Source organism: Gordonia heveisoli, assembly GCF_030315745.1.
In the GTDB taxonomy this organism is placed as follows: Bacteria; Actinomycetota; Actinomycetes; order Mycobacteriales; family Mycobacteriaceae; genus Gordonia.
The window spans coordinates 1-57,671 of sequence record NZ_JASXSH010000019.1; the positions used below are offsets into that span (position 1 = coordinate 1).

Annotated in this window: 51 protein-coding genes (1 of these 51 running past the window's edge); 33 read left to right on the plus strand and 18 right to left on the minus strand. The window is 66.7% G+C overall.

From position 1 onward, the window contains the following. Positions 1-101 precede the first annotated feature (101 nt). Positions 102-443, plus strand: a complete 342-nt coding sequence (arsC, locus tag QSJ18_RS15705) for an arsenate reductase (glutaredoxin) (protein ID WP_286327510.1) — start codon at positions 102-104, stop codon at positions 441-443. 12 nt (positions 444-455) lie between these two features. Here arsC and QSJ18_RS15710 read toward each other — a convergent pair whose 3' ends face one another. Beyond that, positions 456-896 carry a limonene-1,2-epoxide hydrolase family protein gene (locus QSJ18_RS15710; protein ID WP_286327511.1) on the minus strand — a complete coding sequence of 147 codons (441 nt, stop codon included), beginning with the start codon at positions 894-896 and terminating at the stop codon, positions 456-458. Positions 897-1,140: 244 nt separating this feature from the next. Between QSJ18_RS15710 and QSJ18_RS15715 the strand changes: the two genes are divergently transcribed. The 3 genes from QSJ18_RS15715 to QSJ18_RS15725 all read left to right on the plus strand — a co-directional run bounded on the left by QSJ18_RS15715 (position 1,141) and on the right by QSJ18_RS15725 (position 3,572). After that, on the plus strand, positions 1,141-1,767 hold the full coding sequence (locus tag QSJ18_RS15715; protein ID WP_286327512.1) for a 50S ribosomal protein L25/general stress protein Ctc: 627 nt from the start codon (positions 1,141-1,143) through the stop codon (positions 1,765-1,767). Between the two features lie 34 nt (positions 1,768-1,801). Then, positions 1,802-2,368: an aminoacyl-tRNA hydrolase gene (gene pth, locus QSJ18_RS15720; protein ID WP_286327513.1), complete on the plus strand. Its 567-nt coding sequence runs from the start codon at positions 1,802-1,804 to the stop codon at positions 2,366-2,368. A gap of 133 nt (positions 2,369-2,501) precedes the next feature. Continuing rightward, complete coding sequence (locus tag QSJ18_RS15725; RefSeq protein WP_286327514.1) at positions 2,502-3,572, plus strand: beta-ketoacyl-ACP synthase 3; 1,071 nt, start codon at positions 2,502-2,504, stop codon at positions 3,570-3,572. A gap of 144 nt (positions 3,573-3,716) precedes the next feature. Here the strand turns inward: QSJ18_RS15725 and QSJ18_RS15730 are convergent, their stop codons facing one another. The 3 genes from QSJ18_RS15730 to QSJ18_RS15740 form a co-directional block, all read right to left on the minus strand. Further along, the gene (locus QSJ18_RS15730) at positions 3,717-4,538 is read right to left on the minus strand and encodes an ABC transporter permease (protein WP_286327515.1); all 822 of its coding nucleotides are present in this window, start codon (positions 4,536-4,538) and stop codon (positions 3,717-3,719) included. Further along, positions 4,535-5,539: an ATP-binding cassette domain-containing protein gene (locus tag QSJ18_RS15735; RefSeq protein ID WP_286327516.1), complete on the minus strand. Its 1,005-nt coding sequence runs from the start codon at positions 5,537-5,539 to the stop codon at positions 4,535-4,537. The genes QSJ18_RS15730 and QSJ18_RS15735 overlap by 4 nt, the downstream gene beginning before the upstream one ends. A 155-nt stretch (positions 5,540-5,694) precedes the next feature. Next, positions 5,695-6,411, minus strand: coding sequence for a DUF805 domain-containing protein (locus QSJ18_RS15740; protein ID WP_286327517.1), 717 nt, complete (start codon positions 6,409-6,411; stop codon positions 5,695-5,697). Positions 6,412-6,600: 189 nt separating this feature from the next. Here QSJ18_RS15740 and QSJ18_RS15745 point away from each other — a divergent pair, with 189 nt between their 5' ends. The 3 genes from QSJ18_RS15745 to QSJ18_RS15755 all read left to right on the plus strand — a co-directional run bounded on the left by QSJ18_RS15745 (position 6,601) and on the right by QSJ18_RS15755 (position 10,150). After that, the gene (locus QSJ18_RS15745) at positions 6,601-7,620 is read left to right on the plus strand and encodes a beta-ketoacyl-ACP synthase III (RefSeq protein ID WP_286327518.1); all 1,020 of its coding nucleotides are present in this window, start codon (positions 6,601-6,603) and stop codon (positions 7,618-7,620) included. A gap of 78 nt (positions 7,621-7,698) precedes the next feature. Continuing rightward, positions 7,699-9,321 carry a peptide chain release factor 3 gene (locus tag QSJ18_RS15750; RefSeq protein WP_286327519.1) on the plus strand — a complete coding sequence of 541 codons (1,623 nt, stop codon included), beginning with the start codon at positions 7,699-7,701 and terminating at the stop codon, positions 9,319-9,321. Positions 9,322-9,328: 7 nt separating this feature from the next. After that, positions 9,329-10,150 (plus strand): hypothetical protein, encoded by an 822-nt coding sequence (locus QSJ18_RS15755; protein ID WP_286327520.1) that lies wholly within the window; start codon positions 9,329-9,331, stop codon positions 10,148-10,150. A 26-nt stretch (positions 10,151-10,176) separates the two neighbouring features. Here the strand turns inward: QSJ18_RS15755 and QSJ18_RS15760 are convergent, their stop codons facing one another. After that, entirely contained in the window at positions 10,177-11,178 is a 1,002-nt protein-coding gene (locus QSJ18_RS15760; RefSeq protein WP_286327521.1) for an enoyl-CoA hydratase/isomerase family protein, read from the minus strand. A gap of 219 nt (positions 11,179-11,397) precedes the next feature. Between QSJ18_RS15760 and QSJ18_RS15765 the strand changes: the two genes are divergently transcribed. After that, positions 11,398-13,041: an ABC-F family ATP-binding cassette domain-containing protein gene (locus QSJ18_RS15765; protein WP_286327522.1), complete on the plus strand. Its 1,644-nt coding sequence runs from the start codon at positions 11,398-11,400 to the stop codon at positions 13,039-13,041. A 9-nt stretch (positions 13,042-13,050) separates the two neighbouring features. Here QSJ18_RS15765 and QSJ18_RS15770 read toward each other — a convergent pair whose 3' ends face one another. Beyond that, the gene (locus tag QSJ18_RS15770) at positions 13,051-14,274 is read right to left on the minus strand and encodes an acetyl-CoA C-acetyltransferase (RefSeq protein WP_286327524.1); all 1,224 of its coding nucleotides are present in this window, start codon (positions 14,272-14,274) and stop codon (positions 13,051-13,053) included. Positions 14,275-14,422: 148 nt separating this feature from the next. Here QSJ18_RS15770 and QSJ18_RS15775 point away from each other — a divergent pair, with 148 nt between their 5' ends. The 3 genes from QSJ18_RS15775 (at position 14,423) to QSJ18_RS15785 (ending at position 18,490) form a co-directional block, all read left to right on the plus strand. Next, positions 14,423-15,619, plus strand: a complete 1,197-nt coding sequence (locus tag QSJ18_RS15775; protein ID WP_286327525.1) for an acyl-CoA dehydrogenase family protein — start codon at positions 14,423-14,425, stop codon at positions 15,617-15,619. Between the two features lie 163 nt (positions 15,620-15,782). After that, positions 15,783-16,640: an SGNH/GDSL hydrolase family protein gene (locus QSJ18_RS15780; protein ID WP_286327596.1), complete on the plus strand. Its 858-nt coding sequence runs from the start codon at positions 15,783-15,785 to the stop codon at positions 16,638-16,640. A gap of 44 nt (positions 16,641-16,684) precedes the next feature. Further along, a complete protein-coding gene (locus QSJ18_RS15785) occupies positions 16,685-18,490 on the plus strand; it encodes an ABC-F family ATP-binding cassette domain-containing protein (RefSeq protein ID WP_286327527.1) in 1,806 nt (601 codons plus the stop codon). A 7-nt stretch (positions 18,491-18,497) separates the two neighbouring features. Here the strand turns inward: QSJ18_RS15785 and QSJ18_RS15790 are convergent, their stop codons facing one another. From QSJ18_RS15790 to QSJ18_RS15815, 6 genes are all read right to left on the minus strand, one after another. Beyond that, positions 18,498-19,610 (minus strand): alpha/beta fold hydrolase, encoded by a 1,113-nt coding sequence (locus QSJ18_RS15790; protein WP_286327597.1) that lies wholly within the window; start codon positions 19,608-19,610, stop codon positions 18,498-18,500. A 211-nt stretch (positions 19,611-19,821) separates the two neighbouring features. Then, positions 19,822-20,772, minus strand: coding sequence for a 4-(cytidine 5'-diphospho)-2-C-methyl-D-erythritol kinase (locus QSJ18_RS15795; protein WP_286327528.1), 951 nt, complete (start codon positions 20,770-20,772; stop codon positions 19,822-19,824). 72 nt (positions 20,773-20,844) lie between these two features. Further along, a complete protein-coding gene (rsmA, locus tag QSJ18_RS15800) occupies positions 20,845-21,777 on the minus strand; it encodes a 16S rRNA (adenine(1518)-N(6)/adenine(1519)-N(6))-dimethyltransferase RsmA (RefSeq protein ID WP_286327529.1) in 933 nt (310 codons plus the stop codon). Continuing rightward, positions 21,741-22,859, minus strand: a complete 1,119-nt coding sequence (locus tag QSJ18_RS15805) for a resuscitation-promoting factor (protein WP_286327599.1) — start codon at positions 22,857-22,859, stop codon at positions 21,741-21,743. Before QSJ18_RS15805 ends, rsmA begins: the two co-directional genes overlap by 37 nt. Positions 22,860-23,046: 187 nt before the next feature. Then, positions 23,047-23,949 carry a TatD family hydrolase gene (locus tag QSJ18_RS15810; protein WP_286327530.1) on the minus strand — a complete coding sequence of 301 codons (903 nt, stop codon included), beginning with the start codon at positions 23,947-23,949 and terminating at the stop codon, positions 23,047-23,049. 36 nt (positions 23,950-23,985) lie between these two features. Beyond that, a complete protein-coding gene (locus tag QSJ18_RS15815; RefSeq protein ID WP_286327531.1) occupies positions 23,986-24,825 on the minus strand; it encodes a PhzF family phenazine biosynthesis protein in 840 nt (279 codons plus the stop codon). 194 nt (positions 24,826-25,019) lie between these two features. On the opposite strand from QSJ18_RS15815, the gene QSJ18_RS15820 reads away from it, so the two are divergent. The 14 genes from QSJ18_RS15820 to QSJ18_RS15885 all read left to right on the plus strand — a co-directional run bounded on the left by QSJ18_RS15820 (position 25,020) and on the right by QSJ18_RS15885 (position 40,323). After that, entirely contained in the window at positions 25,020-25,829 is an 810-nt protein-coding gene (locus QSJ18_RS15820; protein ID WP_286327532.1) for an MlaE family ABC transporter permease, read from the plus strand. Beyond that, complete coding sequence (locus tag QSJ18_RS15825; protein ID WP_286327533.1) at positions 25,829-26,692, plus strand: MlaE family ABC transporter permease; 864 nt, start codon at positions 25,829-25,831, stop codon at positions 26,690-26,692. Before QSJ18_RS15820 ends, QSJ18_RS15825 begins: the two co-directional genes overlap by 1 nt. 2 nt (positions 26,693-26,694) lie before the next feature. Beyond that, positions 26,695-28,050, plus strand: a complete 1,356-nt coding sequence (locus QSJ18_RS15830) for an MCE family protein (RefSeq protein ID WP_286327534.1) — start codon at positions 26,695-26,697, stop codon at positions 28,048-28,050. Continuing rightward, positions 28,047-29,066 carry an MlaD family protein gene (locus QSJ18_RS15835; RefSeq protein ID WP_286327535.1) on the plus strand — a complete coding sequence of 340 codons (1,020 nt, stop codon included), beginning with the start codon at positions 28,047-28,049 and terminating at the stop codon, positions 29,064-29,066. Before QSJ18_RS15830 ends, QSJ18_RS15835 begins: the two co-directional genes overlap by 4 nt. A gap of 63 nt (positions 29,067-29,129) precedes the next feature. Next, positions 29,130-30,173 carry an MlaD family protein gene (locus QSJ18_RS15840; protein ID WP_286327537.1) on the plus strand — a complete coding sequence of 348 codons (1,044 nt, stop codon included), beginning with the start codon at positions 29,130-29,132 and terminating at the stop codon, positions 30,171-30,173. Further along, a complete protein-coding gene (locus QSJ18_RS15845) occupies positions 30,173-31,360 on the plus strand; it encodes an MCE family protein (protein ID WP_286327539.1) in 1,188 nt (395 codons plus the stop codon). Before QSJ18_RS15840 ends, QSJ18_RS15845 begins: the two co-directional genes overlap by 1 nt. Continuing rightward, the gene (locus QSJ18_RS15850) at positions 31,360-32,490 is read left to right on the plus strand and encodes an MCE family protein (protein ID WP_286327540.1); all 1,131 of its coding nucleotides are present in this window, start codon (positions 31,360-31,362) and stop codon (positions 32,488-32,490) included. Before QSJ18_RS15845 ends, QSJ18_RS15850 begins: the two co-directional genes overlap by 1 nt. Then, on the plus strand, positions 32,487-33,761 hold the full coding sequence (locus QSJ18_RS15855; protein WP_286327541.1) for an MlaD family protein: 1,275 nt from the start codon (positions 32,487-32,489) through the stop codon (positions 33,759-33,761). The genes QSJ18_RS15850 and QSJ18_RS15855 overlap by 4 nt, the downstream gene beginning before the upstream one ends. Then, positions 33,751-34,539 carry a hypothetical protein gene (locus QSJ18_RS15860; RefSeq protein ID WP_286327543.1) on the plus strand — a complete coding sequence of 263 codons (789 nt, stop codon included), beginning with the start codon at positions 33,751-33,753 and terminating at the stop codon, positions 34,537-34,539. Before QSJ18_RS15855 ends, QSJ18_RS15860 begins: the two co-directional genes overlap by 11 nt. Positions 34,540-34,603: 64 nt before the next feature. After that, on the plus strand, positions 34,604-35,518 hold the full coding sequence (locus QSJ18_RS15865; RefSeq protein WP_286327544.1) for an oxygenase MpaB family protein: 915 nt from the start codon (positions 34,604-34,606) through the stop codon (positions 35,516-35,518). 1 nt (position 35,519) lies between these two features. Further along, a complete protein-coding gene (locus tag QSJ18_RS15870) occupies positions 35,520-36,458 on the plus strand; it encodes an oxygenase MpaB family protein (RefSeq protein ID WP_286327545.1) in 939 nt (312 codons plus the stop codon). Further along, complete coding sequence (locus QSJ18_RS15875) at positions 36,455-37,156, plus strand: GntR family transcriptional regulator (RefSeq protein WP_286327546.1); 702 nt, start codon at positions 36,455-36,457, stop codon at positions 37,154-37,156. The genes QSJ18_RS15870 and QSJ18_RS15875 overlap by 4 nt, the downstream gene beginning before the upstream one ends. Positions 37,157-37,231: 75 nt before the next feature. Next, positions 37,232-37,954: an HAD family hydrolase gene (locus QSJ18_RS15880; protein ID WP_286327547.1), complete on the plus strand. Its 723-nt coding sequence runs from the start codon at positions 37,232-37,234 to the stop codon at positions 37,952-37,954. After that, on the plus strand, positions 37,951-40,323 hold the full coding sequence (locus QSJ18_RS15885) for a glycoside hydrolase family 65 protein (RefSeq protein WP_286327548.1): 2,373 nt from the start codon (positions 37,951-37,953) through the stop codon (positions 40,321-40,323). Before QSJ18_RS15880 ends, QSJ18_RS15885 begins: the two co-directional genes overlap by 4 nt. Positions 40,324-40,356: 33 nt before the next feature. On the opposite strand, the gene QSJ18_RS15890 is transcribed toward QSJ18_RS15885, so the two are convergent. Continuing rightward, positions 40,357-42,459, minus strand: coding sequence for a protein kinase domain-containing protein (locus QSJ18_RS15890; protein ID WP_286327549.1), 2,103 nt, complete (start codon positions 42,457-42,459; stop codon positions 40,357-40,359). Between the two features lie 277 nt (positions 42,460-42,736). Between QSJ18_RS15890 and QSJ18_RS15895 the strand changes: the two genes are divergently transcribed. Next, positions 42,737-44,008 carry an HNH endonuclease gene (locus tag QSJ18_RS15895; RefSeq protein WP_286327551.1) on the plus strand — a complete coding sequence of 424 codons (1,272 nt, stop codon included), beginning with the start codon at positions 42,737-42,739 and terminating at the stop codon, positions 44,006-44,008. Positions 44,009-44,138: 130 nt separating this feature from the next. Here the strand turns inward: QSJ18_RS15895 and QSJ18_RS15900 are convergent, their stop codons facing one another. Then, complete coding sequence (locus QSJ18_RS15900; RefSeq protein ID WP_286327553.1) at positions 44,139-45,149, minus strand: CE1 family esterase; 1,011 nt, start codon at positions 45,147-45,149, stop codon at positions 44,139-44,141. 50 nt (positions 45,150-45,199) lie between these two features. Between QSJ18_RS15900 and QSJ18_RS15905 the strand changes: the two genes are divergently transcribed. From QSJ18_RS15905 to QSJ18_RS15925, 5 genes are all read left to right on the plus strand, one after another. Continuing rightward, positions 45,200-45,865: a TetR/AcrR family transcriptional regulator gene (locus QSJ18_RS15905; protein WP_286327554.1), complete on the plus strand. Its 666-nt coding sequence runs from the start codon at positions 45,200-45,202 to the stop codon at positions 45,863-45,865. 69 nt (positions 45,866-45,934) lie between these two features. Further along, a complete protein-coding gene (locus tag QSJ18_RS15910) occupies positions 45,935-46,591 on the plus strand; it encodes a HEAT repeat domain-containing protein (protein ID WP_286327555.1) in 657 nt (218 codons plus the stop codon). Further along, positions 46,585-47,625, plus strand: coding sequence for a MerR family transcriptional regulator (locus QSJ18_RS15915; RefSeq protein WP_286327556.1), 1,041 nt, complete (start codon positions 46,585-46,587; stop codon positions 47,623-47,625). Before QSJ18_RS15910 ends, QSJ18_RS15915 begins: the two co-directional genes overlap by 7 nt. Positions 47,626-47,638: 13 nt before the next feature. Then, on the plus strand, positions 47,639-49,213 hold the full coding sequence (gene metG, locus QSJ18_RS15920; RefSeq protein ID WP_286327557.1) for a methionine--tRNA ligase: 1,575 nt from the start codon (positions 47,639-47,641) through the stop codon (positions 49,211-49,213). A gap of 18 nt (positions 49,214-49,231) precedes the next feature. Then, positions 49,232-50,398, plus strand: a complete 1,167-nt coding sequence (locus tag QSJ18_RS15925) for an aminodeoxychorismate synthase component I (protein ID WP_286327600.1) — start codon at positions 49,232-49,234, stop codon at positions 50,396-50,398. A gap of 11 nt (positions 50,399-50,409) precedes the next feature. On the opposite strand, the gene QSJ18_RS15930 is transcribed toward QSJ18_RS15925, so the two are convergent. Further along, positions 50,410-51,507, minus strand: coding sequence for a glycosyltransferase (locus tag QSJ18_RS15930; protein WP_286327558.1), 1,098 nt, complete (start codon positions 51,505-51,507; stop codon positions 50,410-50,412). Positions 51,508-51,997: 490 nt separating this feature from the next. On the opposite strand from QSJ18_RS15930, the gene QSJ18_RS15935 reads away from it, so the two are divergent. After that, positions 51,998-53,284, plus strand: coding sequence for a sigma-54-dependent transcriptional regulator family protein (locus QSJ18_RS15935; protein ID WP_286327559.1), 1,287 nt, complete (start codon positions 51,998-52,000; stop codon positions 53,282-53,284). Here the strand turns inward: QSJ18_RS15935 and rsmI are convergent. Continuing rightward, positions 53,214-54,083: a 16S rRNA (cytidine(1402)-2'-O)-methyltransferase gene (gene rsmI, locus QSJ18_RS15940; protein ID WP_286327560.1), complete on the minus strand. Its 870-nt coding sequence runs from the start codon at positions 54,081-54,083 to the stop codon at positions 53,214-53,216. The genes QSJ18_RS15935 and rsmI overlap by 71 nt on opposite strands. 44 nt (positions 54,084-54,127) lie before the next feature. Between rsmI and QSJ18_RS15945 the strand changes: the two genes are divergently transcribed. Beyond that, a complete protein-coding gene (locus tag QSJ18_RS15945; RefSeq protein WP_286327601.1) occupies positions 54,128-55,726 on the plus strand; it encodes a dolichyl-phosphate-mannose--protein mannosyltransferase in 1,599 nt (532 codons plus the stop codon). A gap of 1 nt (position 55,727) precedes the next feature. Here the strand turns inward: QSJ18_RS15945 and QSJ18_RS15950 are convergent, their stop codons facing one another. Continuing rightward, positions 55,728-57,332 carry a BCCT family transporter gene (locus tag QSJ18_RS15950; protein ID WP_353507218.1) on the minus strand — a complete coding sequence of 535 codons (1,605 nt, stop codon included), beginning with the start codon at positions 57,330-57,332 and terminating at the stop codon, positions 55,728-55,730. 80 nt (positions 57,333-57,412) lie between these two features. Next, positions 57,413-57,671, minus strand: partial view of a GntR family transcriptional regulator gene (locus QSJ18_RS15955; RefSeq protein ID WP_286327562.1) — the 3' portion only. Its footprint extends 110 nt past the window's final position; the window shows 259 of its 369 coding nt (coding positions 111-369); the start codon falls outside the window, past its right edge; its stop codon occupies positions 57,413-57,415.

Here is a 57,671-nt window from a genome sequence, read left to right on the forward strand (position 1 = left end):
CCCCCCCCCCCCCCCCCCCGGGGGGCCCCCCCCCCCCGGGGGGGGCCCCCCCCCCTTCGAGGTCGTGGAAGCAGCGCCGGACATCCAGCTAGGGTGAATCCGTGGACGCGACGATCTATCACAACCCGAAATGCTCGACCTCCCGCAAGGCGCTGGACAAGCTGCGCGACGCCGGTATTGACCCGACAGTCGTGAAGTATGTCAACGAGGGCTGGACGCGTGAGCAGTTGCAGACCCTGTTCGACGAGGCCGGACTGACCCCGAAGCAGGCCGCCCGCAAGCGTGAGGCCCTCTACAAGGAACTCGGCCTCGACGACGCCGACGACGACGCGGTACTCGACGCCATGGTCGAACATCCCATCCTCGTCGAACGCCCCTTCGTCGTCACCGGCAAGGGCACCCGGCTGGCCCGTCCACTCGAGAGCCTCGACGAGATCCTCTGAGGTACCCGACGTTCAGGCGGCGACCCGCGCGGGCAGTGGGCGGGCGACGCCTGGGATGATCGCCCCGACCAGCCCCCGAACCAGCGCCTTGGTCATGTCGAAGTAGTCGAAATAGTCCCGCCACACGGTGATTCGACCTTCGGCGACCTCGAACCGCCCGCACACCCAGAACTGCAGGTGCACGCGACCGAAGCGCAATTCGTCGATCCGTTCGGTCAGCACCACCGGTCCCTCCGCCGCCACGTTGACCATCCGGTAGTTGAACCCGACCCAGCTCGTGGTCTCCAGACCGCCGAAAATCTTGGCCACCTTCCGCTTTCCGCGGACGGTCGGCAACGAGACATTGGTGTAGACGATGTCGTCGTCGATGTACTCCAGTGCGGCAGACGCGTCACCACGCGCGAACGCGGTCAGCATGCTTTCGGTGATCTCGGTCGGTGTCGTAGACGTCATGGCACCACTATGCCCGCCGCGCCACCCGCACCGATAGCCCCGCACATCGGCGGATATGACATCGCGGCAGGTCATCGGCTACCCTGACAGGCGTTGTCTCGGCGAGGGTGACCATGTCACCGTGATCGGCGCGACCATCGCAGTTCTCCTCGCGGGTGTGTGCCCCCCGCCCGGCGGATGTGGGTTGGCTCGCTCCTCGCGGCCGAGGTACCACCGCCGAGAAATCGAGAACGAGGAGATCACCATGGCTACCCAGACCACCACGCTGGCCGTCACCACCCGCACCGAGAAGGGCAAGGGTGCCGCTCGTCGCGCCCGCCGCGAGGGCAAGGTGCCCGCCGTGCTCTACGGCCACGGCACCGACCCGCAGCACCTGCACCTCCCGGCCCGTGAGTTCGCCACCATCCTGCGTGGCAACGGCACCAACGCCGTCATCGAACTCGACATCGAGGGCACCAGCCAGCTCGCGCTGACCAAGCAGGTCGACGTCCACCCGATCCGCAACTACATCGAGCACGTCGATCTGCTCGTCATCAAGCGCGGCGAGAAGGTCACCGTCGAGGTCACCGTCGTCATCGAGGGTGACGCCGCTTCCGGCACCCTGGTCGTCCAGGACGCCAACACCATCGAGATCGAGGCCGACGCGCTGTCGATCCCGGAGCAGATCGTGGTCAGCGTCGAGGGCGTCGCCGCAGGCACCCTGATCCACGGCTCCGACCTGGATCTGCCCGAGGGCGTCGCACTGACCTCCGACCCGGAGACCCTGGTCGTCGCCGTCAACGAGGCACCGTCGGCCGCCGATCTCGCCTCCGAGGACGAGGCCGAGGGTGAGGCTGCCGCCGAAGAGGCTCCCGCCGCCGACGCCGAGTGACCTTCGGTCCCGACCGACCAGGACATCTGGATCTGTGAAACTGATTGTCGGGCTTGGTAATCCCGGGCCCAAATACGAGAAGACGAGGCATAACATCGGCGCCATGGTCGCCGATGGCCTCGTCTCCTCGGCCGGCGAGCGATGGAAGGTACACAAGCGTTCAGGCGCCGAAGTCGCCTCGATCACGCTCGCCGGCCAATCGGTGCTCGTGGCCAAGCCACGCACCTACATGAACGAGTCGGGCCGTCAGATCGGTCCGCTGGCGGCGTTCTATTCGGTGTCCGCCGCCGATCTCATCGTCTGCCATGACGAACTCGACATCGATTTCGGTGCCGTGCGACTCAAACGCGGCGGCGGTGAAGGCGGCCACAACGGTCTGCGCTCGATCAGTCAGGCCATCGGCACGCGCGATTACCTGCGCGTCCGCCTGGGCATCGGCCGTCCACCCGGGCGTCAGGACCCCGCCGATTTCGTCCTCAAGCCATTCCCCACTGCCGCTCGCACCGAGGTCGACCTGCTGATCGGCAACGGCGCCGATGCCGTCGAGTTGCTGGTGGCGCGCTCTCTCGAGGACGCCCAGAACGCGGTGCACGCCTGGTGACCTTGTCGCCAGTGCGTCTGAATCTGTCCCGCCGAGGCGATCCGACCACGACTGCGGTGCGCCCTCACATGACCACGCGGCGCCAACCGGTAAGGTCACGCTAAGTACGTCGGACTCTCGGGAGGGAACTGCAATGGTGCAGATCGCGGTCAACACCGGTAGGCAGAATGTGTCGATGCTGGGTATCGGCGCGTGCCGACCCCAACGGCTGGTCAGCAACGACGAGGTCTGCCAGACCCTCGACTCCACCGACGAGTGGATCTTCGAACGCAGCGGTATCCGCAACCGCCGCTGGATCAGCGGCGACGAGACGGCCCGCTCGCTGGCCGCGACCGCTGCCGAACGAGCCATCGCCAATTCCGGTGTCGACAAGGAGCGGATCGGCGCATTGGTCCTCGCCACCAACAGTTGGAAGACCAAGATTCCGCACGGCGGGCCGATCATCGCCAGCGACATCGGGCTCAACGGGATCCCCGCCTACGACGTCGCCGCCGGCTGCGGCGGCTTCGGATACGCCCTCGGCATCGCCGCCGACACCATCCGCGCGGGATCGGCCGACTACGTTCTGGTCGTCGGGGTGGAGACGATGTCGGTCGTGATGGAACCCACCGACCGCAACACGGCATTCATCTTCGGCGACGGCGCCGGTGCGGTGGTCGTCGGGCCGAGCGAGGAGAACGGCATCTCCCCCACCGTGTGGGGCAGTGACGGTGAGAACGCCGAGGCCATCGGGCAGAACCTCGACATCCCGGCATATATGGATCGGGCGCAGGACTACCAGCACAAGGACCCCGACACCGATCCCGTCGGACGGATGGTGGTCACCATGCAGGGTCCGCGCGTATTCCGGTGGGCGGCCATCACGCTGCCGAAGGCGCTGTCGAATGTGCTGACCAACTCCGGGGTGGATGTGGCCGACATCGAGGTGTTCATCCCACACCAGGCCAACGCCCGCATCAACGAACTGATGAAGTCCAATCTCGGTCTGGCCGACGACATCCCGATGGCCAACGACATCGAGAACACCGGCAACACCTCGGCCGCGTCGATCCCGCTGGCGATGGAGGAGATGCTGGCCACCGGGAAAGCCAAGGGCGGCCAGACCGCGCTGCTGCTCGGGTTCGGCGCCGGACTCAGCTACGCCGGTGCCGTCGTCACCCTGCCGCCAGCACCTGTGGTGACCAGCTTCGACGACCTGGGCTGACCGTCACCCTGCCGCCAGCACCTTCGGTGACCAGCTTCGACGACCTGGGCTGACCCGTCACCCTGCCCCCAGCGCCTGTGGTGACCAGCTTCGACGACCTGGGCTGACCCCGGCTCGCCGAACGAGCCGGGGCCACGATTATCGTCAGGCGTTCTCTTTACGGAACACCGATGTGCCCCACCAGGTTCCGAGTGCCGCCAGCACGGCCGCCGACAACAGACCCCAGGCGACCTGTGCGGTCGCGATGTCGCCGTTGAAGGTCGCACGGACGGCGTCGACGATCCAGCGGAACGGGATGAAATCGCTCAGGTTCTGCAGCCACTCCGGCCCCAGCGTCATCGGGAGCAGGATCCCCGACAGCAGCAGGATCGGCATCATCACCATGTTGATCAGCGGCGCCATGACGTCCTCGCTCTTGGTGGTCAGGGCCACCGCATTCGACGCCGCGGCGCACGCACCGCCGATGAGTAGCGTGATGACGATGCCCGCGATCACCCCGATGATCGACCCGCGCATACCCATCAGATAACCGAGTCCGACCAGGATCAGCGCCTGCACCAGCAGTTGCAGCAGGTCGCGCATGAGTCGTCCGACCAGCAGCGCGGTCCGGCTGGCCGGGGTGACCCGCTCGGCTTCGATGACGCCTTCGCGCCACTCCCCGATCAGGCTGAACCCGGCGAACATCGCCCCGAAGATGCCCAACTGCACCAGTAGACCCGGCACGAGGAAGGTGTAGGCGTTGTCGGGGGCGCCGGGGAACTGGCTGACCAGCGGTTCCAGGAGTGGACCGAACAGCACCAGATACAGCACCGGCTGCATGATGCCGATGAGCACCCATGCCGGGTTGCGCAGATTCATCCGGATCTGGCGCCGGAAAACGATGAAACTCTCACGGAAGAAGTTGCCCGCGGGGACCGTCGCCCCGTGGGTGGCCGACCGCGGCGCGGTGTTGGTTCGGGTGCTCATCGCTGGCCTCCCACTTCGGTCGTCTCCTGGTCGGTGGTCTCGGTTTCGGCGTCGCGCAGTGAACGGCCGGTCAGGGTTAGGAACACATCGTCGAGCGTCGGCCGGATCACCTCGATGGAATCGAGCGCGACCTCGGCGGCGTCGAGTTCGCGGAGCAGTCCCGGCAGCTCACGTCCGGCGCGCGGTACCCGCCCGCGGACATGCCGTCCGTCGACGTCGATCTCGGTGCCGATCGCCGACAATTTGTCGGCGCACACGGGTACCAGCGCCGACTCGGCGACCTCCAGCGAGACCAGGTCGCCCGATACCTGGGCCTTGAGGTTGTCTGGGGTGTCGGCGGCGACGATCCGCCCGTTGTCGATGATGACGATCCGATCCGACAGTTCGTCGGCCTCGTCGAGATAGTGCGTGGTGAGAAAGACGGTGGCGCCACGTTCGGTCCGCAGTCGGCGGATGTGCTCCCACAGGTTGGCGCGCGCCTGCGGGTCGAGTCCGGTTGTCGGCTCGTCGAGGAACACCAGTGTCGGTTCGTGTACCAGCCCCATCACGATGTCGAGTCGGCGTTTCTGTCCGCCGGACATGTTCTTCGGCATCCGCTGCCACAGCCCGTCCAGTTGGAGCTGACCGAAGAGATCCTGGCCGCGGCGGGTGGCCTCCGCCCGCGAGAGACCGTAGAGCATGCCGTGGTCGACGACCTCGTCACCGGCCTGCGCCTGGCTGAAGGTGCCGCCGGCCTGCGACACATAACCGATGCTGCGGCGCACCATGACCGAATCCTTGACGACGTCGTACCCGTTGACCGTCGCGGTACCCGCGGTCGGTCGAAGCAGTGTCGTCAGCATGCGCAAGGTGGTCGTCTTCCCCGCCCCGTTGGGCCCGAGGAAGCCGACCACTTCGCCTTCGGCGACGTCGAGGTCGACGCCGTCGACCGCGGTCACCTGTTTCTTCTGTTTCCCCCGGCCGGTCTCGAAGGTCTGGACCAGCCCGCGTGCGTGAATCATGTTCATCCCCTTGCCCGTGGTGTCGTCGGCGCTGTCAGACAGTCTGACTCGCGACACCGACAGGATTCATCGCATTGCGGACGGCCAGTGTCCGCAAACGCCAGTGACACCCACGGTTCGTGGTCCGACACCGCGTCTACCGCGGTGTCAGACCACTAAATCCGGTCGTCGTACTGCACGCCGGCCGGGTCCGAGGGCAGCAACCCGATCACGATCGAGGTGAGACCACCGACAAACGGGATGAAAATGCAGAGCAGCCACGCGCCGCTCTGGTTCGCATCGTGCAATCGGCGGACGGCTACCGAGATCGACGGCAGGATCGTCGCCAGCGCGAACACCAGGAGCAGGATGCCCAAGAATCCGGCCAGCGCGGCAACACCGCCGGCCCCGGTGGACTCACCGACCAGCGCCAGGACGATCAGCACGATGGTGATCACCGTCGATGCGAGCAGCATCATCAGCACCGGCCACCAGTACTCACTCTGCGACGCACGGCCGGAGAAGTTCACGTAGTTCTTGAAATATCGGGCGACCCCTTGACCGAAGGTCGCGCCGTAGAGCGGAAGCCGCAGGTCATTCGGGTCGGTGGTCCCCTCCGGCCGGCCGTACGGCGCTTGCCCATAGTAGGGCTGCCCGTACTGGGGCTGGCCGTATTGGGGCTGACCGTACTGGGGCTGACCGTACTGGGGCTGACCGTACTGGGGCTGGGAGCCGGGAACCGGCCCCCATTCCTGACCGTGTTGCGGCTGGCCATAGGACTGCTGACCGTACTGCGTCTGTTCGTAGGGTTGCCGCGGATCCGACGACCAGCCCGCCTGCTCGCCGTGGGGGTTGTTGGGGTCCTGCCAGGTCATCGCGGTGCCTCTACTCATGGGGAAAATTCGGTCTGCGCCCGACCGGGCATGGCCACCTCGGGTCAGCGACAACGATAGTGGCAGGCAGCCCCCGTGGACAGCTTCAGCGCGGACGGGTCATTCGAGCGGATCTGCCGCCCACTACTTCCGAGTAGGCACGCCGGTGAGTACGGTTTATGGCGGGTCACATATCGGAGAGGGATTGACATGGCTGTACTCGCGGAGACAACCGGCATCAACAACATCGGCATGCTGGGCATCGGCGCATACCGACCCGAACGCGTCGTGACCAACGACGAGATCTGCGAGCACATCGACTCCTCCGACGAGTGGATCTACACCCGCACCGGCATCAAGACCCGCCGTTTCGCGCGGCGCGACGAGTCCGTCATGGAGATGTCGGTCAACGCCGGCCGCAAGGCGATCGCCAATGCACTGCTGTCCGGCAGCGACATCGACGCCGTGATCGTGGCCACCAACACCCACCTGCTGCTCACCCCGGCCGCCGCGGTCAAGGTGGCCACCGAACTCGGCGCCAACGGCGTCCCCGCCTTCGACGTCACCGTCGGCTGCGCCGGATTCGGTTACGCGATGGCCCTGGCGTCGGACATGATCCGCGGCGGGAGCGCCACCCACGTACTCGTCATCGGCGCCGAACAGCTGTCGGTGACCATGGATATGACCGACCGCGGCAACTGCTTCATCTTCGGTGACGGAGCGGGCGCGGTGGTCGTCGGACCGACCAAGGAGCAGGAGCTCGGCCCGGTGGTCTGGGGTTCGGACGGCTCCCAGTTCAACGCGATCCGCCAGGACATCGACTGGATCACCTTCCTCGATGGCGACGATCACGTGAACCGCCCCTACCTGCGGATGGAGGGCACCAGCGTGTTCCGCTGGGCCGCCTTCGAAATGGGTAAGGCCGCCCAGCGCGCGCTCGACGCCGCCAAGATCAGCGCCCAGGACCTCGATGTCTTCGTGCCGCACCAGGCCAACTCGCGCATCAACGAGCTGCTGGCCCGCAGCCTCAAGCTCAAAGAGGGCACGGTCGTGGCCAACGACATCGAGACCACCGGCAACACGTCGGCCGCGTCGATCCCGCTGGCGATGGAGGATCTGCTCTCCACCGGCAAGGTGAAGCCCGGCGACACCGCACTGCTGCTCGGTTACGGTGCCGGCCTCAGCTACGCCGCCCAGGTCGTCAAGCTGCCGCCGGTCCCCTTCGAGTGAGGCCCACCGCCCGCACATGGTGAGCGGGAGTCCGACGACAGTTTGGGACCCCACCACCTCGACCGATAGCCTCTATGGGTGAGTTCTGATGTCGCCAGTGAGGTAAAGCGCCGCCGGACGTTCGCGATCATCTCCCATCCCGACGCCGGTAAGTCGACGATGACCGAGGCGCTCGCGCTGCATGCCCGCATGATCAGTGAGGCCGGAGCCATCCACGGCAAGGCCGGTCGCCGTTCGACCGTCTCCGACTGGATGGAGATGGAGAAGGCCCGCGGCATCTCGGTGAGTTCGACCGCGCTGCAGTTCAACTATGCGGCGTCGGATTCCCCCACCGGCACGGCCGACGACCCCGATCACCCACACGTGATCAACCTCGTCGACACCCCCGGCCACGCCGACTTCTCCGAGGACACCTACCGCGTGCTGACCGCGGTCGACGCCGCGGTGATGCTGATCGACGCCGCCAAGGGTCTGGAACCGCAGACCCTCAAGCTGTTCCAGGTCTGCCGCCATCGCGGCATCCCGGTCATCACCGTCATCAACAAGTGGGACCGCCCCGGCCAGACACCGCTGGAACTCATCGACGAGATCACCGAGCGGATCGGGCTGACCCCCACCCCGCTGTTCGTACCGGTCGGCATCGCAGGCGATTTTCGTGGGCTGCTCGACCGTCGCACCGGCGAGTATGTGCGGTTCACCCGCACCGCGGGCGGCGCCAAGATCGCTCCCGAGGAGATGATGGACGCCGACGCCGCACTCGACCGCGAGGGCGACGCCTGGACGACGGCACTCGAGGAGAGCGAACTGCTCTCGGAGATGGGCCAGGACCACGATCAGGAGATGTTCCTCGCCGGACAGACCTCCCCGATGATCTTCTCCTCGGCGATGCTCAACTTCGGTGTGCGGCAGCTACTGGAGACTCTGGTGGAGCTGGCGCCGGCGCCCGAGGGTCGCGAGGACATCGCCGACCACCTGCGTGCGGTCACCGACCCGTTCTCGGCGGTCGTGTTCAAGGTGCAGGCCGGCATGGATGCCAGCCATCGGGATCGGCTGGCATATATGCGCATCGTGTCCGGCCAGTTCGAACGCGGCATGGTCGTCACGCACGCCCAGACCGGAAAACCCTTCGCCACCAAGTACGCCCAGGCGGTCTTCGGCCGGGATCGTTCGACGGTCGACCTCGCCTTCCCCGGTGACGTCGTCGGCTTGGTCAACGCGACCGCACTGGCCCCTGGCGACACCCTGTTCGACGGCCCGAAGGTACAGTTCCCGCCGATCCCTTCCTTTGCGCCCGAACATTTCTCGTCACTGCGGGCCACTACTGCCGACAAATACAAGCAGTTCCGCAAGGCGATGGATCAGCTCGACAGCGAGGGCGTGGTGCAGGTGCTGCGCAACGACACCCGCGGCGACGCCTCGCCGGTACTGGCCGCCGTCGGTCCGATGCAGTTCGAGGTGGTGACCGCCCGGATGAAATCGGAGTTCAACGTGGACACCATTATCGATCCGCTCGGCTACACCCTGGCCCGGCGCACCGACGAAGCGAGCGCTCCCGAACTCGATCGACAGCGTGGCGTCGAGGTGTTCACCCGCACCGACGGCGCCATCCTGGCCCTGTTCAGCGACAAATGGCGCCTGCAGTACATCGAGAAGGAACACCCCGACCTCACTCTCGAACCGCTCGTCGCGACCGCGGACTGAGTCGCTGATGAGGACCGTGTTCCTTCGGGCACCGGCGATGCCCGCCCTGCTGTGCGCACTTGTCGTCGCGGGGTGTGGCACCGCCGCCACCTCGGATCGGTCGCCGTCCACCTCGGTGACGGCGAGTCCGACTGCGGCCTCCCCGATCACGGCGGCCGGATGTGTACAGACACCGCCGAGCGGACCCGTCGACCGGATGGGCCACGACCTGGCGTTCACCACTGGATTCATTCGGATTGCGGTCTCACCGTCGGCACCCCAACCGGCCCTGGTACCCCCACCGGCCCCGGTACCCGCCCCGGCCCCGGAACCCTCGCCGGCGCCGGTACCCTCGGCAGCCGAGCCGACGCGCTGTTACGACTTCACCCGTTGGGGGCCGCCGAATCCGGCGGTACCACCGGATTCGCTGCTGTTCGTCTTCAAGGGTCCGGGAGTCGACGGGGCGCAGCTGGAATTTCTGGTCGGCGAACTCACCGGCGGTGCGCTACCACCGATCGGCCGCCCACGACCCCGGGTCGGTCCGCTGACCGCACCCATCAACGCACAGGTGGGCATCTCGGTGGCGGGCACCTACCATCATTCGACCGCATGCCGACTGACGCTGACCGCGATGTCGGCCGAACGCGCCGCGGGCCATTTCATCTGCGACGCCGCCGTCGAGTCTGACGCCAACCCGCTTGGGCCACAAGACGATACGCCCTACGACGCCGACGACGAATCCGCCACCCCGACCCCGGCCGTCCCGGCGCCACCGGGTGCGCCGACACCAGCACCGGAGGCGCAGGCTCCGACCGTCACCCTGAGCGGCTGGTTCGATCTGGAAGCCTGAGTCGCCACCAACCACCCCGGGACTGCTCAGGCGCCGATGATCCGTGCCACCACACCCGGGTCGACCGCATCGATGGTCGCTGGTGCGAAGCGCGGCGCACGATCTTTGTCGACGAGCACCGCACGGACCCCTTCGGCAAAGTCGTTGGTCGCGGTGATCTGTTGCGCAGCATGCAATTCCCGGTCGAAACACTCATCGAGCGTCGACGTCGCGCCGGCTTCGATCATCGCCGCGGTGACCCAGAGACTGGTCGGCGACGCCGCCTCGATGAGCGCGACCATCTCTTGCGCCCATTCGTCACCGACCGCCCCGCGCAGTCCGCCGAGGATCGCGACGACGTTGGGTTCGGCGAAGTACTCGCCGATCTTGCGGAGTGGGAGCCCCGAGTCCGGCGGCGTGACGGCCGACGAGAGCGCATGCGCCAGCGAACCGCCCGACCGGATCGTCTGGGCAACTGCGGGCAGATCTGCGGTGGCGACGAAATGCGTTGCCAGACCGATATTCACGGCATCCGATCCACCGATCCGGGCACCGGTCAGACCGAGCCAGTTACCGACGCCGTCGGGCAGTCGCGGGAGGAAGTAGGTGGATCCGATGTCGGGGAAGAAGCCGATCGCGGTCTCCGGCATGGCGATCAGTGCCCGCTCGGTGACCACCCGGATCTCGCCATGCACGCTGATGCCGAGTCCTCCGCCCATGGCTGCGCCGTCGATCAGGCTGACATACGGTTTCGGATACTCGGCGATCATCTGATCGAGCCGGTACTCGCTACTGAAGTAGCGGGTGATGGCGTCGGCGTCACCGGCGAGTGCGTATTCGCGGATCGCCCGAATGTCGCCGCCCGCACAGAACGCGCGTTCGGATGCCGAGGTGACCAGCACGGTGTCGATACTGTCGTCGTCCCCCCAATCACCCAGCGTCCGGTACATCTCGTCGATCATGTTCTGGTCGAGGGCATTCAGCGCCTTGGGACGGTCGAGGACGATCTCGGCGACGCCGGCAGCCACCGTGGTGCGCAGGTAGGACATGCCGTCACGCTACCGCCCCACCCCGCCGCCGGTTCACCGGCCGCTATCAAAACACCCTTGACAGCGCCCCGGGAGCCGGGGTTATGGTTGGCGCCGTCTTTGTCGCCGACCCCAGGGGTGATCTGCCGAATATGAACATCTGAGGTGCTTCTCGTTCCTGCCGCGCACACGTCCGCCGTGTGCCGTTTGCGGCATCGTCGAACCACCTCAGGAGTTTTCATGGCACATCCATCTGCCGGCTCACCCTCCGGCACCCCCGCATTTTCCGGCCCCCCTGCATTCTCCGGCCCCCCTGCATTCTCCGGCCCCGATGCACTCCCCACGGGTGGCACCCCGTCGATCGCACTCACCGACGTCTCCTTCGCCTGGCCCGACGGCACCGAGGTGTTCAGCGGACTGAATCTGCGCGTGCCGTCGGCGACGTACTCACTCATCGGCGCCAACGGTGCGGGCAAGTCGACGCTGCTGGGCCTCATCGCGCGGCGACTCCTCCCGGCCACCGGTTCGGTGGTTGTGCATGGCGAGGTGGCGTTCGTCCCCCAGCAGCCGTTCGATGATCCGGCCGTCACCGTGGCCGACGCGCTGGGCATCAGCGCGATTCGCGCGGCCATCGTCCGTATCGAGTCGGGATCGGTTGACGAGCATGACTTCTCGATCGTCGGCGACGATTGGAATGTCGAGGAGCGCGCCACCGCGACCCTGGCCCGGCTGCGACTACCGACCGATCTCGACCGGCGGGTGGGTGAGCTCTCCGGCGGGGAGGCCACCATGCTCGCGATCGCTGCTCAACTGCTGCGACAGCCCGCTGTACTTCTCCTCGACGAACCCACAAACAACCTCGATACCCGCTCCCGGACAATGCTGTTCGACGAAATCGATTCCTTCCCCGGCACGGTTCTCGTGGTCAGCCACGACCTCGAGTTACTCGATCGGGTGGATGCCACCCTCGAGTTGTATCGCGGCCAGGTGCGGGTCTTCGGCGGCGGTTATACCCACTACCGCGACATCGTCGATACCGAGCAGTCGGCGGCCGCCGCGGCGGTGGCCACCGCCGCCGCGGATCTGCGTAAGCAGAAGCGCGAACTGATCGACGCGCAGATCAAACTCGATCGTCGGGCGCGCACCGCCGCGACCGCCGAACGCGAGAAGCGCGTCCCGAAGATCGTCGCCCATCTGCGCCGCGATGCCGCACAGGTCTCGGCCGGGAAGCTGCGCAACACCCATCGCGACGACGTGACATCGGCGACCGCGCGTCACGATGCCGCCACACAGGAGATCCGCGACGACCGGCAGGCCCGCATCGTCGTCCCCGAGCCGGATCTCGCGGCCCGCGCGCAGGTCGTCGTCGGCGACGGATTGCGTATCGACGGACCCGAACGGGTGGCGTTGGTCGGACCGAACGGTTCGGGGAAGTCGACGCTGATCGCCGATGTGATTGCCGCCGGGCAGATCGTCGTCGATTACGCGCTGGTTCCGCAGCGGATCACCTTCGACGACGAAACGCGCACGATCGCACAATCCTTCGCCGACGATCACCCCGACATCGACGCACAGCAGATCCGTGCGCACCTGGCTCACTTCCTCTTCCGCGGTGCCCGCGCCGATCGGGTGATCGCGGAACTGTCCGGCGGTGAACGCCTCCGCGTCGCGCTCGCGGCGGCGCTGGTGGGCGAGCCGACCCCGAAGCTGCTGATCCTCGACGAGCCGACCAACAACCTCGACCTCGATACGGTGACGCAGTTGGTCGGTGCACTCGAATCCTGGTCGGGCGCATTGCTGGTGGTCTCCCACGACCAGGGCTTCCTCGACCGGATCGGGGTCGACCGCGTCGTCGACCTCGGTGCCGAACCGGCAGGCGGGTAGGCGCGGGGGTCAGTCGACGAGTTCGAAGATCGCCGACAGTCCCTGCCCGCCGCCGATGCACATCGTCTCCAGCCCGTAACGAGTTCCGCGGCGGCGCATCTCGCGGGCGAGGGTGGCGAGCATACGGCCACCGGTCGCACCGACGGGGTGGCCGAGGGAGATCCCCGACCCGTTGACGTTGGTGCGGTCGAAGCCGCCACCGGATCCGAACGACCCGAAACCCCATTCACGGGTGACCGCGAGCGCCTGCGCCGCGAATGCCTCGTTCAGTTCGATGAGCCCGATGTCGTCGAGGGTGATGCCTGCGCTGCGCAATGCCCGTTCGGTTGAGGCGACCGGCCCGATGCCCATCGTCTGTGGCGGCACCCCGGCAGTGGCCCACGACACCAGCCGGACCATCGGGGTCAGTCCGTGGTTGGCTGCCACCTCCGAGGTCGTCACGATGCACATCGCGGCCGCATCATTCTGGCCACTGGCGTTGCCCGCCGTCACCGTCGACTCCGGATCCGACGCGCCCAGGATCGGTCGCAACGCGCCGAGTGACTGCATCGAGACGTCGGGGCGGGGATGTTCATCGGTGTCGATGATCTTCTCGCCCCGACGATCAGGCACCGTGACCGGAACGATCTCCTCGGCGAACACCCCGTCGCGCTGCGCCCGCACGGCGCGCTGGTGCGAGGCCATCGCGAGTTCGTCCTGCTCGGTGCGGGAGATCGAGTATTCGCGGCGCAGGTTCTCGGCGGTCTCGATCATGCCGCCGGGGACCGGATGGTTCACGCCGCCTGCGGTCGATCGGGCCCGAACCAGGCTGTCGTGCACGGTGACTCCCGAACGCGCACCGCCCCAGCGCATGTCCAGAGAGTAGAAGGAGGCGTTGGTCATCGACTCGACGCCACCGGCGACCGCGATGTCGTTGACCCCGATGGCAACCTGCATCCCGGCCTGCACGATCGCCTGCAGCCCCGATCCACAGCGTCGGTCGACATGCATACCCGGCACGCTCACCGGCAGCCCGGCGTCGAGCGCGACGACACGCCCGATGGCGGGCGCCTCACTGTTGGCGTTGCATTGGCCGAGAATGACGTCGTCGACGACCGCACCGGGCAGGCCGGTTCGATCCAGCAGTGCACGCAGCACGCTCGCCCCCAGGTCGACGGCGGTCAGCCCGGCAAACATGCCGCCGTAACGGCCGATGGGGGTCCGGAGCGGTTCGCAGATGACGATGTCGCGCATGGTGGCACTCCCTTGTGTCCGGCCGGGTCTTGTTGGCACAATTCTGCAACATCGTCTCAATGCCATGTCGGGCGGCTCACATCATCCCCCGATCATGTGTTTGACTCACACCGCCGTGACCGTCCACCGACATCGGAGCCACACCGCAATGTCCCGTCTCGCCCAGACCCTCGACCTCACCGATTCCCAGCGCGACATCCTCGCGGCGGTCCGCGGGTTCGTCGACCGCGAGATCATCCCGGTCGCCCAGGAACTCGAACACACCGACACCTATCCGCAGCAGATCGTCGACGGGATGGCCGAACTCGGGATCTTCGGCCTGATGATCCCCGAGGAGTACGGCGGCCTGGGTGAATCACTGCTCACCTATGCGTTGTGCGTGGAAGAACTCGCACGCGGCTGGATGAGCGTCTCAGGGGTGATCAACACCCATTTCATCGTCGCCTACATGCTGCGCCAGCACGGGACCGACGAACAGAAGCAGCGCCTGCTCCCGAAGATGGCGACCGGTGAGGTACGCGGCGCCTTCTCGATGAGCGAACCCGACCTCGGCTCGGACGTCGCGGCGATCAAGACGACCGCCAAACCCGACGGCGACGGCGGTTATGCGATCAGCGGACAGAAGATGTGGCTGACCAACGGTGCCACGTCGACGCTGGTCGCCGCCCTCGTCCGCACCGATGTCGGCGCCCAGCGGCCGCACCACAACCTGACGACCTTCCTGATCGAGAAGCCGGCCGGATTCGGCGAGGTCAAACCCGGTCTGACCATCCCGGCCAAGATCGACAAGATGGGCTACAAGGGCATCGACACCACCGAGCTCATCTTCGACGATCACCGCGTCGGCGCCGACGCCATTCTCGGAGGTGTGCCCGGACGCGGTTTCGCGCACATGATGGACGGCGTCGAGGTCGGACGCGTCAACGTCTCCGCCCGCGCGTGCGGTGTCGCACAGCGCGCCTTCGAACTTGCCGTCTCCTACGCGCAGCAGCGCTCCACCTTCGGCAAACCGATCGCCGAACATCAGGCCGTCGCCTTCTCCCTCGCCGAGATGGCCACCAAGGTCGAGGCCGCCCACCTGGTGATGGTCAACGCGGCCCGACTCAAGGATTCCGGCGAGCGCAACGACGTCGCCGCGGGTATGGCCAAATACCTGTGCAGCGAATACTGCGCCGAGGTCACGCAGGCCTCCTTCCGAATCCACGGCGGCTACGGCTATTCCACCGAATTCGAGATCGAACGGCTGATGCGGGAAGCCCCCTTCCTGCTCATCGGGGAGGGCACGAGCGAAATCCAGAAGCAGATCATCAGCCGCGGCGTGCTTCGCGAATACAAATCCAGGTAGAGGCGTACGCGAGTGGTGTAGATCACACCCGGCCCGCCGGTAGGCGCCCTCGCCTACACTTCCCACAGCGCCGGGCGGTCCGGCGCATGAGTGTCTCCGGGAGCGGGTTGCAGTGGTGCGGGTAGTTGACCGCCGTCGGCGCGTGGTGCGCACGACGATTCTCATGGTGATCGGCGCGGTCGTCGCCACCCTCCTGTCGTCGACGCATTCCGGCGACGCCGACGCCGCCCCCGCCGGCGGGCAGACGCATCGCTACACCGGCGGCACCTATGTGGCGATGGGGGATTCCCGGGCGTCGGGGGCGTTCTTCACGCTGACCCCCGACTATTTCCTCGGCTGCAAGCGCTCGGCATTGAATTACCCCCTCTACGTCGCCGCGATGACCCTGCCCCGTGGTTACGTCGACACCTCTTGCGCCGGAGCGAAATCGGCCAACCTGTATCGGCAGGGCCAACGCACCGACCTCGGCCGCAAGGCGCCGCAGCTGTATCTGGTGCCACGCACCGCGCAGCTGATCACGGTGAGCATCGGCGGCAACGACATGCGCTGGGGCGCGATCCTCGTGCAGTGCACCACCGCACCCTTCACCGATCGTCGGTGCCGGCACAACAAGCGCCTGGCCCGCGAGGTCCGCGCCCGCATCGGCGTCATGGAAGGCAGGGTCACACCGGCGCTGGCCGCGATCGCGCGCAAGGCGCCCCGCGCGCAGATCATCGTCGTCGGTCTCGGTGGCTTCATGGGCGACCACGGATGCTGGCCGCTGGTCCCGATCAGCGATCCCGACACCCGATACATGCGCCGCGTCTTCGACCAGGCCAACGACGCGCTGCGCCGCGCGACCGCCGCCGTCGGCGGCACCTTCATCGACGCCAACCGCCGGTCCGCCGGGCACGATCCGTGCAACCTCGTCAGCCCCTGGTATGAGAGCGCACTGTCAAATACGATCGCCTATCCCTACCACCTCAATCAGGCGGGGGCCCTGGCCATCGCCATGATGATCAACGGGGCCATCCGCCGCTGACCCCGGCGACCCGGCGCACGCCGGTACACGAGTATTTTTGGCACGTGGCACATCTTCTCGGGGCCGAGGCCCTGTCGCTGGAGTATCCGACGACCAAGGTTTTCGACTCGGTGTCCCTCGGGGTGAACGAGGGCGACCGGATCGGCATCGTCGGACGCAACGGTGACGGCAAATCCAGCCTCCTCGCAATGCTCTCCGGACGTCGGGAACCCGACTCCGGACGTGTCACCGTTCGTGGCGGCGTGCGGGTCGGGGTCCTGGCCCAGGCAGACAACTTCGACGACCAGGAAACCGTCGGACATGCCGTCGTCGGGGATCGACCGGAACACGAGTGGGCCGGTGATCCACGTACCCGGGACGTCATCGGCGGACTCCTCGGCGACCTTCCCTGGGAGGCGACCACCGGTTCCCTGTCGGGCGGTCAGCGACGGCGGGTGTCACTGGCCCGGCTGCTCGTCGGCGACCACGATGTCCTCGCCCTCGACGAACCCACCAACCACCTCGATGTCGAGGCGATCACCTGGCTCGCCGAACATCTGAAGAAGCGCTGGGCGGCAAACGCGGGCGGTCTGCTGGTCATCACCCACGACCGGTGGTTCCTCGACGAGGTGTGCACCACGACCTGGGAGGTGCACGACCGGATCGTCGAACCCTTCGAGGGCGGGTACGCCGCCTATATCCTGCAGCGCGTCGAACGCGATCGGCAGGCCGCCGCGATCGAGGCACGCAGACAGAACCTGGCCCGCAAGGAACTGGCCTGGCTGCGTCGCGGGGCACCGGCCCGCACGTCGAAACCGAAGTTCCGCATCGACGCGGCCAACGCCCTGATCGCCGACGTCCCGCCGATCCGCGACACCGTCGCCCTGCAGTCACTCGCGGTCTCGCGTCTGGGCAAAGACGTCGTCGACCTCCTCGACGTATCCGTGTCCTATGGCGAACGCCACGTGCTCGACGGCATCGAATGGCGTCTGGCACCCGGTGAACGCACCGGCATCCTCGGCGTCAACGGCGCGGGCAAGTCGACCCTGCTCGGCCTCATCGCGGGCACGGTCGAACCGACTGCCGGCCGGGTCAAGCGGGGGAAGACCGTCAAGGTCGCCACCCTCACCCAGCGCCTGGACGACCTCGACAAATATCTCGACGACCCGGTGCGGATCGTGCTGGGGAACCTGCGCAACACCTACACCTTCGGGTCGGGATCCAAGGCCCAGGAACTGTCGCCATCTCAGTTGCTGGAGCGGCTCGGCTTCGATTCGGCGCAACTGTCCACCCCGGTACGCGACCTGTCCGGTGGTCAGAAGCGGCGGCTACAGCTGTTGCTGATCCTGCTCGATGCCCCGAATGTGCTCATCCTCGACGAGCCGACCAACGACCTCGACACCGACATGCTGGCCGCGCTCGAAGACCTGCTCGACTCGTGGCCGGGCACCCTGATCGTCGTCTCGCACGACCGCTACTTCCTGGAGCGGGTCACCGATCAGCAGTACGCCGTGTTCGGCGGCGGTCTACGGCATCTGCCCGGCGGGGTCGACGAGTTCCTGTCGCTGCGCAGGCAGGCTCATCCGGCCACGACATCGCGCACGGCGACCCCCACCACGACGCAGGCATCGGTCGGCGAGACCGGCCTGTCCGGCGCCGAGCTACGTTCGGCCAAGAAGGAACTCGCCTCACTCGAACGCCGGATGGACAAGATGCACGAAAAGGTCGACGCGGCGAAAACCGCACTCGCCGACCACGATCAGTCCGACTTCGCCGGCCTCGGCGTCGAGATGGAACGGATCCGCGAACTCGAGGACGAACTCGCCGCCCTCGAAGAGAAGTGGATGACCCTGGGCGAGGCCCTGGAGTAGGGCGCACTCAGCTGCGTGCGAAGTCGTCCTTGATCGCGGACATGGTGTCCGACAGTGATTGCTCGACCACCGAGGTGTGATCGGCGCGCACATAGGTTTTGAGCGTCACGTCGGTACCGTCATCGGCCATCGCGGTGCGCAACGACCGGCTCATCGCGTAGGGCAGCACCGGGTCCAGAAATCCGTGGTTGATCTGCACCGGCACCCCGTATCCACCGGTGGGTACCTCGGCGTAGTCACGGAGTGCATCCCGGAACGTGTCGCTACCAAAGCCCGAATCGACCAGTGAACCAGGCGAATTCGAGTGAAGGGCGTCGTTGAGGTCGCCGTAGCAACGTTCCCGCGCGTAGTCGAGATATTTGCGTCCGGTATCGGTCAGATGGGCGTTGACGTCGAGGTCACGGCGGGCGTGGTCGAGGCCGGCGAGGATGTAGAGGAACAGTCCGCTCACCCCGTTGAACCGGCCGAGACTCGGTGTGCGCGGGCCGAATACGCCGAAAATGTCCTCTATCGACGAGACCGGCGCGATGGCCACGACGCCACGCACCGACGTCTCCGGCGCGTAGTCGCGGGCATAGCGGGCCGCGAACAGTGCGGCATGGCCGCCCTGCGAATGCCCGACCGACACCCAGCGTTCGGACAGCGTCGGGTCGAGGGTCCGCGCGGCCCGGATCAGGTCGACGATGGAGTGGGCGGCGGCCCGCCCGCCGAGGTATTCGCTCTCCCCAGCCGCGCCGAGCCCGGCGTAGTCGGTGGCGGTGACCGCATATCCGGCGTCGAGAGCCGCCCGGATCGGCGCCTCCCAACCGTTGCCGCTGCGGATCCGGCTCGGCGCACAGGTGTCGGCGATACCGGTGGTGCCGTGTGCCCAGGACACGATCGGCCACCCTCCGGGTGGCGGTGTCCCGTGCGGGGTCCAGACCATCCCGCCAGACATCGCCGGACGGCCGTTCTGATCGAGCGTGGCGTAGACGACCCGCGACGCGCGCGCCGCCCCCGACGGCAACAGCCCACCGGGCACCGGTGTCGAGGTGAACACGAACCCGGGCGCGGGTGCCGCGGCGGACGCCTGCGGGACGGCGAGGACTCCGCCGGTGGCCGTCACGAACGCCAGTGTCATCCCGATCGTGGACAGCCTCCGACGCCACGACACACGGGAGTACCGGGTCTTGCCGACCCGCGACCTGGACTGACGCACCCGTCAACTGTACGGGGACATCGGTGCAACCATCGCTGAGCTGGGCCGATCATGACCACCGTGGTCGGGGTCACGATGGTCGGAGAGGTACGGGGGCCGGGGGGTACGGGGGCCGGGGGTTACGGGGTCGGCCTCAGGTGGGGTCGATGATCCGGGTGCCCGGCACCGGACCGGATGCGGTCCGCACCGAGCGCGTCACACCCGCGCCGGAGAGCTCCGCGGCGACGTTGACCGCCTCGGTCTCGTCGGCGCACAGGAACGCACAGGTCGGACCGGATCCGGACACGATCCCGTTGAGCGCACCCGCGTCGATCCCAGCACGCAGCGTGCGGCGCAGCGTGGGCTGCAGGCTCAGTGCGGCCGGTTGCAGGTCGTTGTGCAGCAGCGGCGCCACGGCTTCGGGATCCCCCGACGCCAGCGCCTGCATCAGCGCATCCGGACGGGCCAGCAGTTCGGATTCGTCCAGCTCGGACCCGGACCGGTTGTCGCGCAACCGATCCAGCTCGCCGTACACGGCCGGCGTGGACAACCCTTCGCGCGCGATCGCCAGCACCCAGTGATATTCGCCGCGTGCGAGCACCGGGATCAGCTGTTCGCCCCGTCCGGTGCCGAGGGCGGTACCGCCGTGCAGCGAAAATGGGATGTCGCTGCCGAGTTCCGCGGCGATCCTCGACAGTTCGTCGCGGTCGATGTCGAGCTGCCACAAGGTCGCCAGCGCGACCAGGGCGGCCGCCGCGTCCGCCGATCCCCCGGCCATCCCGCCCGCCACCGGGATGGCCTTGTCGATGTCGATGCTGACCTTGGCCGCGCGATCGGCCCATGCACCCAGCGCGAACACCGCGCGGACCGCCAGATTCGACTCGTCGGCGGGCACCGACGCCGCGCTCTCCCCACGTACCGTCACCGACAGCGCCGACGACGGCGATATGCGCACATCATCATGTAGCGACAACGCCTGGAAGACGGTGACCAGGTCGTGATAGCCGTCGTCTCGGCGCGGCCCCACCCCGAGGTGCAGATTCACCTTCGACGGTGCGCGCGCGACAACGGCATCCGAGACCACCGACAACGACCCACGAGACACAATGACCCAGCCTAATCGACGCGGCCGGCCGGGCCGAGCCGACGTTGTCGCACAGTCCGCGCTACGCGGCGGTCAGACGGTGTCCGCGAGCCGCACGAAGTCGGCGACGTCGAGGCGTTCACCCCGGATGCCGGGGTCGATGCCCGCGGCACGCAGCCGCCGTTCGGCCTCGACCGCGGAACCGGCCCAACCGGCGAGCGCCGACCGCATCGTCTTGCGCCGCTGCGCGAAGGCCGCGTCGATCACCTCGAAGACGGCAGCGCGGGTAACCGGATCCTGGGAGTAAATCGGCTCGCGTTCGATGCGCACCAATCCCGATTCGACCTTGGGTTCGGGCCAGAAGACGTTGCGTCCGACGGCACCGGCCCGGCTGACCCGCCCGTGATATCGGGCCTTGACGCTGGGTACGCCGTAGGTGCGACTACCCGGTCCAGCGGCGAGCCGGTCGGCGACCTCGGCCTGCACCATCACCAGGGCGGTCTCGATCTCCGGGATCTCGCCGAGCAGATGCAGCAGAACCGGGACCGCGACGTTGTAGGGCAGATTGGCGACCAGCGCGGTCGGCAACACCGGCAGGTCGGCACGGCGCACCTGTAGCGCGTCGGCGGTGATGACCTCGAAGTCGTCGGCGCGGGCCGCGGCCCGGTCGGCGATCGTCGTCGGTAGCCGCTGCGCGAGGACCGGGTCGATCTCGACGGCGACGACGCGGCCTGCGGTGCCGAGCAACGCGAGCGTCAGCGACCCCAGTCCGGGACCCACCTCGAGGACGATGTCGTCGGGGCCGACACCGGAGGCGGCGACGATGCGGCGGACGGTGTTGGCGTCGTGGACGAAGTTCTGTCCGAGGGTTTTGGTCGGCCGGACACCGACTTCGGCTGCCAGCTCCCGGATCTGGGCAGGACCGAGTAACTGTGGGGTGCCCGCGCCGGAACCCGGCGGGGTCGGATCAGCTGCGGAACCCGGCGTGTTCAGCGCAGGCCCAGCTTGGACGAGCAGGACGGCCATGCGCCCCAGCCCTGTGCTGCCTGCGTCTTCGACGCGATGGCGATCTGCTCCTCGCGGGTGGCGAGATCGGCACGGGGCGCGTACTCCAGTCCACCCCAGCGTTCCCAGGTGTTCTGATCGAACTGGACACCGCCGTAGAAGCCGTTGCCGGTGTTGATGGCCCAGTTGCCGGTCGCCTCGCACTGGGCGAGCGCATCCCATACCGATCCCGGTGCCACATACGGGGCGCCCGGCTTGGTGCCCACGCGAACCGTGGACGCAACCGGTGCGGTGAGTACCACGGTCTCGACCGGCACCCGCTTGGTGATCTTGCCGTTGACCCGGGTGATCTCGTAGGTGATCCGGGCCTCGCCTGGCTTACCGCGCTTGAGTACGACGCGCCGGTTGCGGACGAGGCTGTCGTCCTTCTTCTCCACCTCGGGAGGCTTGACCGCCTCGGTCACCGTCGCGCGCTCGGTACGCACACGGGTGACATCGATCTTCATGCCTGCCACCACCGGAGTGTTCGCGGCGGGTACCACCTTGTCGGTGTCGACGAGCGGGTTACCCAGCGAGGCGAGAAGTTCACCGACGGTGTGCGCGGCGATGGTCGGCCGGCTGACGACCGTGCCGTCGACCAGGCGAACCTGCTTCGGCAGCGCCAGATCGAGGCGGCCTCCGGTGACCGGCATCGATGCGGGCCGGAAATTGGCGACGTCGGCGGCATGGCTGAGGCCGCGTTCGGCGAGCAGTTCGTCGACGGTCACCGAGTTGGTGGTAACGACCTGAGGCTTGCCGTCGATGTCGAGCGTGAGGGTTTTGAGCCGGTTGAGCGTGATCGTCTGACCGTCCCCGAACCCGGAGTCCAGCGATGGGGTCACCCGGTCGCCGCTGGCGACGTCGATCCCCTGCGAATCGAGGAGAGAGTCGACCGACATCGCCATCGTCGAAACACTGGTGCGGGTTCCGTCGATGTCGATGGTGACGTTCTTGTGCATGACGACACCCATGACACCACCGGCGGTCAGCGTCGACAGGACGGCACCGACCGCGACGCGGGCACGCAGCGACTTGGACTTATTGATCTTCGAAATGACAGACAAGGTCACGACATCCTGATTGACAACACGGGCTCACCCACCGCATGTCGGCACGCAGAAATACAGGGTGCACGCACCCTGGTTCGACGCCCCTGGCCAGACCAGAACCCCCGGAGGCTTTACTGCCCCTGAAGCCGGACATGCCGTTCCCCAAACGGCGGGATCACAATACGATAACGAACAGGGGTGGTTACCGCAAAGGAAGTCGGTAAATCCGGCGCGCGTTGGCGCCGAGGATGCGGCCCATCGCCTCGTCGTCGACACCACGGATATCGGCGAGCGCCCGAGCGGTGTACGGCAGGCAATAGGACTGATTGGGCTGGCCACGGTAGGGATGCGGGGTCAGGAACGGCGCATCCGTCTCGACCAGGATCTGATCGTCCGGCACGATCTCGGCTGCGGCGCGCAACTCCCCCGCATTGGCGAAGCTCACAGTTCCGGCGAAGCTGAGCACGTAGCCGCGGTCGATACATTCCCGGGCAACGGCGAGGTCACCGGAGAAGCAATGCATGATCACGACGTCGGGCGCCCCCTCGGCGGCGAGGATGTCGAGCAGATCCCGGTCCGCCTCCCGGTTGTGGATCATCAGCGGCTTGCCCACCCGCTTGGCCAGGTCGATATGCCAACGGAAGGTTTCGTGCTGCACCGCCGGGGGCGCGCAGTCATCCGATTTGCCCGGCCAGTAGTAGTCCAGGCCGGTCTCCCCGACGGCGACGACGCGGGGATGCTCGGCCATCCGCTCCAATTCGGCAGCGTTCGCGTCATCGAGGTCCCCGGCATGCATCGGGTGCAGCGCGACCGCGGCGTAGGCCCGCTCATCCCATTCGGCAGCGGCTACCGCCCAGCGCGCATCGACCATGTCGTCGGCGACGGTGATCACCGCACCCACCCCAACCGCCTCGGCGCGATCGAGGATCGCGGCCACCGACTCCGCATCGCGGCCGCCACATGCCGCGAGATGGGTGTGCGCGTCGACGAGTCCGGGCAACGGTGTCGGATCTGGCGGCGGCTCGCGCCGACGACGCTTCTTCGCCGCCTTCGCGCTCTCGTTGCGTTCGCTCTCCCCATCGCCGCCGGACACCGAGTCGCTCATGCGCTCAACAGTTCCATACCGAGCGGTGGGTCCGCGTCAGAGGTCGACGGCCCCGTCGATCACCGTGACGCAATCGCCACCCACCCAGATACCGTCCGCTCCGTCGTCGGCGACGTAGACGCGGCCGGCCCGCCCGATCGCCGTACCCTGCGACGCCACATAGTGGTTCGGCACCACACCCGTCGACCGTAGCCAGCGGGCGATCCCGGCATTGAGACTGCCGGTGACCGGATCCTCGGCAACCCCGGCGCCGGGCGCGAAGGCGCGCACCTCTACCTCCGCATCCGACTCGCCGGGCGCATACGAGCCGACGACCCCCACGAAACGATCACCGAGTGCGGCCATGTCGGGCTGTAGCGACAGCACCCGCTGCGCCGATGCCAGCCGTATCGCGAGCCAGGGTGGCCCGTTGACCACCCACTCCGCGGCCAGGATCTCCTCGGCTCGCAGCCCCAGCGCTGCGGCCACGTCGGTGACGGTCGGCGGATCCACCGGCCCGGATCTGATCAGCGGTGGTGCCGCGAAGGCGAGCCGGTCGTCCTCGCGCCGCAGTTCGACGATGCCGATCCCGCATTCCTGCCGGATCCGACCTCCGCGCGGGGTTCCGCCTGCCGCCGACCAGGCGTGGGCCGAGCCGAGCGTCGGATGTCCGGCGAAGGGCAACTCTTCCTGCGGGGTGAAGATCCGCAGCCGGTAGTCGGCGGTGGCCGGGTCGGTCGGCGGCAGCACGAAGGTCGTCTCGGACAGATTCGTCCACCGCGCGAATGCGACCATCGCCACGTCGGACAGTCCCACCGCATCGAGGACGACTGCCACCGGATTGCCCAGCGTCGGAACCGCGGAGAAGACGTCGACCTGCATGAATTCACGCTTCATGGCACCCGATATTGTCTCATCGCCAAGCGTCGAACAACCGCTTTTCTGGCCCGCGACCTGCAGACTTTGCCACTCGCTGACACCGGCTTGATTTCATATATGAAACACGATAGCGTTCGCCTGCGACGCCGGTCACAGTGTGACGGGCGTCATCGCCCCGGTGGGCGAGCGAGCTAGATGACAGGGGGGTCACATTGGCGTTCGAATTGCCGGCATCCAAAGGACCATTGCGCGATCTGGCCAATGAGGCCGGACACACGCTTGGATTCGCGCTTCAGGCCATCGGTGCATTGGTCGTCGCGATTCTGCGCCGCCGCCTGTCCATCGCCGAGACGCTGAATCAGACCGTCTTCATCGGCCGCGTCAGCACCGGTCCGTCACTCCTGCTGATGATCCCGGTCGGTGTCTTCATCGCCGTGTCGGTCGGTGAACTCGCAGGCAAGATCGGCGCGGGTGGCTACTCGGGCGCGGTCGTCGCCTTCGTCATCGTCGGTCAGGCCTCCGCCCTCGTGTGCGCACTGATGATGGCCGGTGTGGCCGGCTCCGCCATCTGCACCGACCTCGGGTCCCGCAAGATCCGCGAGGAGATCGACGCGATGGAGGTCATGGGCCTCAACGTGATCGAACGTCTCGTCGCACCGCGGATCCTGGCCGCGATCATCGTCTCGCTGGTCCTGTGCTCACTGATCACGGTGACCGGCGTCGGCGCCTGCTACCTGTATCACGTTTACATCCAGCATCTTCCGGCCGGCGCATTCATGTCGACCTTCAGCCAGTACGGCCGGTTCTCCGACTTCGTCATGGCGTTGATCAAGGCCGCGATCTTCGCGCTGCTGTCGACCATCGTCGCCTGCTTCAAGGGACTACATGCCCGCGGCGGGCCGCGTGGTGTGGCCGACGCGGTCAACGAGGCCGTGGTCATCGCCTTCGCGCTCGTCTTCATCTTCAACACGATCATGTCGCAGCTCTACACAGTGATCGTCCCGGCCGTGGGAGCGTACTGATGGTCGCCGTCACCGATACCCGGTTGCGCGTCAAGCGCAAGACTTCCCAACGTTTTTCGGCGTTCACCGCCGGTATCGTCCGAATCGGCGAATTCGTCACCTTCATCATGCGGGCGATCATCGCGATTCCGTACACCTTGGTGCAATACCGCAAGCATGTGCTCAACCAGATCGCCGAGGTCACCTTCGGCAGCAAGTCGCTGCTGTCCGGCGGCGGCACGCTCGGCATCGTGCTCGCGATGTCGCTGGCCGCGGCCATGATGCTCGGCGTCGAGACCTATCGCGGCCTGCAGCTGGTGGGTATGACGTCGATGTCGGGCATGCTGTCGGCCATCGCCAACACCCGTGAACTCGCGCCGGTCGTGGTCGGAATCGCCTTGGCCGCCAAGGTCGGCACCGGATTCACCGCCCAGGTCGGCGCCATGCGGATCTCGGACGAGATCGCCGCCCTCGACTCGATGGCGATCCGCTCGATCCCCTTCCTGGCCACCACCCGCATGATCGCGGCGATGGTCTGCATCCTGCCGATCTACATGGTCGGCCTGCTCGCCAGCTACATCGCCACCCGGCTCGTGGTCGTCTGGTACAACGGCGAATCGTCGGGCACCTACGATTACTTCTTCCACCTCGCTCTGACGCCGACCGACCTGCTCTACTCGGCGACCAAGGCAATCGTCTTCGCCGCCATCGTCGCGCTGGTGCACTGCAGCTACGGCTATTTCGCCTCCGGCGGACCTGAGGGCGTCGGGCAGGCCGCCGGCCGCGCGCTGCGAACCTCGATCCTGGCCATCGGCGTCTTCGACGTCATCTTCACCTTCGGACTGTGGGGCCTCGTCCCGCAGGTTCCGGGAATGGGGCTCTAGACATGTCGATCATGTTGCCGGGCAACCCGGTCTCCCGAGCCTCCTACATGGTCCGCGCAGTCATCGCGATCGCCCTGATCGGCACATTCGCCATCTGGATGGTGGCACGCAGTACCGGTGTCCTGGAAAGCAATCCGCAGGTACACGCCGACGTACCGGTCGAGGCCGGACTCATCACCACCGGCGCTCCGGTCCGCTACCACGGCGTCAAGGTCGGTGAGATCGCCTCCATCGACGCCGGCACCGAATCCTCCCAGGTCAATCTGACCATCGGCGACGACTTCATCGGCGACATCCCGTCCACGGTGCAGATGCGGGTGCTGCCGCGAACCTTCTTCGGCGACATCTACGTTCAGCTTGTCGACCCGGCCGGTGGCGCGCAGAGCTCGTCGTCGCTCAGCGACGGTGACGCCATCACCATCGACAGCGGACCGGAAGCACTGAACCTGTACAACATCTTCGCGAAGCTGTCCGACGTGCTGGCCGAGGTGCAGCCGCAGAAGATGACCGTCGCGCTGGCCGCAGTCTCCCGAGCCATCGGCGACCGGGGCGGCGATCTCGGCATCATGATCGACGACTGGTACCAGGCATCCCTCGTCCTGGAGGACACGATGAACCAATTCATCGACGCCACACCGAGATTCCGCGCTGTCGTGGAAAGTCTCAAGCGTGCCGCACCGGCGATCACCGACACCATCAAGTCGACGACGTCGATCTCGCGCGGCATCGTCGAACAGCAGGAGAACCTGGGCGCCTTCCTCGCCTCGGCTTCGGGCTTCGTCGGCTCGGTCTCCCCGTTCATCGCTCGGCAGCGCAACAACCTGATCACCATCGTGAAATCGACCGGCAAGATCCTGTCGACCGTCGCGAGTAATCCGTCGGGTGTCACCAACACGGTGACCGAGGCGGCGAAGTTCGGCCAGGCGGGCACCATCCTGTTCGCCAGTGGACGCTTCAACATCACTGCGGTTCCGACCTTCTCGCAGCCGATGCCCTACACCGCGGCCGACTGCCCGGTCTACGGCACCATGCGTGGACAGCAGTGCAACGGCCACGGCACCGGGATGGGGACCGGACCGGTCCGCGCGCCCGGAGCCCCGAACCCGTCGCTCCTCTCGCCGCGGCAGAGGTTCCTCGACGAGCAGCGCCGAAACTCTGAACACCCCGGCCGACCCGGCTATACCCCGTCCGGTTTCAGCGGACCGTCGGTCATCGACGGCACCGCCGAGGCCAATTCCATGAGTGAACTCGAATCCCGGCTGCCCGGGCGTGAGGGCGCGGCCACCGGAACCCCCAACGCCGCGACCACCCTGATGCTCGGACCGCTGGTGCGCGGCAACGAGGTGAGCGTGCGATGACGACCTTGTCGTGGAAGACCATCCTGAAATCGGCCTCCTTCGTGATCATCGGCATCATCGCCGCGGTGCTGGTCAGTAACACGCTGCGCGTTCCGGTTTCGGGACCGACCGACACCTACACGATCATGTTCACCGACGCCGAGGGCCTCGTGGAGGGCAACCCGGTCACCATGTCCGGCGTCCGAATCGGGCGCGTCGACGGCATCCGCTTCGAACCACAGGCCAACGGCACCACGCTGGCAGCGGTGAAGGTGAAGATCCAGCGGGAGCACGAACTGCCGAAGAACGTCGCGGCGAGTGTCCGTTACGGCGACATGCTCGGCGCCCGATACATCGCGATCGAACCGGGCCGACCCGACACCCCGGCCCGCGAGGGCAGCCGTATCCCGGCCACCGCCACCTCGCCGCCGGTCAATCTGACCGCATTGATGAACGGCTTCGAACCGCTGTTCTCGGCTCTGGACCCCAAGCAGGTCAACACCCTGGCGATGGGATTCACCCAAACCTTCGAGGGCCGTGAGGGATCGGTGCAGACGCTGCTCAAGCAGATCGCCTCGATGGGGTCGAATCTGTCGGCGAATGCCGCGGTGTTCACCCGGCTGGTCACCAATCTCAACACGCTGATGTCCACGATGGACTCCAACAGCCCGAAGATGACCGAACTGTTCCAGGGTCTGAGTTCGTTGACCTCGGCGATCGTCGGTGACAACGGCCAGCTCACCGCCCTGCTCAACAGTGGCGACCGCGCGGTCGCCTCGCTCGCGTCGATGATGACCGCCGCCGGCGACAACTTCCGTCAGAGTCTCACCGGTCTGCGCAACGTCACCGGCACGTGGGTGCCGCACACCCCGCAGTTCAACGAATTCCTGCGGCAGTTCCCAATTCTCGCCTCGAAGATCAACCAGAGCGGTCGGTATGGCGGCTTCATGATGCTCTACCTGTGCAACTTCACCCTGAAGGCATTCAACTTGGAGGCCAACATCTTCGGGCCCACGCATTCGCCGGTGTGCATGTGAGCGACATGAACAGCCATCCCGACCCATCCACTACCAGCCCAACGAGAAGGTAGGACCCGAGCCGTGTTTCTGGTCAGACTCATCGACGTCTTCGTCGGCATCTTGGAGTTCATCTTCAAGTCCGACAAGCGCGCCCAGGGTTCGTCACCGGCCGTCCTCGGAACCGCCGGCATCATCACCCTGCTGGTGCTGATGCTCATCGCCATCGGTGTGCCACAGCTGAAGTACCTCAACGACACCTCGCCGTACTCCGCCGAACTCAAGAACGCGTCCGGTCTCACCACCTCGGATCCGGTCCTCGTCGCGGGTGTGCCCGCCGGACGAATCGAGTCCATCGATCTCGCCGGTGACCGGGTCAAGGTCGGCTTCCGCCTCGACGACAACCAGCCGCTGGGCAACCAGACACGCGCCGGCGTCCGTCTGCGCACGGTGCTGGGCAAGCGTTACCTGGAGATCATTCCCGGTGGGCAGGGCAGTGTCGGCGAGAACAACACGATTCCGCTCGACCGCACGTCGGTGCCCTACAACCTCGACGACATCTCCGCCGCCGCGGTGACCAGCTCACGCGAGATCGACCCGACCGCGGTCAAGAACATGATGGCGATGATGAACTCGATCATGCCCGAGTCGGCGACCCTGGCCGACTCGATGGCCGGTGCCACCGGCGCGATGGCCGCGATCACCGGCACTGGAACCCAGCTCGACCAGTTGCTCGCCATCTCCAAGAAGCTCGCCGGAATCACCGCGCAGCAGAGTGATTCGGTGGCCGGTGCACTCTCCTCGACGCAGGCCATCGTGCAGACCCTCGCCGTTCGGCGGGTCGTTTTCACCCGCCTCGTCGACAATCTGCGGCTCGTCCTGGACCAGATGGCGACCACCTTCCCGAAGGTGCCGATGGGCCCGCTGGTCGACAACATCAAATCGGTGACCGGCACGCTGCGGACCAACGCCTCGACCATCGACGCCATCCTCACGCAGCTACCGCCGGCGATGCGCACGATCGTCGACGCGACCGGCAACGGCAACTGGACCGACGTGGTCTCGCCGAGCGCGGTCCTGCCTGACAACCTGCTATGCCTGCTCGGCGTAATGGAGGGGTGCCGCTGATGGCTTTCCGTCAAGTTCGTGAGGTCCGTCAGCGTAAGCGCTACGGCGGCAAGATATTCGTGGCCCTGCTACTGGTCGGTGCAATCGTCGCCGGGTGCTGGTACGTCTTCGGCCGTGACCCCCACACCCGCACGGTCAATGCCGAATTCGCCTTCACCAACGGCCTTTACGAAGGTTCCAAGGTGACGGTTCTCGGTGTCGCGGTGGGGCGTATCGAGGAGATCGTCCCCGCAGGCGACCGTGTCAAGGTGCGCATGAGTGTGCCCGACGACGTCGCGCTGCCTGCCGACGTCCAGGCCTACGTACTCAATCCGTCGGTGATCAGCGATCGTCACCTCGAACTCGGACCGGCCTACACAGAGGGCCCCGAATTCGCCGATGGCGGCACTATTCCGATCAGCCGCACCCACTCCCCCATCAGCTTCGACCAACTGCTCGACAGCATCGGCACGCTGACCAAGATCATGGGACCGGCCGCCGGACCCACCGACGGTCAGGGCCGCCAGGACCCCAACAGCATGGGCGCACTGCTGGCCGCCACCGCCCGCTCCTGGGACGGCCGCGGAACCGAATTCGGCACCACGATGTCCGGCCTGGCCTCCGCATCAGGCATCTTCGGCGCCCGCGTCGATGACATGCAGGATCTGATCGACAGCCTCAACACGATGATGCAGACCTTCCACGCCAAGCAGGTGTCGCTGGATGGACTGGTCAACGCGATGAGTCAGCTGTCCACCCAGTGGGCGGCGGCCAACCAGGACATCACAGCTCCGATCAAGGATCTGCGGGTCGTCTTCGACCAGATCAACGGGTTTGTGATGCAGCACGGCAACGATGTCGGTGTGGTCGCCGAGAATCTGCGCGAGCTCGGCGCCACGCTGACCAAGAACAAGGCCGGTCTGGCCGAGTTCATGGATCTCGCGCCGTTGATGATGCAGAACCTGTCGAGCACCATCGGTCCTGATCGCCGCGGCCGGATCCGGCTGAACATCTCGACCACGCTCACCCAGTTCAAGAAGCTCAAGCCGCTCTGCGACCAGTTCCCGATGCCGATCTGCATCGGTGCGGGTCTGACCAATCCGATCGCCTTCCCGATCAGCAGCTCCGATCCGCTCGGCATCGTCTCGGCCATCACCGGCGGCGCCCTGCCGCCGAAGGCGCCGGCCGCACCGCGAGGGGGGAACTGATGTCTCGCCGATCCATTCGCGTCTACACCGCGGTCGTGACCGCGGCCGCGACGATGAGTCTGTCCGCCTGCTCCTACGGGTTGCAGGACCTTCCGCTCGGCGCCGGCGGTGGCGACGCCTTCTCGGTGACCGCCGAGCTGACGACCGCCGACGGTGTGGTCAACGGCGCCGACGTCCGCAACGGGCAGCGGGTCGTCGGCCGGGTCACCGACATCACGCTCAGCGGCCAGCACGCCGAGATCACCATGTCCTTGGAGCAGGACACGACGCTGCCGGCAAACACCACCGCAACGGTGGAACTGCCCTCGGCGCTGGGCACCCCGTTCATCCGGCTCACCGCGCCGGAGAAGCCGCAGGGCACGCTGACCGACGGCTCGCATCTGGAGCTCACGCAGACCTCGGTCGGGCCGCAGATCGAGGCGACGCTGGCCGCGCTCGGCGAGATCGTCGGCGGTAGCGGGGTCTCTCAGCTGCAGTCGGTGATGTCGAGCCTGAACTCCGCATTCGCGGGGCGTTCGGACAAGGTCGGTCATCTCATCGACACGATGAACCGCCTGCTCGCGCGGTCGTCGAAGTACACCGAGGACTTCAACCAGGCGATTTCGGCGGCCGCCGATGTCAGCACCATTCTCGTCGGTCAGCAGAACGCGGTCGACGAGTTCCTCAAGACCGTGCCCGATGCGGTGAATGCGCTTGCCGCCCAGCGCAACCAGATCGCCTCGCTGATGCGTCAGACGACCACGCTGGCAGTCAATCTGGATGCGGTCACCAAGGGTAGGCAGGCAACCCTCAACAGCATGGTCGGCGATGCCAACGTGTTGGTGAAGTCGTTGGCCGCCTTCAACGGCACCGTCGGCGCCACGCTGACGAACATGAATTCGTTCATGCGCAACTTCAACCGGTCGATCCGCGGTGACTACCTGGTCTTCGACGGTGCGCTCGACATTCCGGGTGGCATCGACAAGATCCTCACCGGCGGTCTGCTGCTGGCGGGTCAGCCATTGCCCAACGGCCAGGATCTGCGGGATGTGCTCAGCGGCGGTCTCGCCCGCGATCTGCATCCCGAACGTAAGCCGACCAAGAAGCGCGCACCCAAGTCGACCGCCGCACGTCCGGGAGCACCACGATGAGCTACGGCAGCACCGTCCAGAACTCCGGCAAGGGTCGTCGGCGTTTGCCCACACCACGCACCGGCACACTGCAATTCATCATCTTCCTGGTGCTCGCGGCGGTCGTGATCCCGTACGGAATCAACTTCATCGCGGGCCCGGAGGGTTTCGGCGACAAAATCGTCCTGCACGCTCAGATGGAAGATGCCTTCGGCCTGACCGAGGGCACCGGCGTCACCCTGCGCGGCGTCGACGTCGGTACCGTCCGTTCGGTGTCGCTGTCCGACAATGGCGACGGCGCCGACGTCGAGCTCGTGGTGCGTGGCGACACCCAGATCCCCAAGCAGTCCTTCATGCAGGTCACCATGGCCTCGATGGCGGGCATTCAGAGTGTCGACATCATTCCCGCCAACAACAATCCGCCGTATCTGTCCTCCGGTGACACCATCAACGCTCCGGCCAATCTGCAGCCCAAGCAGATGGATGCGATCATCGGCGACGCGGCCGCGGTGTTGCGGAGCATCGGCAGCGGGCACCTGACGACCTTCGGCAACGAGTTCTTCGACGCGTTCAGCCACGACGATCAGGCCCTGACCAAGCTGGTCAGCAACGGCACCGCACTGGCCGGCTTGGTCAACCGCAACGCACCTATCCTGCGTGGCCTGTTCGACGACTGGCTCAAGGTGCTGGACGCGATGAGCGACAACACCGCCGCTTTCGAATCGGGTATGCGGACGACGGCCTCCTTCACCGATCAGCTCGACGCCAATCAGCCGGTGTTCGTCTACATGCTCGACAAGGGCCCGGCCGCGATGAAGCGCACCAAGGATCTGTTCGACAAGTACCGCGGCACCTTCGGTGGTGTGCTGGCCAATCTGGTGACCGTGGAACCGATCATCAGTGACCGACAGCAGTCGCTGATCACCGGTCTCGAGACCATTCCGCGTGGGCTGCAGGACCTTCGTTCGATCGTCAAGAACGGTCGCGCCGACTTCGCGCTGATCGGCACGCAGGGACCTGTGTGCATGTTCTACGACGTGCCGCGCAACGAGATCGGCAATCTGACCCCGACCGCCCCGAATCTGAACCGCTACTGCCCGCCGGGCAATGGTCACGGTCAGCGCGGCGCGGTCAACGCCCCTCGCCCGAATGATCTGGGTATGGGCAACATGACCACTCCCGGCGGGGTTTCCGGCCCGCCGGCAGTCTCCGACCCCGTTCTCATCCCGAATGGCGTCGAGTTGCTGCAGTGGTGGCAAGAACTTCTGGAAAGGGCACGAAATGGCAACTGATATCACCTCGCACGAAGATCCGCGCACCGACGACTCGGTGGATACCGAGGCCGCCGACGGCACCGGGGCAGCCGACGAGACCACCGAGGCCCCCGAGGCCCCCGTCGCAGCACCCCGGGGCAAGAAGAAGGTTGCCGCCCGTTCCGCCCCGATGGCCCGCAGGCGACCGGCGAAGGCGTCCACCGGATCGGCGTCCACCGACGACACCGACATCTCCGACGGCGACGACACGGTCGTGTCCACGGTTGCGATGTCCGCTGCCACCCAGGCACGTCCGGAACGCAACCGTGGTCTGGTGTTCGTCGCGGCTGCGGCCGCGGTCGTGATGCTCGCGCTCGCCGGCGCGACCGCATTCTTCGGCTATCACTACTTCACCGACGACGATGCGGCCGCGGAGACTCCGGTGGTCGCCGACGGCGCTGCGGTCAACACCGCGAAGGACTACGCGATCAAGCTGTCCAGCTTCGACTATCGCGACCTGAACAAGAATCGCGACTCGATCGTCTCCATGTCGACGCCCGCCTTCGCCGGCCGGTATGCCGAGATGATCAACGCGCTGAACCCGATCGTCACCGACGGTCGCGGTGAGGCCACCGCGAAGGTGTCGCATGCGGCGCTGGAGAACGTCGACGGCAACACCGCGGCGGTGCTGCTGTTCGTCGACCAGAGCGCGCGCAACATCGTCACCCCGGACGGAAAGTCCCAGCCCTACCGAATGCTGGTGACACTCAAGCACACCGACGGCCGCTGGCTCGTCGACAACGTCGAGACAAAGTGACAGTCAACGTCGAGACGAAGTGACCACCTGAGTACTTCAACCCTCACCGCTGGAAGGAAATCCAATGGCCGCCAGTTACCTCCCCGTCATCGAGGAGACCGTCCCGGAACTGACCACGGCGCAGACGCGGATCGAGATCACCACCCGCAAACGCCGTCGGACGAGCAAGAGTAAACCTGCCCGCATCCAGGAGGCGATCGACTTCTGGTCCTTCGCGGGTGGGGCCGCGAATGTGGTCATGCAGCTCGGTTGGCCGGAGGTCGCCTACGGCGTGATGGAGTCGAAGGTCGAGTCGGGGGCGTTGACCAAACACCCGTGGAAGCGTGCGCGCACCACCGGCCAGTATCTCGCCGTCGCCATCCTCGGCAGCGAGGAGGAGAAGAAGGCGTTCCGGGAGGCGGTCAACACCGCCCACCGTCATGTCCGTTCCGACGAGAACAGCCCGGTGAAGTACAACGCCTTCAACCGCGAGCTGCAGATGTGGGTCGCGGCCTGCCTGTTCATCGGGATCGAGGACTCTCATCAGCTGCTGCATGGCGTGATGGAAGAGGATGAGGCCGAGGAGTTTTACCAGTCGTCGAAGACTCTGGGCACGACGTTGCAGGTTCCGCATGACATGTGGCCGGCCACCCGCAAGGACTTCGACCACTATTGGAATGTGGCATGCCAGCGCGTCGTCATCGACGACACGACCTGCGACTTCCTCAACGATCTGGTCGATCTGAAGATGATCAACCCGCTGATCCGGTTGCCGTTCGTGAATCTGCTGCGGTTCCTGACGATCGGCTTCCTGCCTCCGCAGTACCGTGACCAGCTCGGTCTGGAATGGACCGAGGACGATCGGCGGCGTTTCCAGCATCTGTTCTCCTTCGTCGGCTTCGTCAACAAGTTCCTGCCGAAGTCGATTCGCTTCGGTGGTAGCCGAATGCTGATGCGCGACTTGCGTTATCGCATGAAGCACGACAAGGCCGTGATCTGATTTGTCCGCAAGGTCGCAGCCGACGTTGGCGCAGGTACTCAACGAGCCCGTCATCTATCTGATGTGGCCCCGTTCGGTCCTGATGCAGCTCGCCCACCCCGACATCGCCGCCACCGAGGTCGTCAGCGGTGTGTACGGGAATCGTGGGGCTCAGCGCTGGGCTGGCACGATCGAGTATCTGCGGGTCGCGATCGGCGGTCGCGACGAGCATCGTCGTGATCTGATCCGTGACGTCAACGCCGTTCATGCCGCCGTCCGGGTGCCCGACGATCATCCGGAGGGTGTCCGGCGGCCGGTCTTCGATCCCCGGTTGCAGCGCTGGGTGGTGGCCACCTGGTTCGTGAGTATCGTCGACACGTACCGACTGTTGGTCGGTCCGCTCGACGACGACACGGTTGAACGGCTCTATCGTGAGTTCCAGCCTGCGGGCACGCTGCTCCAGATGGGTCCGGCCGACTGGCCGGCTGACGTCGCGGCGCTGCGCGCCTATGTTGCTTATATGGAAGGTGAGTTCCCGGCGCGTCTGCCTCGGTCGGGACCCGATGATCCCCCGGAGTTCGCGACTCCGGGGGATGTCGCCGCCCAGGTGTTCTCCACCTATTCGCTGCGGCGGCGGTATGTCCGCCGAATCGGTCGGGTGCGGCTGTTGACCTGGGGTATGGCCGGCGAAGGCCTACGCTCGGTGTATGGCATCGAGTGGACCGCCGCCCACGACCGCCGGTTCGAGCGCTGTGTCCGCTCGATCCGCCGCCTGCACACCTACTGGCCCGGAACGCTGCGCCGCAGGCACGGCCGACGCGTGACGCGGCGATATCAGCGGTCACCGCACGGTCGGGCGTCGGCGGGCCTGCGGGCCTCTCGCTCCCCGGCAAACCACACCGCGCGCTCCTCCCGAACCCCCACGAACGACGACCCCCGCACCGGACGGAATCACCGATGAGTACTGGATCTCTACGCCGCACCCAACTCACCGACGAGGTGGCCAACCACCTGCGCAATCGGATCATGACCGGGCAGCTGCGGCCCGGTGATTTCGTGCGGCTCGACGAGACCGCGTCCACTCTCGGGTGCAGCGTGACTCCCGTCCGCGAGGCACTGGTCACCCTGCGCGGGGAGGGATTGGTGCGGTCCTCTCCGCACCGCGGTTTCATCGTCGAACCGCTCGATCGTGGCGACATCGTGGACATCTTCTGGATGCAGGCGGAGTTGTCGGCGCGGCTGGCGACGCACGCCGCCCGCGCGCAAGACCTGGAACGTCATCTCGCCGAGCTCGGTGAGATCGTCGACCGGCTCGAACTGGCGGTCAACGCGCAGCATCCCGACCTGATTCTGGCCGGCGAGTTCGCCTTCCACCGCAAGGTTCATCTGATGGCGAACAGCAAGAAGCTCGCATGGTTCCAGTACGCGGCCAGCAAGTACAACCCCTTCGAGTTGTATTCCGCCGACACCGAGTGGGGCCATGAGGCGGTCGCGAGCCACCGCGTCCTCATCGAGAAGTTGCGGGCCGGCGATGTGGAGGGCATTCGCAGCGAGGTCGGCGCCCGTTTCGCCGATGCCCGTGACCGGCTGATCGCCAGCCTGGAATCGATCGGTTTCTGGGACGAGGCCGTGGATACCCGCAAGGCCAACTCGGCGTAGGTCCTCGGCACACCTCGGCCGACCCCGACCGCGTAGGCAAGCCAGACCGGCGTCGGGCAGGTAGCGTGGCGAAGTGTGTTGGGTTTGCCAGAAGCAGTCTCGGTCGCACTCTTCGATCTCGACGGTGTCCTCACGTCCACCGCGGTGTTGCATCGACATGCCTGGAAGCAGGCATTCGACGGCTTCCTCGCCGAACGCGCTGGTGGCGCCGACAGTCCGGACTTCGCCGAGTTCACCGACCAGGATTACCTCGATTACGTCGACGGTCGTCCTCGGGACGCGGGGGTGCGCGCGTTTCTCGCCGCACGCGGCATCGATGACGTCCCCGAGTCGCAGCTGACCGCGATCGCCACCGGCAAGAACGAGTTGTTCCTGGCCAGTCTCGCCGCCGGCGGTGTGCAGGCCTATCCCGGCTCGGTGCGATATCTGAACGCGGCGCGCGACGCCGGGCTCCGGATCGCGGTGGTCACGTCGTCGAAGAATGGAGCAGCTGTGCTGGAAGCAGCCGATCTGACGCAGTTCGTCGAGGCGCGTGTCGACGGTCTCGACATCGTCGACAAGGGCCTCGCGGGTAAACCTGCCCCCGATTCGTTTCTCCTCGGGGCCGAACTGATGGGGGTCGATCCTCGGCAGGCAGCCGTCTTCGAGGACGCCATCTCCGGTGTACAAGCCGGTGCCGCCGGTGATTTCGGCTACGTGGTGGCCATCGACCGCCATGACGGCGCACAGCGTGAGGCGATGGTCGCGGCCGGTGCGAATATCGTCGTCGGCGATCTCGACGAATTGCTGCCCGCATGAGCGCCGCGAGCGGCAGCCACTTCGGCGAGAGTGGTTATGGCTTCGAGATCAACCCGTGGCAGTTGCGCTGGAGCGGCGGCGTCGACCTCGACATGCTCTCGCGCACCGAGACCCTATTCGCCCTGTCCAACGGGCACATCGGTTTACGCGGCTCTTTCGAGGAAGGTGAACCCGTCGACCATCCGGGTACCTATCTCAACGGTTTCTATGAGCTCCGCGGTCTCCCCTATGCCGAAAGCGGTTACGGCTACCCCGAATCCGGGCAGACGGTCGTCAATGTGACCGACGGCAAGATCATTCGCCTGCTCGTCGAGGACGAGCCGATGGATCTGCGGTACGGACGTACCGAGGAGCATGAGCGAACCCTCGATTTCCGGACTGGAACGCTGCGGCGGCACACGCTGTGGACCTCGCCGACCGGACGCACGGTGCGGATCAAATCCGAACGCCTGGTGTCGTTCACCAAACGCACCATCGCCGCCATCCGCTACGAGGTGGAGCCGATCGGCGAGGATATGAAACTGGTGCTGCAGTCGGATCTGCTGGCCAACGAACCGATCCCGGCGCCTGGCAACGACCCCCGGCTGGCCGCCGCCCTCGATGCTCCCCTGGTCTCCGATCTGGCGGCCTGCCGCAACTACTGGGGCATGCTGGTCCATCACACCAAGCAGTCGGGTCTGCACATCGCGGCGGGTATGGACCACGAGATCTACTTCCCGGACAAGGCCGACACCTTCATCCGGGCCGACGCCGATCTCGCCCGGCTGACGATCGCCGCGAATGTGCCGCAGGGCAAGAGCATCACGCTCACCAAGTACATGGGCTACGGATGGTCGGCGCGCCGTTCGGTGCCTGCCCTGCGCGCCCAGGTCGATGCGGCGCTGGCGATGGCGATGGAGACCGGCTGGGATTCACTCAAGGCCGATCAGGTCCGCTACCTGGAGGATTTCTGGCGCGACGCCGACATCGAGATCGACGGCGATCCGGAACTACAGCAGGCGGTGCGGTTCGCCCTGTTCCACGTGCTGCAGGCCGGCGCCCGCGGCCAGTCGCGCGCCATCCCGGCGAAGGGTCTGACCGGGCCGGGTTATGACGGCCACACCTTCTGGGACACCGAGAGTTTCATCCTGCCGATGCTGACGTACACGGTGCCCGCGGCTGCCGGTGAGGAGTTGCGCTGGCGACACGCGACGATGGACAAGGCCAAGGCGCGCGCCGCCGAACTCGGTCAGCGCGGTGCGATGTTCCCGTGGCGGTCGATCAACGGTGACGAGTGTTCGGGCTACTGGCCGGCCGGTACCGCGGGTGTCCATGTGTCCGCGGACATCGCCAATGCTACCGCCCGATATCTGCGCGCGACCAATGACGAACAGTTCGAAACCGAATGTGGCGTAGAACTTCTCGTCGAGACCGCCCGGTTGTTCGCCGGCCTTGGCCATCACGATGCCAACGGACGTTTCCGCATCGACGGGGTGACCGGCCCCGACGAGTACACCGCGGTGGTCAACAACAACACATTCACCAATCTAGCTGCGCAGCAGAACCTTCGGGACGCGGTGACGGCGGTGCAACGCCGTCCCGATCTGGGCGAGAAATTGGGTGTCACCAATGCCGAAGCCGCGCACTGGGAATCATGTGCCGACGATATGACGATCCCCTACGACGAGGCGCTCGGCGTACACCAGCAGTGTGAATCCTTCACCAGTCTGGGCGCCTGGGATTTCGCCTCCTCGGTCGGGAAATACCCTCTCCTGCTGAACTATCCGTACTACGACCTCTATCGCAAGCAAGTGGTCAAGCAGGCCGACCTGGTGTTCGCCATGTACCTGTTCGGGTCGTCCTTCACCCCAGAACAGAAGCTGCGCAACTTCGACTACTACTACCCGCTGACGGTGCGCGACTCGTCGTTGTCGGCATGCTGCGAAGCTGTCACCGCCGCCGAGGTCGGCTATCCCGATCTCGCCTACGATCTGCTGGCCGAATCGGTGTTCACCGATCTGCACGACCTGCATTCCAACGTGTCGTCGGGTCTGCATATCGCGGCACTGGCCGGCGCCTGGACCGATTGCGTAGCCGGCTTCGGCGGGATGCGCGACTTCGGCGGGAAGATCACCTTCGCGCCGCGGCTGCCGAGCCGACTGACCTATCTATCCTTCCGCATGATCGTGCGCGACTCGAAGATCGTGGTCGCCGTCGACAAGACGAAGGCCACCTATCGGCTGCTGTCGGGTCCGCCGATCGAGCTGGCCCATCACGGGGAGAAGTTCACCCTCGCGGAGGCGCCGGTGTCGAAGGCCATCGCGGCGGCCGAACATCGCGAACCACCCAAGGCGCCGCCGGGGTGCGAACCGTACCGCCGCGAGATCTGAACCGGACTCGCCGCAACACGTACTGCCGCACCGTCACTCCGCGAAAGTGACCTGGACCGGCCTGTCGACGATCCGGGATATGTCGGTGCCACCATTGCCGACGATGTCGCCCCGCCCCCAGCAGTACGCGCGCCGGTCGGCCACCACGCACGTCACATAGGGTCCCATCGCCAGGGAACTGACTCCGCTCAGCCCGGAAACCGGCCCGACCGGCGCCGCCAGACCGGCGACGGGGCCTCGGCCAACCCGCAGGGGATCACCCCAGCAGTACAACGTGCCGCGCATCGTCGCACACCCGGTAAAGGGGCCACCGGCCAACATGATCTCGTCGCCACTGACCGTGGGGACCGCTGTGGCCATGGTCGACCCGGTCCATGAGCGGCCATCGCCGCGCGCCCCGCGTTCGCCGTTCCCCCAGCAGTAGATCTTCTGGCGGGCCACCGCACAGACCCGGCTACCCGACGGCGCGATCCTGGTCACCGGCCCTGCCACGGGGATCGGCTGCGGACGCGTCACCGTGAAGTTCCGTTCGGCGCCCGGGTTGGGCAGTTGCCCCCAGCAGTAGCCTTTGCCCCCGACTACGGCGCAGGTTATCGCGCCACCGGCGGCCAGCTCACTCACGACCCCGGGCAATGGCACCTCGGACGGACGCACCGCCTCAACGCCAACGTCCTGGCCGATCTGCCCAGACCTGTTGTTCCCCCAGCAGTACGCCTTACCGTCGGCGATGGCGCACGTGTGCGCATCACCTGAGGTGAGGACCGTGACGCCCGATAACCCGACATCGACGGGTGTGAAGCTATTGACGGTATCGCCCGATCCCAGTTGCCCAGAGGAGTTCAGTCCCCAACATTTGACCCGCCTCTGGACACGCACACATTTGTGACTCTCGCCGTCGACGACGTCCTCGACACCGGACACGCTCGAAACCCGAACTGCGGTGGGCCGTTCGACGGTCGTGCCGTCACCGACCTGTCCGTACTCGTTGTCGCCCCAGCAATACAGCGCCCCGGTTCGGATCACGGCGCAGCCCGTGGACACCTTCACGACCATCTCATCGACCGGTGCAGCAGGTGCCGCCTGGACACCGCTACCGCTACCCCGCCCGGTTGCCGGCTCATCGGCACTCAGCGCGATACCTACCCCCGCGAGCACCGCGGCCACCACCGCACAGGCAAGGATCGCCAGCGGCCACCGCCATCCAGACCGTCGCGAGGTCGACGCCGACTGGATCGGACTCGGCCTCCGCACCGTGGCTGCGTACGCTGCATCGCCGTCCGCCGGGTGCGGTGGGTGGATGGGCGGGGTATCCGCCGCGCGTAGCGCATTCCGAAGCGCGGCCGCGAACTCCCCACAGTCGGCGAACCGGGCCACCGGGTCTTTGGCCAGCGCCCGGGCGAACACCGGGTCGGCGGGCGCCAGACGCGGGTCGACCGAGGCGGCCGGCACCGGAGTGAGCACTAGATGCGCATGCATCTGCTGCTGGGGGGTCGCTCCACCCAGCGGCATCCGGCCGGTGAGCAACCAGTAGGCGGTGACCGCCAAGGAGTACTGGTCCGCAGCCCGTCCGACCTGCTCAGGTCCGAAAGATTCTGGCGCGGAGTAGGCCAACGAACCGATGAACTGCGCAACGCCGGTCAGCGCGCCGGCGTCATCGACAGCTTTGGCGATCCCGAAGTCGAGGACCACCACCTCATCGAGCTGCCCCTGCGGACGGCGAACCACCATGATGTTGCCGGGTTTGATGTCGCGGTGAATCACTCCCTGACGGTGGGCATAGTCAAGCGCATCGGCCACCCGCCCGACGATCTCGGCCACCTCGAGCGGGTCCGGCCGCGGCGGCACGGTGAGATCCGCGCCGTCGAGGTAGTCCATCGTGAACCAGGGCGTATTGCCCTCGACACCGAAGTCGTGCACGCCGACGATCCCTGGGTGCCGCAGCACCGCGGCGGCGCGCGCCTCCCGGCCGAATCGTTCACGGGCGGTGGCGTCGGCGCCTGCAGCCGAGATCACTTTCAGCGCTTCACGGCGATTCAGGTGGGGATGCTCCACGAGGTAGACCTCGCCCATCCCGCCGGCCCCTAGACGTCGCAGCACACGAAATCCCGCGAACGTCCCCCCGATCTCGATCGGCACTGGCCTCTCCCTCATATGGTGGGGCCAATCGTTACACACCAGGACAGATGGCCGGGAACCCAGCGGCCGCCGGCACCGGCATGAGGTCCGGTCACTCTGGCGAGGCGAACGCTCACGCGTTGTCGGCCCAATCGGAGGACTTCCGGACGCGAGCATCGGCTGCGTGAGAGGTCACGGTCGGTGTGATTTCTGTTCACTGGGGTTCACTGGTGGTGCGGGTGGTCTGACCTGCACAAATAGTTCTTGCATCGAACACGTGTTCGAGTATGATGGGGATATGGACCTCACCGAACTGCACCACACCCTCACCGAAAAGCCGCCCGACTACACACGGTTGGATGGCCCCGCTGCCCTCGACGGCCTGCGCACGGTACTACGGCTGCGTACGGTGCTCGATCACCACGCGGTGACGTTGGTGTCGATGCTCGACCGACTGCATGTTGCCGACCGGCAGGGCCGGTCGTTGCGGGAGTTGTTGATCGTGGCGGGGTGTGCGCCGGCGGTGGCGTCGCGGCTGATTCGAGTCGCGGCCTCGCTGGATCTGGCACCACGGTTGGCCGCGCATCTCGCTGATGGGGTGGTCTCGATCGAGCATGCCGATGCGGTGATGCGGGGGATCGTGCACATCGGGACCCGACGCCGCGAGCCTCTCGACGATGAGTCGCGCCAACGGTATGTGACCGATCTTGTCGCGCAAGTGTTCTCGGGGGCCACCCCGGCTGAGGTCGCCGCCCGGGCCCGCACTCTGGGGAACCTTGAGGCCGACGACTCCGCAGCGGGGGTGCCGGCCGGGGAGGACCGCAGTGTCGATCGGTTGGATGTTTCGGTGACCGCGGACGGTCGGGTGGCGATTGTCGGGGATGTGGATGCGGTGATCGGCGCGAAACTCGCGAGCGCGGTGGATGCGCTGTCGGCGCCACGCCCGCAGCCGGATGGGTCACCCGATGCCCGGTCTGCGACTCGTCGTCGGGCCGAGGCATTGGAACAAGTGTTGGATGCGGCGGCGATGGCTGCGGAATCGGGTGTGTTGCAGGGCATGCCGAAATATCAGACGGTGATGACGATGTCTGCCGATCCTGCGACCGAGGCGGTCCCCGATGGTGCGCGGTTGGGGTGGGTGGGGTCGGTGACAGCTGCGACCGCTCGGATGTTGTCGTGTGATGGGGTGCTCACCCCGATCGTCGTCGATGATGGCGGGGTGCCGTTGCATATGGGTCGGGATAAACGTCTGTTTCCCGCGCATCTGCGTAAGGCGTTGATGGTGCGGGATGGTGGGGTGTGTATCAAGTGTGGGGCGCCGGGTTCGTGGGCGCATGCCCATCACATCAAGCATTGGGTGGATGGTGGGGATACGTCGTTGGATAACGGGTGTTTGTTGTGTCCGGCATGTCATGACGATGTGCACCATCATGGTTGGCAGGTGTTCCTCGGTGCCGATCGCCATCCGTGGCTGATCCCACCCGCCACCGTCGATGCGCGGCGTCGGCCGTTACCGGCCTACAACCGGCGCACGATGCGCCTGTCAGATACCGAACTCGCCGCCGCCTAACCCGCCCCTGCCCCCGAGTGTTACCTCCCGTGAGGTGCTGTGTTCGTTGACAACTCCACAGTGTGAGGGGTCTAGCTCGCTCAAGCCGGGGCGGGCTGGACACGCTCGCCCACCCGAATGGCGCGTGATCTCAGCGACGCTTGGCCAACAGGAACGCGATGAGCCTGCGGTCGAGCGCGGGTCCGTTGACCGTCACACCGCCGGGGCCGGTCGGATGGTCGGCGCCGAGCACGTCAGCATGCACCACCTCGGTGCGGCCGTGACCGAAGCGACTGATCCGCGTGGGGTATCGATCGGCACCCGACGCCCCCACCGTGGTCACCGAATACGGTGTCGCTCCGGCGATTCCGTTGGCTGCCAGGGCCGCCGACACCGCCATGCCGCCAAGGATCGGCGGCGCCACCCGATCGCGATCGCCGGTCACCACGAAACTCGGCATCGGAACGCCTCCGCGGGCGGTGCGCTGCGCGATCCCGGTGGGATCGAACAGGAATGGGAATCCGGCACTGATGGCCATGGCGGCGAACAGTTCCGGATATACCGCCGACACGGTCTCGGTCATCCCGCCGCCGGCCGAGTGGCCGACGATGTACACCCGTGACGGATCGGCGTGTAGCTCACGGATCGAGTAACGCACGATCCCGGCGATGATCGCCGCCTCGCCGCGACCGCGGACGGTGTTGGCCGGATCGAAGATGTTCCAGACACCCTGGCGGTCAGCGGTCAGCGACTGCATCGGCGCGACCACCGAGTAACCGCGACGGTCAGCCTCGACCAGCAACGTGGAGGAACGTCGCAACTCCTGCGGGTCCCCGTTGCGCACCTTGCTCGCACCGTGCAGCCAGACGATCAGCGGCTGACCCGCACGCGCACGGGCCGGCCGATAGAGCTGATAGGACCGCGTGCCCGCGTCGACGGTCATCGACTTCGTCTCGATCGAACCCGACGCGGCGATCGGCGACGCGGTCGCTGGTCCGCCACCCTCGGGAACCACGCCGGCGAAACCCGCCATCACCGCCGCCAGGACCACCAGGACGACCAGGCCGCGAAGCCGACCATGCCCATGCCCATGCCCATGCCCATGCCCACGCCCACGCCCACGCCCACGCCCACGACACGATTCCATCACCCGCTGCGACATCGGCCTCCCCTTCCGAATTTTCAATACCAAAAGGTATTAAACTGGCCGACATGGCTCCCGTCAATCCGAAGGCACCGACCGGTCAGGTTGCGTCGAGTCCGGCCGGAAACGCTCGGCGACGTTCACCCACTCGCCGGAAGAGCGACACGCGCGCCCGCCTCCTCGACGCCGCATTCGCGGTCTTCGTCGCAAAAGGCTTCGGCCGCACCCGAATCGACGACATCTGCCAGACCGCGGGGTACACCAAGGGGGCCTTCTACTCGAACTTCGATTCGTTGGAGCAACTGTTTTTCGCGCTCTACGACCGGGAATCTGCCTACGGCGCCGACTTCACCGGCGCGGTGGCCGCTGAGGCCGACCCGAACGCCGACGCGCGTGACCTGGTGGCGGCCTGGGCCGCGAACGTGCTGATCGATCGCGATTGGCTGCTCATCAACACCGATTTCGTGTCCTTCGCGGCCCGGTACCCGGACATCGCCGCCGACCTGACCACCCACCGGCGCGCGTTACGCGAACAGGCCACCGCCCGGCTCGCCGAGGCAATCGTGGCGCTGGCCGTCCCGCTACCTGAATCCTTGCCGACACCCGAGGCGTTCGCGCGCTCGATCGTCACCATCTATGACGGGGTCATCTACCAGCTGCTTCTCGACATGGATGAGGCCACTGTCCGCGACCATTTCGTGGCGATCATCAGCGCCCTGCTGCCACCGCGGTGACCTCTCGCGGCGGCCCCCCTTGACCTTGACACTGTGACAAGGTGTGCGGTGGAGGGCGAAGGAGGTCTCATGACAACGAACGCCCATCTCGTCACCGCATTACACGCCCCGGATCCGTCGGTGCGCCTGCGTGCCGCGCTCGACGCCGGAACTACTGCCGACCACGGCCTGCTGGACGTCCTCGTCCAGCGGTGCGGCGTCGAACCGGATTTCTACGTCCGGGACATGCTCACCTGGGCGGTGACGCGGCTGCCCACCGAGCAGACCGTGCCGCGGATTGTGGACGAGCTGCGAGCTGCGGCTCCCCAGGCCCGCAGTCAGGCCCTGCACACCCTGTCGAAGATCGGCGACCGCACCGCCTGGCCGTCGATCACCCCGGCACTTCTCCACGACGATGATGACGCAGTGGCCACGGCCGCCTGGCGTGCCGCCGTCGCGCTGGCCCCCGACGCCGACGCTCCGACGCTGGCCGTCGAGCTCGCCCGGGAACTCGGACGCGGCCCCCGCGAGGTCCAACGCTCACTCAGTCGGGCACTCGTCGAACTCGACGAGGCCGCCGCCCCGGCGCTGGCGATTGCGCGTGCTCATGAGAATCCGGTGGTACGCGCACACGCCATCGCGACCGAGCAACTGCGTCGCGACCCCGACAGTGGGTTCGACGACGTGCTGCACCTGGCTCGGCGTACCGCCGTCGGCATGCCCGATGCAGCCGGGGACTCATGCTGATCGGCGAAGTGTCGCAGCGTTCCGGGGTCAGTACCCGGATGCTGCGGCACTACGACTCGCTAGGACTGGTGACGCCGAGCGGCCGGACCTCGGGCGGCTATCGCAGGTATTCAGCCGACGACATCGAGCGGCTGTTCCACGTCGAATGTCTACGCTCGCTGGGGATGTCGCTGGAAGATGTCGCGCGAGCGCTCGGCGATCGGCATTTCGTCCCCGCCGACGCGGTCACCGAGGCCATCGCCCGGACCCGTGAGGCGATCGCGGCCCAGACTGAACTCCTCGGCCGTCTCGAACGCATCCGGGACGCGGCACCCACAGACTGGTCGGCGGTGCTGCGCATCATCGCCCTGTGGCGCGCGATGTCCTCGCCCCGAGGTGACGAGCGGTTGCGTGCAGCGCTCACCGACGGTGAGCGAACGCTGTCACCCACGGCGCTGGCGCAGGCACTTCTGACCGAACCCGAGCCGAATGTCGCGAGCACGCTGCAGTGGGCGCTCGCCCGGAACCCCGACGACCCGACCAGCGCGCTCGACGCGTTGGGCGCGGGACTCGACGATCCGGTCGGCGACACTCGGCTGCGCGCGGTCACCGCGATCGCCGCGCTGCCTGCCACCCCGACGGCCGACGGTTACCTCGCCATGGCCCTCGATGACCCGGAGGTCGCCGTGCGCGCCCGCGCGGCGATCGCACTCGGGGGCCGCGGCGTGACCTCGGCGATACCCGCTCTCATCGAGCTGATCGTCGTCGGCCGCGCCGATGTAGAGGCCGCCGAGGTCCTTGGTGCGCTGGCCGCGACACCCGATCCCGCCCTCGCGACTCAGATCGTGACGGCACTGTCGGACCGGCTGGCTGCGGAGTCGGCCGAACCCGCGGTCCGCTCCCGCATCACCCAGGCGCTCGCCGAGATCCCCGACGCCGCCGCCCACGACCTGCTGAGGGCGTTGGCCACCGATGCCGACCCGACGGTCGCCGGTACCGCCGCCGCCATCCTGAACTCCCCTCCGCCGTCGAACGGCACCGGTCGGTGCCGGTAACCTGACAGGCACTATGGCCTCAGATCCGACCAGCACCGACGCCGCCGGCACCTCCTTCGGCGATGGACGCCCGTACTACCTCACCACCGCGATCGCCTACCCGAACGGCGCACCGCATATCGGGCACGCCTACGAGTACATCTCCGCCGACGCGCTGGCCCGGTTCCATCGCCTCGACGGCTACGACGTCCGCTTCTTGACCGGCACCGACGTGCACGGCCAGAAGATGCAGCAGACGGCAGCGGCTGAGGGCATCCCGACGGCAGACCTGGCCAATCGCAATTCCGACAAGTTCCAGCAACTGCAGGATCGACTCGGCTCCAGCTACGACCGGTTCATCCGCACGTCGGATGCCGATCACAAGCGTGCGTCCGAGGCGATCTGGACGCGGATGGCGGACAACGGCGATATCTACCTCGACGCCTATTCCGGCTGGTACGACGTCCGCGACGAGACCTTCTACGCCGAATCCGACACCGTCGTCAACGAGGCAGGCGACCGCGTCGCCGCGGACAACGGTCACCTCCTCACCTGGACCGAGGAGCAGACCTACTTCTTCCGGTTGTCGGCCTATCAGGACAAACTGCTCGAACTCTATGAGAACCATCCCGAGTTCATCGGCCCCGACGTGCGCCGTAACGAGGTGGTCAGCTTCGTCAAGGGCGGTCTGACCGATCTGTCGATCTCTCGGACCACCTTCGACTGGGGTGTGCCCGTCCCCGGGCATCCCGATCACGTCATGTACGTGTGGGTCGACGCGCTCACCAACTATTTGACCGGCCTCGGTTTCCCCGACGACGAGGCCACCCTCAAACGCTATTGGCCGGCGGATCTGCACATCATCGGCAAGGACATCATCCGCTTCCACTGCGTGTACTGGCCTGCCTTCCTGCTCAGCGCGGGCATCGATCTGCCCAGACGAGTCTTCGCACACGGCTTTTTGTTCAACAAGGGCGAGAAGATGAGCAAATCGGTCGGCAATGTCGTCGACCCGCTGGACCTGATCGACGAGTTCGGTCTCGACCCGGTGCGCTATTTCTTCCTGCGCGAGGTCTCCTACGGGCAGGACGGGTCGTATTCGACGGAGGCGATCATCGCGCGGATCAACGCCGACCTCGCCAACGAGTTCGGCAACCTGGCGCAGCGCTCGCTGTCGATGATCGGCAAGTACTTCGATTCGGTGGTCCCGTCCCCGGCCGCCTTCACCGCCGAGGACACCGCCCTGCTCGACGCCGCCGACGCGCTCCTGGCCACCATGCGCGGACATATCGACAACCAGGCGATCCACCTGGGTATCGAGTCGCTGTGGTCGGTACTTGCCGAGACCAATCGCTACATCTCGGCACAGGAACCGTGGAAGGTCGCGAAAGCCGATCTGGAGCGGACCGGCACAATTCTTTATGTCTGCGCCGAGGTCGTCCGGATCGTCGCCCTGCTGAGCCAGCCGATCATGCCCGAGTCGGCGGGCAAGATCCTCGACCTGCTCGCCGTCGGTGCGGACCGGCAGTTCGTCGCCGTCGCCGACCGTCTCACGCCGGGCGTCACCCTGCCCAAGCCGGCGCCGGTGTTCCCGCGCTACGAGAGCTGAGTGTCGGGGCGCACCGGGGTGTCGATGACCGCGCTCGATGCGTTGCGGGCACTACACGCCCACACCGTGGCGCACCATCTACCGGCCCCAGCGGCGCTGATCGGCGACTGGCTCGGCGGTGATGCGGTCATCGCGCCGTCGATCGACCTCCGTCCGGGCCTGGCCCCGCCACCCGATCCGGATCGATTCTGGTTGGGGCAGATCGGTTTTCCGGTCCGTGCCGAGGAGGCCCGCCTCCCGCAGATCATCGGCGGGCTGGCCGACGGTGTGCTGATCCTGCGGGACGGGTCGTGGGCCGCGGTCGGCGATGTCCCGGCGTGGGCGTGGCAGCTGGTCGCCGACGCCGATCCTCCGACGACGGCGCCCGGGTCACCCTGGCATGCCGAATGGTCTCCGCCACAACGTGATCCACATCTGGCCGCGATCGAGAAATGTCTGGACGCGATCCGCGCGGGCGAGGTCTATCAGGCCTGCGTGTGTACCGCATTCAGCGGCATCGTGAGCGGCTCGGCCGTCGACTTCTTCGCCGACCTCACCGCGGCCACCACCCCGGCCAAAGCCGCTTTCCTGCAGGGCGAGTGGGGGTCGATCGCCAGCTTCTCGCCGGAGACGTTCCTGCGACGCACCGGCAACATCGTCTCCTCGTCGCCGATCAAGGGCACGATCCCCGCGCACGCCGACCCCGACCTCCTGTCCGCGTCGGCCAAGGACATCGCCGAGAACGTGATGATCGTCGATCTCGTCCGCAACGACCTGGGACGGCTCGCGGTCACCGGTTCGGTGCGTGTGCCACAACTGTTGTCGGTCATCCCGGCGCCCGGCGTCTGGCATCTGGTCTCGCGCGTCGAGGCGATCCTCGATGTCCCGGTGGGTAACGACGACCTTCTCCGGGCCGCCTTTCCGCCTGCGTCGGTGACCGGTACGCCGAAGCTGCGTGCGCTGGAACTGTTGGCGGACTGGGAGACCACCGCACGCGGAGTGTATTGCGGCGCCATCGGTGTGGCCGGCCCCGGCAATCTCCTCGACCTCAATGTCGCCATCCGTACGGTCGAGGTCACCCCCGACGGTGCCGCCACGCTCGGGGTGGGCGGCGGCATCACCATCGACTCCGACCCGGCTCGCGAATGGCAGGAATGCCTCGACAAGGCCGCCAGCATCGTGGGTTTCGACGGTACGGCCGGCTGACGGGGCCGGACTTATCCGCGAGCGATCTCCTCGATCCGGGCGGCCGACGTCGCCGCCGCGTCACCGGCCCGGAGCCGCGCGCCGAACTCGGCCACCCGGGTACGGAGGGCGCCATCGGTGAGCAACGTGGTTGCGGCCTTCGCGATGGTCGCCGGGCGCGCCGACGACCACAGCACCTGCCCGAGTCCGGCATCGCGCAGCGCCACGCCGATCATCCGCTGGTCGAGCAGCGGGTTGGCGGGCATCACGATCACCGGGATACCGTGTGCCAGTGCCCGGAAGGTGGTCGAGTGACCGCCGTGCCCGATGAGCAGCGACGTCGAACGCATCAGTTCGCCGTGGTCGGCGAAGCCGGTCACCGTGACGTTGTCGGGGGCGTCGAAGTCGGCCGGGTCGTAGACGTCACCGGTGGTCACCGTGGCGCGCACATCCAGGGTCCCGAGCGCCGCGATGATCCGCCGCAAGATCTTGTCCTGGCCGGGAAATCCGTTGGTGGACAGGCTGACCAGCACGTGTGGCGACGGTTCGGCGACCGCCTCGACAGCCGGCGGAAGTACTGCCCCAACCCATTCCAGGTTCGTCGGCTGTCGACGCCCGCGTGCCGGATCGAGTTCACGCTCGGCGGTGACGATGTTGAGGTCCGCACTGTCCCACAACCGATTCGGCTGGTATCCGTACAGGTAGGCCGGCGTCGCCGCGCCGAGATACCGGAACTTCGTGGTGCGGTAGATGTATTCCCGCACGGTGTGGGTGAGCACCACCAGCGGGATTCCCAGGTCATGCACCACCGCGTGGGCGGGGTTGAGAAAGCAGTCGACAACGACCGCATCCGGCCGCCGGTCGGCGCACGCGACCGCGACGTCTCGCCCGATCCCACGGTCATTGAGCATCCGCGGCCACCACAACGGACTCTGTTCCTTCACCGAATCCCATGGTTTGGTGCTGACATACGGCACGAATTCGAGCCCACCGCGTTCGACCTGCTTGCGCAGTTGCTCATGTCCGATGACCCGAACCGCGGCCCCGCGCGAGCGTGACGCCCGCGCGATATCCACCATCGGCTGGACATTGCCCCCGGCGTCAGCAGTGACGAACAGCAGTTCAGGCATCTCTCCCCCGTGACCTTCGAACAACGCGCCGTATGGAATCAGGTGTGCCGTATGGAATCAGGTGTTCGGGGAATTGCGCACTCCACCGCGGACGACACCCCCGTACCGATCCAGCGCATAGGCGGACCGCCCGCGCCCGACGAGCGTACCGAAAATCTCCCAGCGGCTGTGCCGAACGATCGACCGGATCTCCCGGCTCGGCGCCCAGAAACCCAGGCCCCCAGAAACCCAGACGCCCAAGACACCAGACGCGCAGACACCCAGGCGCGGCCCAGACACCGCCGACGACAATAGTCGCCACTCACCGCGGCGGTGGTCGGCGTCCGTTTCCCGCACTGGTCACAAGTCGTCGTCGCGACCCCGCCCCGCCGGTCGTCGGCGCTTCACCTCACGCAGATGCACCGCGATTCCGGCAAATCCCCCCCCAAAATCGGGGGCCGTGTTTGCCATCAACTTCGCCTGACCTGCACCAAGTGGGTACTATCTCGCCATGGGCATCCCGATCAGGCCGGGCACCGACCTCGCGGCCCTCGCACGCGACCTCACCGACAACTACGAGGCGACGATCAGCGCTGCCCCGGATGGCCTCACCCACGTCGTCCCGAAGCTGACGTTCACTCCCGACCCGGCGGTCATCGAGTCGTGGTCCCGCGCCCGGGCGGCCGGACGCCAATTCGGCGTCGCCGCCCACAATCCGAGCATGATCGACCCCGCCGAGCTCGAGCGTCGTCGGGCGGGCCATCGGATTCGCGGTGCGGTGGAACAACTACGACTGCTGTTCAACGACTCGGTCCACGACACCGATGTCGCGATGGGGATCTTCGACGCCGACGGCGTGATGTTGTGGCGTTTCGGATCGAGGACGCTGTTGTCGATCGGCGATCAGCTCCAGCTGGTCGAAGGCGCGGCCTGGGACGAGTCGACGGTCGGCACCACCGCGGTCGGGCTCGTCGTCCGTCACCAGCAACCGGCTCGGGTGTTCGCCGCCGAACACTACAGTCGCGCGCTGCACGGCCTGTACTGCACCGCGGCACCTATCCACGATCCGCGGACCGGCGAGATGATCGCGATCGCCGGGCTGGCCGGACCGGCCATGTCCCTGCAGCCGGCGGCGATGGCCTTCGCCGTCGCGCTCGCCTCGCTCGGCGCACACGAGATGGCCGCAACCCACATGCGTTCGCTCGCCGACCTGCGGACCTCCGGCGCCGCCACGCTCGCTGCCGTTCGCGGCCCCGGCCTGCTCGTCGATGACGACGGCTGGGTCGCCGACGGTCGCGGCTGTACCGCGCCGACGCGGGTCGCCGCCCCCACCGACGACACCCAGCAGTATGTCTCCGGTCTCGGAATGTGTGTCACCGAACGCGTCGGAACCGGCTGGCTGATTCGGCCGGCCGGCCCGTCGAGCCCGGTACTCGCCGAACTCGACCTGCGCGGCGAACCCTCGCTCACTGTCACCGGCCGCGAGGAACAGTGGCGAACCGTCCTGACGCGCAGGCATGCACAGATCCTCGTCCTGCTCTCCGAAGCAGGTGTATGCGGACTGAATTCGCAGCAGCTAAGCCGACATCTGTTCGGCGATCTCGGGCACACGGTCACCATCCGGGCGGAGATGTCACGCCTGCGCCGGGCGGTCGGCGCACTCGTCGCCAGCCGCCCTTACCGGCTGGCCTCCGGCGTCGAGCTGCGGATCGTCGGGGACCTGCCGATCAGTCGCGAGCTCGACGATCCAGAACTGTCTGATATACCTCTCGACGCGATGCAGCGATTCCCTGCGTGACCTCCGCGCAGGCCTCCTTGAGTCGCATCCCATCCGCGACGAGTGCCTGCGCCCGGTCGGCCAGGGTGTCCAGATCGGGTGCGATGTCGACCGAACCGGCCAGGACCACGGTGATCTCACCTTTGACCCCGGCCGCCGCCCACTCGGCAAGCTCATCGAGCGTGCCTCGCCGGACCTCTTCATAGGTCTTGGTCAGTTCGCGGCATACCGCGGCGCGCCGCTCACCGCCGAGGACCTCGGCGGCCGCGGCCAGCGTGTCGGCCAGCCGGTGCGGCGATTCGAAGAACACCGCGGTGCGCGGTTCGTCGAGCAGGGTGCGCAGCCATTCGGTGCGGGCTCCGCTGCGACGCGGCGCGAATCCCTCGAAGCAGAACCGTTCGGACGGCATCGCCGACAGCGCGAGGGCGGTGGTCACCGCCGAGGGGCCGGGCAGCGCGGTGACCCGCAGCCCCGCTTCGGCGCAGGCCACCACGATGCGATAGCCGGGGTCGCTGACCGACGGCATTCCCGCGTCGGTGATGAGTAGAACCGTCTGACCGGCGGCGATCGCCTCGACGAGCGCCGGTGTGCGTGCCGCCTCGACCTGGTCGTAGTAGCTGATCAGACGCCCGGTGATCTCGACGTCGAGCGCGGCCGCGAGTGAGCGTGCCCGCCGGGTGTCCTCGGCGGCGACGATGTCGGCACTGCCCAGCGCGGCACGCAGACGTGGCGACGCGTCGTCGGTCTGGCCCATCGGCGTCGCGGCGAGCACCAGCCGACCGCCGGATTCGTGGCCTACGGCCGGTTGCGGGGAGTTCATCACCAGACAGCTTACGAGGCCTGGTTAGGATCGGACGGGTGACCATGACCGCTGTCGGCCGCCGCCCGTCCGGCGACCGCCCCGCCGGCGGCGCTACCCGCGGCCCGTTTCCGCCGGAGCCGGTACCCCCGGTGCTGGGTCCAGCCATCGAACAGCCGCTGTTCGGGGCCCCGGACCGGATGCGCGGTCTGATCGTCGGGTTCGTCCTGTTACTGGTCGCGGTACTCACCCGGTTCTGGGATCTCAAACACCCGACCGACAAGGGCACCCCGGTCTTCGACGAGAAACACTATGTCCCGCAGGCCTGGCAGATCCTGACCGGCGGCAACTGGATCGAGGACAACCCCGGCTACGGACTGGTCGTCCACCCACCCGTTGGCAAATGGCTGCTGGCCGCCTCCGAGGCCATTTTCGGGTACGGTCCGGTGGGCTGGCGGTTCGGTTCGGCGGTCGCCGGCGTCGCGGTCGTGTTGATGATCTACTGCGTGGTCCGGCGCATGACCCGATCGACCCTGGTCGGCGCGATCGCCGGGGTCTTCGCGATCTGCGACGGCGTGCTGTTCGTGCAGTCGCGGATGGGCATGCTCGACATCTTCCAGGTGCTGTTCGTGGTGGCCGCCTTCGCCGCGCTGATCGCCGACCGCGATCAGGTGCGCGAACGGATGTATCGGGTCTATCTCGAAGGCCGGATCGACGACACCCCTTTCGGTCCACGGCTCGGTTTCCGGTGGTATCGCTTCACCGCCGGGGTGATGCTCGGCCTGTGCTGCGGCACCAAATGGTCGGGCATCTACTTCGTCGTCTTCTTCACCGTCCTGTCGCTCGGCTTCGATGTCGCCGCGCGCCGCGCCTATCACGTCCGCCGTCCGTGGATGGGCACGCTGCGCCGCGACGTCCTCCCGTCCGGGGCAAGCCTCGCGGTCCTGCCCATCCTCATCTACCTGGCGACCTTCCTGCCCTGGATCAACAGCGAAACCGCGGTGTACCGCTACCAGGTTGGCAACACGATCGGCACCGGCGGCACCTGGTCGTGGGTACCTGGCGCATTGCGTTCACTCTGGTACTACGAGTCGGGCATCCTCGAATTCCATGCCGGACTGACTAATTCCGCGGGCAATCACCATCCGTGGGAGTCCAAACCGTGGACCTGGCCCATGGGTCTGCGCCCGATGCTCTACGCGTACCAGTCCGGGCCGGACCAATGCGGCACCGGCGAATGCGTCCGGGCGCAGATGCTCATCGGGTCCCCGGCCATGTGGTGGCTGGCCCTGCCGATGCTGCTGTGGGGGCTGTGGTCGTTCGTCATGCGCCGCGACTGGCGCTACGCTGCGGTGATCACCGCGTACGCCGCAGGCTTCCTGCCCTGGTTTGCCGAGATCGACCGCCAGATGTACTACTTCTACGCATCGGTGATGGCACCGCTTCTCGTGATGGGGCTCGCACTGTGTTGTGGCGACTTTCTCCGGTGGGCGAATTCGACGGCCCGTGCGCGGCCCGAACGCCGAATACTCGCACTGCTGATCGTGGCCATCTACATCGGGGCGGTGGTCACCAATTTCGTCTGGCTGTGGCCGATCCTGACCGGGTCACCCATCTCGCCTGCCCAGTGGAATCAGCAGATCTGGCTTCCCAGCTGGCGTTGACTCAACTCGTCCGCGGCTCGTCGTCGGGGTGGGCGGCGCCGTGTGTGCCGTCCTCACCCTGGTCCTCGCCAATCGCGGTCGCCTGCTGCCGGATGTGTTCATCCACCTGCTCGGTCAGCTGCCGTCGCGCGACGATCAGCGGGTCACGACGAAGGTCAAGGTAGAGCGCCAGACACATCGCAACCATGACCACCACGAAGGGCAGCGCCGCGATGATCGCCATCTGCTTGATCCCCTCGAGCGCATCGTCGCCGCTGATCGCCAGCAGCAGCGCGGCGACCACCCCGGTGAGGGTGCCCCAGAAGACAGTCACCGTCCGAGAGGGTTCGTGTGCACCCCGCTCCGACAGCGTGCCCATCACCAACGACGCCGAATCCGCCCCGGACACGAAGAAGATCGCCACCAGCAGCATCACCAGCGCCGACGCGATCGCGGTCAGCGGAAGGTTGCCCAGAACGTCGAACAGCGTGTCTTCGCTGGCACTGACCGCCGGGTCGAATCCGTCGAGGTCACCGTTGATCCGCTGATGAATGGCGGTACCGCCGAAGACGCAGAACCAGACCAGCGACACGGTGGTGGGTACCACCATCACCCCGACGACGAACTCGCGGATGGTGCGGCCGCGACTGATCTTCGCCAGGAACATCCCGACGAACGGGGTCCACGACACCCACCACGCCCAATAGAAGATCGTCCAGCTCGCCAGCCACTGCTCCCCCGCGTCGTCGACGGTGGCCGACGACCGGGCCGAATAGGCGGTGATGTCGGTGGCGTAGGCGCCAAGTGTCGTCGGGATCAGGTTGAGGATGAAGATCGTCGGACCCACCACGAAGACGAAGAGCGCGAGGATCACCGCCAGCACCATGTTGGTGTTCGACAGCCACTGGATACCCCGCGCGATACCCGACACCGCCGAGGCGACGAAAGCCGCGGTCAGCACGGCGATGATGGCCACCAGCACCATCTTCGACGGTTCGTGAATCCAGCCGACCTTGTCCAGGCCCGAACCGATCTGCAGGGCACCCAGACCCAGCGAGGCCACCGTGCCGAAGAGTGTGGCGAAGATCGCGAGGATGTCGATGATCTTGGCACCCACACCGTTCGAGCGGTTGCCCAACAATGGCGCGAAGACCGCACTCATCAACTGGTTGCGGCCCAGCCGGAATGTCGAATAGGCGATCGCCAGGCCGACCACCGCATACATTGCCCACGGGTGAAATCCCCAGTGGAACATCGTCGTTGCCATCGCCTCGCGAATGTCAGGTCCACCGGTCTCCGGGGGCGGCGTCACATAGTGGAACAGCGGCTCGTAGGCACCGAAGAACATCAGCCCGATGCCCATACCCGCGCTGAACATCATCGCGATCCAGCTGACGGTCCGGTATTCGGGTTGTTCGTCGTCTCGACCGAGCGGGATGCGACCGTACTTCGACAGTGCCAGCCAGATCGCGAAGACCACGAATCCGGTCGCCGACAGAATGAACAACCAGCCCAGATTGTCGGTGATCCATTCCAGGGCGTCCGTCGTCACCGACCGCATACTCTCGTCGGCGACGACGCCCCAGATCACGAAGGCGATGACGGCGAGGGCGGTGACACCGAACACTCCGACGTCCAGAGCGTTCCGTGTTTTCCTGTCCTGGTGACCGGTCACTCATTCACATAAGCAAACAATCCGATCGGATTTCAACCATTCGCGATGGCCCGTTGCACCAACGTGACGATCATTTCGTCGTCGATACCCAACTCACGCAGGGCTTTTACATGTTCGACGGTGGCCAGTTGGGCTGAGTCGAGGGTCGCCGATCGACCGGACCGAACGAAGGATCCACTGCGACCGCGGGTTTCGATGAACCCGGCGGACTCCAGTTCTCGATAGCTTCGTGCGACGGTATTGGCCGCAAGTCCCAGGTCGACGGCGAGCGATCGCACCGTCGGCAGGCGT

What these genes read in the sequence shown, in the direction of transcription:
- QSJ18_RS15710 (WP_286327511.1), bottom strand. Translation starts at nt 896, where the DNA reads ATGACGTCTACGACACCGACCGAGATCACCGAAAGCATGCTGACCGCG.
- QSJ18_RS15715 (WP_286327512.1), top strand. Translation starts at nt 1,141, where the DNA reads ATGGCTACCCAGACCACCACGCTGGCCGTCACCACCCGCACCGAGAAG.
- QSJ18_RS15725 (WP_286327514.1), top strand. Translation starts at nt 2,502, where the DNA reads ATGGTGCAGATCGCGGTCAACACCGGTAGGCAGAATGTGTCGATGCTG.
- QSJ18_RS15730 (WP_286327515.1), bottom strand. Translation starts at nt 4,538, where the DNA reads ATGAGCACCCGAACCAACACCGCGCCGCGGTCGGCCACCCACGGGGCG.
- QSJ18_RS15735 (WP_286327516.1), bottom strand. Translation starts at nt 5,539, where the DNA reads ATGATTCACGCACGCGGGCTGGTCCAGACCTTCGAGACCGGCCGGGGG.
- QSJ18_RS15740 (WP_286327517.1), bottom strand. Translation starts at nt 6,411, where the DNA reads ATGAGTAGAGGCACCGCGATGACCTGGCAGGACCCCAACAACCCCCAC.
- QSJ18_RS15745 (WP_286327518.1), top strand. Translation starts at nt 6,601, where the DNA reads ATGGCTGTACTCGCGGAGACAACCGGCATCAACAACATCGGCATGCTG.
- QSJ18_RS15755 (WP_286327520.1), top strand. Translation starts at nt 9,329, where the DNA reads ATGAGGACCGTGTTCCTTCGGGCACCGGCGATGCCCGCCCTGCTGTGC.
- QSJ18_RS15760 (WP_286327521.1), bottom strand. Translation starts at nt 11,178, where the DNA reads ATGTCCTACCTGCGCACCACGGTGGCTGCCGGCGTCGCCGAGATCGTC.
- QSJ18_RS15765 (WP_286327522.1), top strand. Translation starts at nt 11,398, where the DNA reads ATGGCACATCCATCTGCCGGCTCACCCTCCGGCACCCCCGCATTTTCC.
- QSJ18_RS15770 (WP_286327524.1), bottom strand. Translation starts at nt 14,274, where the DNA reads ATGCGCGACATCGTCATCTGCGAACCGCTCCGGACCCCCATCGGCCGT.
- QSJ18_RS15775 (WP_286327525.1), top strand. Translation starts at nt 14,423, where the DNA reads ATGTCCCGTCTCGCCCAGACCCTCGACCTCACCGATTCCCAGCGCGAC.
- QSJ18_RS15780 (WP_286327596.1), top strand. Translation starts at nt 15,783, where the DNA reads ATGGTGATCGGCGCGGTCGTCGCCACCCTCCTGTCGTCGACGCATTCC.
- QSJ18_RS15790 (WP_286327597.1), bottom strand. Translation starts at nt 19,610, where the DNA reads ATGACACTGGCGTTCGTGACGGCCACCGGCGGAGTCCTCGCCGTCCCG.
- rsmA (WP_286327529.1), bottom strand. Translation starts at nt 21,777, where the DNA reads ATGGCCGTCCTGCTCGTCCAAGCTGGGCCTGCGCTGAACACGCCGGGT.
- QSJ18_RS15810 (WP_286327530.1), bottom strand. Translation starts at nt 23,949, where the DNA reads ATGAGCGACTCGGTGTCCGGCGGCGATGGGGAGAGCGAACGCAACGAG.
- QSJ18_RS15815 (WP_286327531.1), bottom strand. Translation starts at nt 24,825, where the DNA reads ATGAAGCGTGAATTCATGCAGGTCGACGTCTTCTCCGCGGTTCCGACG.
- QSJ18_RS15825 (WP_286327533.1), top strand. Translation starts at nt 25,829, where the DNA reads ATGGTCGCCGTCACCGATACCCGGTTGCGCGTCAAGCGCAAGACTTCC.
- QSJ18_RS15830 (WP_286327534.1), top strand. Translation starts at nt 26,695, where the DNA reads ATGTCGATCATGTTGCCGGGCAACCCGGTCTCCCGAGCCTCCTACATG.
- QSJ18_RS15835 (WP_286327535.1), top strand. Translation starts at nt 28,047, where the DNA reads ATGACGACCTTGTCGTGGAAGACCATCCTGAAATCGGCCTCCTTCGTG.
- QSJ18_RS15845 (WP_286327539.1), top strand. Translation starts at nt 30,173, where the DNA reads ATGGCTTTCCGTCAAGTTCGTGAGGTCCGTCAGCGTAAGCGCTACGGC.
- QSJ18_RS15850 (WP_286327540.1), top strand. Translation starts at nt 31,360, where the DNA reads ATGTCTCGCCGATCCATTCGCGTCTACACCGCGGTCGTGACCGCGGCC.
- QSJ18_RS15855 (WP_286327541.1), top strand. Translation starts at nt 32,487, where the DNA reads ATGAGCTACGGCAGCACCGTCCAGAACTCCGGCAAGGGTCGTCGGCGT.
- QSJ18_RS15860 (WP_286327543.1), top strand. Translation starts at nt 33,751, where the DNA reads ATGGCAACTGATATCACCTCGCACGAAGATCCGCGCACCGACGACTCG.
- QSJ18_RS15865 (WP_286327544.1), top strand. Translation starts at nt 34,604, where the DNA reads ATGGCCGCCAGTTACCTCCCCGTCATCGAGGAGACCGTCCCGGAACTG.
- QSJ18_RS15875 (WP_286327546.1), top strand. Translation starts at nt 36,455, where the DNA reads ATGAGTACTGGATCTCTACGCCGCACCCAACTCACCGACGAGGTGGCC.
- QSJ18_RS15885 (WP_286327548.1), top strand. Translation starts at nt 37,951, where the DNA reads ATGAGCGCCGCGAGCGGCAGCCACTTCGGCGAGAGTGGTTATGGCTTC.
- QSJ18_RS15895 (WP_286327551.1), top strand. Translation starts at nt 42,737, where the DNA reads ATGGACCTCACCGAACTGCACCACACCCTCACCGAAAAGCCGCCCGAC.
- QSJ18_RS15900 (WP_286327553.1), bottom strand. Translation starts at nt 45,149, where the DNA reads ATGTCGCAGCGGGTGATGGAATCGTGTCGTGGGCGTGGGCGTGGGCGT.
- QSJ18_RS15905 (WP_286327554.1), top strand. Translation starts at nt 45,200, where the DNA reads ATGGCTCCCGTCAATCCGAAGGCACCGACCGGTCAGGTTGCGTCGAGT.
- QSJ18_RS15910 (WP_286327555.1), top strand. Translation starts at nt 45,935, where the DNA reads ATGACAACGAACGCCCATCTCGTCACCGCATTACACGCCCCGGATCCG.
- QSJ18_RS15915 (WP_286327556.1), top strand. Translation starts at nt 46,585, where the DNA reads ATGCTGATCGGCGAAGTGTCGCAGCGTTCCGGGGTCAGTACCCGGATG.
- metG (WP_286327557.1), top strand. Translation starts at nt 47,639, where the DNA reads ATGGCCTCAGATCCGACCAGCACCGACGCCGCCGGCACCTCCTTCGGC.
- QSJ18_RS15930 (WP_286327558.1), bottom strand. Translation starts at nt 51,507, where the DNA reads ATGCCTGAACTGCTGTTCGTCACTGCTGACGCCGGGGGCAATGTCCAG.
- QSJ18_RS15935 (WP_286327559.1), top strand. Translation starts at nt 51,998, where the DNA reads ATGGGCATCCCGATCAGGCCGGGCACCGACCTCGCGGCCCTCGCACGC.
- rsmI (WP_286327560.1), bottom strand. Translation starts at nt 54,083, where the DNA reads ATGAACTCCCCGCAACCGGCCGTAGGCCACGAATCCGGCGGTCGGCTG.
- QSJ18_RS15945 (WP_286327601.1), top strand. Translation starts at nt 54,128, where the DNA reads ATGACCGCTGTCGGCCGCCGCCCGTCCGGCGACCGCCCCGCCGGCGGC.